Below are 57,671 nucleotides of genomic sequence, written 5' to 3' on the forward strand. Positions count from 1 at the left end.
AGTCTTCTTGCAGCATCAAAAAACAAAATCATTTCTCTGCGCTGAATGTTGTGGATAAATAACCGCTGATTTTAATGTGTATTTATAATGCTGCAACTGTTTGGAACACTCATTCGCAGCAATAAGGATTGTCCATTTTATATGCTGATTATATATATTTCTTTAACAGAGCACTCATTTGTTTTGACGTTTAAGTCTGTTTTATTTTACGTAATCCGTATGGACATTTTGTGAAACTGCAGCGTATGCTTTCTGAACATTGCTGTGGTTTTCTTACCCTTTCCCCCTGACAAAAAGTTGATTTCTGGAGCAATTTCCATAACCCGGATTTAAAGGCACATATCATAAACAGACATCTTTCCTCACTCCCGTTTTTAACTGTCAGTGCGTTATCCACAAGTTCAATCACATCCCCTGATTGCAGTAAGGATCCCTCCGCCATCCAGACTATCAGCCACGTGTTGTCTTCTGTAATCGCACTGGAGAAGAATGTTCCTGTAACGGGGCATGCCAGACATTCAATAACCACCCATTCCATATACGTATTCCCTCATTAGGTATAAATAGACTCAGCAGTTATCTCATCCACTTGCGAATAATAGAGGCGAGCTCATTTCTGACCCATTGATTACGATCACAAAACGCGAAATCGGGGCGTGGAGGGGGGCTTTTTAAGCCTGCTTTATTCTGCTGGACATTACTTATGGTTTGTGAGCGATTTCTGATTGTTGTTTTTTAATCTGATAAAATGATAATTCTGTTATTTTATGTTGTTATAACTTATTACCTTATATCCACAATGCTATTCTTTGATTGTTTTAGGCCTAAATTGGCAGTGAATTATATTGATTATTACAGATGGAAATGAGAATCCTCTGTCCGGATCTTTATATCGGATGATTATGTTGTTTTTATATCTGTTGTATTATGCAGGCTTATAATAATTAAATATATTTGCTCTGTTCACACTTTTTTTAAAAAATTGATCCAGACCCTGTTTTAACTATTTATCTATAAAGTTAAACATTCCACAAACAATTATAAATTTCATTCTGGATTGAATGAGATTTGCATTTCATTTTTCGTGTCTACACATCAGGATCACTCACTCATTTTTTTCAGAGTGAAATGCGTATGAATAAGTTCAGGGTATTTTTTTTACATGTACTACATTTATTTTCTCTTCTTTCAATACACATGCGGATGGGCTGATAAATAACCGTTTATCCGGCGAGATCACAGACAGGCACCATTCAGTTGATGGACGGTCTGTGGCTGCACAGCTCGCAATTGATAAAGTCAGTAATACCGCTGAAGGCTGGTTAAACCAGTATGGCTCAGCAGATATTCCATTAAACTCAGACCAGCGATTTAGTATTAAAAACAGTTCGGGCGATTTTCTGCTGGGACTCTATGTGCAACCAGACCAGGTTTTGTATACCCAGGTTGGCGTCCGGCACGACAACGAACGTCTGACAACGAATGTGGGGGTGGGTTACAGGTTTATTATCGACGACTGGCTATTAGGTTCTAATTTCTTTTATGACTCAACGTGGAACAACAGGAATAACCGATGGGGAGCCGGGATAGAAGTATGGCGTGATTATATGAAGTTATCTTCGAATCTCTATCAGAGAATTACCGACTGGCATGACTCTCGCCAGCATAATGGTTATCTTGAACGGCCGGCAAATGGTATGGATATCAGAGCTGAAGCATGGCTACTGTACTACCCACAAATGGGTGCAAGTCTTAATTATGAACATTACTATGGTAACAATGTTGCCATCACCAGTTTCGACGAGCGTCAGCGCAATCCGACGGTAATGTCTGCTGGTCTTAAATACACCCCTTTCCCGCTGATCAATTTTGGTATTGAATATAAAACTGGCACTCATAATCTTCAGGAAACACGCTACAGTATGGGCATCGCCTTGCGATTAGGTGAGCCCCTGAACCGACAGCTCAGTCCTCATTCATTGAAGCCCTATCGCGAACTGTCCGGAAGCAAGCTCGATATCGTCAACAGAAATAATCGCGTGGTTCTTGATTTTAAAGAAAAGAGCTATCTGTCACTTTCACTCCCTCCGGAAATTCGGGCAGATGAAAATTCGATCTATACGCTGACGCCACTGATTAATTCCAGGCATAGCATAAAAAATATGGATATAGATGATGCTGCACTGATGGCGGCAGGTGGAAAGATCATTTCATCGACTCCTCAGGCAATCATATTGCGCATGCCGTCATGGCAAAATGGTCAGGGGGTTTTGCTTGGTGCTGTGGCTGTTGATGTGAGGGGGAACCGTTCAGCACGCGCGTTAACACTTATCTGGCCCGCAATGGTCAGTCATCAGCTGTCTCTTGTTGCAGACAAGACACTTGTTGCTTCTGATGGCAGTGACTCTGCCACTCTGACCCTGGAGGCAAGGGATATTAATGGACAACCCCTGGTAAACGAGGAGATTAGGCTGTCCAGTGACGGCGGTGTTCTGTCTTCACAGCTGGGAAGGACAGATGTGCAGGGTAAGCTGGTAACCCGACTTTCCAGCACAACGCCCGGGCTATTCCATGTAAGCGCCGTCGATGGTGACTATCACGTAACCCATCCAGGTATTACCTTCGCAGACTCCCTGAAATCCGAGCTTACAGTCAGTAAGACTGAAGCGGTAGCAAACGGGAAGGATGCTATTGACGTCACAATAAAAATGACTGACTCCCTTAACCATGCCGTTGTCGGGAAAAAAGTCCTGTGGTTCACCAGTTCCGGGAAGCTGAGCAGTTCCTCTACATCGACCGGGCCTGACGGCACGAGCACCGTCACCCTTACCAGTACTGAGGCGGGCCTGGCAACCGTAGAGGCGCGGACGGGAGACAATCTGTTACAGAGTCCTGTACTGAATTTTCGTGAAGCTGAATGGCAACTTTCACTGGACTCTTACCGAAACCAGGCGCTGGCGAGTGGTTTTGATAGTGTAGAGTACACTTTAACAGTCCATAACGGCCATGGCACTCCGGCTTCTGGAGAGCATGTTATCTGGTATACAAACCTCGGTGAATTTACTGACAGGATGGTTACCCTTGATGCAAAGGGGCAGGCGCGTATTAAGCTTAAAAGCACGCAGACAGGGACAGCCAGAGTGCAGGCCACCGTTGCAGGCCATTCTGTACAGGCTGAAGATGTGAACTTCTCGGAAGTTTACTATGGGGCGGCCCCTAGAAACACCAGACAGTAGATGTATCTTAAAATAAGAGATAGGCTTAAACATATGTCTAATACTGGTTCTAATTTTGAGATGACAGGAATACTGTTGGGGCAGGAGCTCCGCAAGCGTAAGACTCCGCAGGAAAAAATTGCCATTATCCGGCAGACCATGGAGCCGGGGATGACCGTCTCCCATGTTGCTCGTTTGCATGGCATTCAGCCCAGCCTGCTATTTAAGTGGAAAAAACAGTATCTGGAAGGCAGCCTGACCGCCGTTGCTGCCGGAGAAGATGTCGTTCCGGCATCAGAGCTGTCCGCCGCAAACAAGCAGATCCGTGAGCTTCAGCGCCTTCTGGGTAAGAAGACGATGGAAGTAGAGATCCTGAAAGAAGCCGTGGAGTACGGCCAGACCCGAAAATGGATAGCGCATGCGCCCTTGTTGCCAAAGGACAAGGAATAGCCCAGGTCAGCAGCATTATGGGCGTGTCGCGTGCGCAGTTATCAATGCGGGTTCACCGTTCTGCCGACTGGCAGGACGGGCGCACTCTCCGGCGAGACGAGGAAGCAGACGCTGAGGTCCTGTCGCGCATCCTCGGTATCATCAGCGATATGCCCAGTTATGGTTATCGCCGGGTATGGGGGATCATGCGAAAACAGCTTCGCGATGAAGGTCTGCCACCGGTGAATGCCAAACGGGTTTACCGCGTGATGAGTGAGCATAATCTGTTGTTGCCGCATGACAAACCACAGCGGCCGCAGCGCGAGCATAACGGTAAAATCGCGGTAGCGGAGAGCAACCAGCGCTGGTGCTCAGACGGCTTCGAGTTCGGATGCGACGACGGCGAAAAACTGCGCGTGACGTTCGCACTGGACTGCTGCGACAGAGAGGCCATAGACTGGGCTGCAAGCACCGGCGGCTATGACAGCATGACTGTGCAGGACGTGATGCTGGGAGCCGTGGAGAAGCGCTTCGGAGCGATGCTCCCGGAAAAGCCGGTGCAGTGGCTGACAGACAACGGTTCGGCGTATACGGCGCATGACACGCGCAAGTTCGCCACAGAGTTGAATCTGGAAGCTTGCACGACTGCAGTAAGCAGCCCACAGAGTAACGGCATGGCCGAGCGGTTCGTGAAGACGATGAAGGAAGACTACATCGCGTTCATGCCGAAACCGAATGTACGAACGGCGCTGCAGAACCTTGCTGAGGCGTTCAATCATTACAATGAAAACCATCCGCACAGCGCACTGGGATATCACTCCCCGAGAGAATACCGGCGCCTGCGGGCATCGTTAACTTAAGATACAAAAGCTGTCTGGAGATGGCGGGTCAAGATCATCGGAAGTTTACTATTACTTTATGACTATACCCGGCTCGACAAAAGTTGGTATTCCAGTCACTGCTCTTGCATACAGTATAAGAGATAATGAAGGAAATATTCCAGCAGGAGAGCCAGTCATATGGAGCAGCTCCGGTGGTCATCTGTCAGACACCACCGTGCCTGTGGACCGCAACGGTGAATCATCGGTGACATTTATCGCAGATGAACCCGGAAAGTATTTTGTCTCCTCTACATTTCGTCACAATACCCAGCGGTTGCTTATAACGGTAGAGCCCTGAAACACGCGGTAGTTGCATTCTCTGCACTATCGGCAGGAAAGCGTTGCGGTAATTTACCGGACAACTGTCAAAATAACATAATAACAGTGCTGCCTTGTTTCGTTCTGGCAGCACTTTCGTTACATCATTAACATTGCCAGCACAACATTTCCTGAAATATGAAACAATTGTCAGTCTGATAAACCATCCTGAACGGGTATTCCAGCCTGCCTGATATACAATATCTACCTGAGTTTTCAGCTGTTATGTAGTTAAACCCTATCTGGCCATGGTATGCTGATAATTCAGTGCGTTATTATATGTAGCGCAACATTCCGCTTGTCTAGCCTGATACCTCTACGTTTACTGAATGTTTAGTATCTATCACTTAAATAGGTGCAAGTTCGCGATATATTATTCTGTTATTTCTTATTTTCATACGTAGGTGCGACGGCTTTTATCGCCGTTATTTTATTTTCATTATTTATTTATCGTAATGATTGTCGATGCCCCTAAAATATTTTTTGAACAGAAAAATGCTGTAAACTCTCTTTCGTCGAATGATTCGACAATTCATTTAGTCTATGGTGCAATATTTATTTTCCGGAATGTATTTCGGTGGATATTTTGTTTCTATACCTATTAATTAATAGGTTAAAAGGATTGATAGTATGAACTGTAATAAAGTTGCTTCTGCATTAGTACTTTCCATGGGGATGGTCGCTTTTGGTGCCTCAGCCGCCGATCAGGGTTCAAGTTCAGTAACTTTCACCGGTAGCATTATTGATGCGCCATGTTCAATTGCTCCTGATTCAGTTGATCAGGAAGTATCACTGGGTCAGGTTGCTAAAAATACCCTTCTGGCTGGCGGTAAATCTAACCCAGCCCACTTCGATATCAAGCTGGAAAACTGCGTTCTGAGCGTAGGTAAACCAGATGCAACAGCAGCAAATACCGTTACCATTACCTTCAATGGTGCTCCGGCCGATGCGGGTAAAAAGCTTCTGCAAATTGAAGGTAGTGCAGCAGGCGCAGGTGTAGGTATTACGGATCCGAATGGTGACCAGGTGACTTTAGGCAAAGCAACCAACGCGATTGCTCTGACTAACGCTACAACTAATTCCCTGGATCTGTATGGTTTCCTTCAAGGCATTGATGATACCAAGCTGACTGAAGGCTCTTATCAGGCTATTTCTTACTTCACAATGGATTACCAGTAATAGTGATGCCCGCTATTTTTAGCGGGCGTTTTCCAGGAGATTGTAATGCCTGCATACATATTTACCTTACTGATGCTGGCCATCACTATGGACATGGCGCATGCGTCATATCAGGGGAGTGGTAAAGCGACCCTGTCAGGTGAAATTGTCGAAGCGGCCTGTAGTATCGCCACAGATGATGTCTGGCAGGAAATAAATTTTGGTGCAGTTCCCTTAAGTGATTTTGCAGATGGAAATGAGCCTGCCGCTAAGCCTTTTCATATTCGCCTCCAGAATTGCGTGCTTGATAAGACCAATGGTGGTGTATGGAAAGATGTAATCGTGACTTTTGACGGGAATACCCAAAGTAATCAAAACGATATGTTTTCAATGACCGGTGATGGTCAGGGTATTGGCGTCAAAATAACGGATGAAGCAGGTCATAAGGTCATTCCCGGGCAGTCGTTACCTGGAGTGCAGCTTTATGAAGACAATACTAACTTACATTTCAAAATTCACCTTGCGCGCAATAATGAAAATTTAAAAGCAGGTGACCTTTCTTCATTTATTCGCTTTATGGTTGCCTATCAATAGGTTCCATACAAAGGCATGTTTGTTACATAATGGATTTGTAAATACAGGGTGTTTCAGATGAACGGTGTAAGATATTTTCGTTACCATAAATTGACTGCATTAATTGTTGCGGCAATTATTGGTATTCAGCCTGCAGTTTATGCCGTTGAGTTTAATACTGATATCCTTGACGCAGAAGATAAAAGTAATATCGATCTATCTCGATTTTCTGAAATATCCTACATTATGCCCGGTGAATACAGTATGAGCCTTCGGGTGAATGAGCATAATGTCAAAGATAGTGATTTTGTTTTTTATGAACGCCCTGAAAAAATTAATGACGTTGTAAAAATAGCGCCTGTAGAAGCATGCATTACCGCAGAACAGGTGGCTCTTTTGGGATTGAAACCTGACGCAGCGGATAAACTATCCTGGTGGCATGAGGGGGAGTGTGCTGATTTTTCGGCGCTGTCAGGAGTAACATCACGTGGCGATTTGTCTGATTCCACTCTCAGGGTATCTGTCCCACAGGCTTATCTGGAATATCAGGATACAAACTGGCTTCCGCCTTCCCGCTGGGAAGATGGCATAACGGGCGCAATGTTTGATTACAATGTGAACGCGGGTCTTACTAAGCCAAACAGTGGTCAGCAATCACAAAGCGTATCGGGCAGTGGTGTCGCGGGAGTAAACCTGGGACCGTGGCGCGTTCGCGGAGACTGGCAATCAAATTATAATCATACGACAGGCAGTGAGCAGGGAAGCCAGAAAAGTTTCGACTGGAGCCGCTTATATGCATACCGTGCACTTCGATCGCTTTCCGCAAAGTTAACAATCGGGGAAGATTATCTCGCGTCCGATCTGTTTGACTCATGGCGATTTACCGGGATGTCGATTACCAGTGATGACAGTATGCTTCCTCCACGACTGCGTGGTTACGCCCCTGAAGTTACAGGCATCGCGCGGACCAACGCTAAGGTCATTATCAGTCAGCAAGGTCGCGTCCTCTACCAGACTACCGTTGCCTCGGGTCCATTCCGCATTCAGGATCTGAGTGATGCGCTGAGCGGGAAGCTAGACGTTCGGGTTGAAGAACAGGATGGAAGTGTACAGACGTTCCAGGTTGATACAGCCACAGTTCCTTATCTGACGCGTGCAGGTCAGGTACGGTATAAACTGGCTCTGGGCCGCCCTAGTGATTATGATCATCATTTCGAAGGACCTGAATTTGGAACAGGTGAATTCTCATGGGGTGTCAATAACTACTGGTCACTTTACGGTGGGGTTATTGCTGCAGGCGATTATAATGCCTTTGCAATCGGTTTGGGGCGTGATCTGTTTGATTTTGGTGCGTTATCCGCAGACGTTACACAATCTATAGCAAAATTGCCTGATGAAAGCACGAAACAAGGAAAATCATGGCGTTTGAGTTATTCGAAGCGCTTTGACGAACTGAACAGTGAGATTACTTTTGCGGGCTATCGTTTCTCCGAAAAAGAATATTTATCGATGGGCGAATATCTCGACGCCCGATATCGCGGCGGTAATATAGGTAAAGATAAAGAACTCTATACTATTTCAGCCAGTAAAAGTTTTGCCGATTTACGTATGTCAGCATATCTCAGCTACAGTCACCAGACGTACTGGGATCGACAGGATACCGATCGTTACAGCCTGTCAATGAGCCGCTATTTTGATATAGGTGATTTCCGTAATTTATCTGCAACTCTGAGTGCGACCCGAAGTGAATACAATGGTCGTCGGGATGATGCCGGATATCTCTCGTTCAGTATGCCTTTCGGAAACGGTACGATCAGTTACAACGGTTCGGCAACTAACGATCGTTACAGTCAGACGGCTGGCTGGTATCAGCGACTGGATAATGATGATTCATATCGTCTTCAGGCAGGGACACGTAGCGGAAACGGTGAAGGGGTCACCACACAGGCTAGCGGATATTACAGTCATTCTGGTGATATGGCGGATATGACGGCAAATGTGGCATGGGAGCAAAATAGCTATACCTCTGCAGGCATTTCTCTTTCCGGTGGACTTACGGCAACAGGTAAAGGTGCGGCGCTGCATCCTGGAGGGGTGCGCGGTGGTACCAGGATGTTGATAAGCACCGACGGTGTGAGTGGTGTTCCTGTTGATCGAAATGAATATACCAATATGTTTGGAATAGCGGTGGTTCCAGGTGTGGCTTATTATCGCAGCTCCACTGCCATTGATGTGAATAAGCTGCCGGATGATATTGAAACTGCGGGTACGCCTGTCGCAGAAGCAGCTTTAACGGAAGGTGCTATTGGCTATCGTCGATTTGAAGTATTGAAAGGTTCTAAAGTTGTGGCTGTGATCAATCGAGCCGATGGTTCGCACGCTCCGTTTGGGGCCATCATTCGTAATAGTAAGAATGTCGAGCTGGGCATTGTGAGTGACGGGGGACTGGCATGGATAAGTGGTGTTAATCCTGACGATGAACTGTCCGTTGAATGGGGTAAAGAAGGGAAATGTAAAGTTCATATCCCGTCAACCCTACAGGGTGAACAGTTGTTACTTCCGTGTAAATAAATACGGATATTCATATTCAAATCATTTCTAATGAGCCCAAAAATGTCTGCTATAGCTAAAACAATCCTTGCGATAAGTATTATTACCTCTGTAACGTCAGCCCATGCCGCTATTGCGCTGGACAGAACGAGAGCTATTTATCCGGGAGATCAGAAGAGTATCTCTTTGACTATTACTAATGAAAATAAGTCAAGACCTTATCTGGCTCAGTCCTGGCTCGAAAATGAAAAGGGTGAAAAAATTACGACGCCTTTTAATGTTATGCCACCCTTACAGAGAGTGGAACCAGGTAAGAAGAGTCAGGTGCGCATAACTGATGTGGCGGCATCAACACTACCTCAGGATCGTGAATCTGTTTACTGGTTTAATGTTCGGGAAGTCCCGCCCAAAAGTGAGAAATCCAATATCATTCAGGTGGCTTTGCAAACACGCATTAAAGTTTTCTATCGGCCGGCGTCAATTATACCTGATCGTTTCTCTCGTTGGGATGATCAGTTAATACTTCATCCGGTATCAGGAGGGTATGAGATTGAAAACCCGACACCGTATTATATGACCGTAGTCGCTATCACCGGCAGTGAAAATGAAGCCGTGGATAAAAGCTTCAGAGCGGTCATGATTGAACCTAAATCAACCATGACCGTTAAGTCCAAAACGTTCGCCACACCTTACGTAACCACTATTAATGATTTTGGTGGTAAACCAAAAATACCGTTCCGCTGCAGTGGTGGAATTTGTAAAGGTTTTATTCCTGAAAAAACATCCTGATAGCAATAGGAGGCTCTGAGGTGTGTAAAACAAACAGATTTTTTCCGCTAACAACTCTGGTGCTCTGGTCACTTGCCGCCGGTGTTATGGCCTATGATTCCAGCAGTGATAACTGGAATGTCGATGGTTTAAATGGCGGTCTGACTGTGAGTGCGACGCTGACTGAGTCACCCTGCTCTCTGGCGCCAGAGTCGGCAGAACAACATATTGATATGGGGGCATTACCTCAGTGGCCGTTTTCTAACATAGGCGATTTATCAGAAGCTCTGCCTGTTCATATCGTGCTTGAACACTGCCTTTTCAGTGAACAGGTTCGATCTACAGAACATGGGGACAACCTTTACTGGCTGACAGATCAACCTGTCGTCATGATGAATATCATAGGTGATGAAGATGCCACGAACCCCCATCTTTTTCGTGTTACTGGCAATACTAAGGGTGTTGCGTTACGTATTGAGGATCAGATGCATGAGCAGATAATTCCAGGAGAACGTAGTCGCCCCCAGATACTCAATCCTGGCCGTAATGACCTGATCCTGAATGCGCGGTTAAGCCGTACTGCCGATAATTTGCAACTTGGTGAGTTTCATTCAGTGATAAATATTGGTCTGGAGTATTTCTGATGAAAATAAATTGGGCTGCCTGCGCCCTGATGGCGTTGAGTTTTTCAGCTGTAGCTGATACTGACCTGCAATTTAAAGGCGTACTTATTTCTGATCCTTGCATTGTTGATACAGATTCTGAAGAGCAGGTTGTTGAAATGGGAACTATTGCAGCCAAGACATTCATTAATCATCAACGAAGCGCACCAAAAAATTTCAAGATCCTGCTAAAGGAATGTGATTTAAGTCTTGGGAATACGGTATCAGTTACGTTCGACGGTAAAGAGGATATTTCCCAGCCGGGTACTTTTGCGGTAACTGGTGATGCCAGTGGGGTAGCTATTGCACTTGAAGATACGAACGGTAAGCCCATTAAACCCGGGGAAGAACTGAAGCCCGTTCAGCTTTATCAGGGTGAAACAGTTTTAAATTACGTCGCTTACGTTCAGGGTTCAGATTTCAGTAAAGTTAAAGAAGGTGCCTTTGAGTCAAAAGCTGTCTTCTTTCTCGAATATGAATAAAGGTTAATTATGAAATATACACTTACTGGCATCTTTGCCCTTTCGCTATTAGCAACAGCAGTACAACCGGGATATGCAGCTCTGACTGTGGATCGCTCACGCCTGATTTACAACGAAGGTGAAAAGTCCATTAGCGTTAATGTGACAAATCGTAATACTCAGGATCCGTATCTGGCTCAGGGGTGGATGGAAGATGAGAGTGAGAAAAAGCTGACTGAACCGTTGATGGTCTTACCTCCTGTCCAGCGTGTCGAACCCGATGGGAAAACGATGGTCAGAATTCAGGCACTTCCGGTGATTTCTAAGCTGCCAAAAGACAGGGAAACTGTCTTCTGGTTTAACCTGCGCGAAATCCCGCCAAAATCATCAAAACCTAACACCCTGACCCTCGCCATGCAGACCCGCCTCAAGGTCTTCTATCGCCCTCAGGCACTGAAGGTCGACCCCATGGCCGACACCATTCCCGGTATCGCCTCCCTGACCCTCTCCCGGGCCGGGGACCAGTTCGTCGTCCACAACCCGACTCCCTACCATGTCTCCTTTGTGGAAGTGCGCGCCTCCCTGAAGGGCAAGGGGCTCGACGGCTTCGAACCCGTTATGATCGAACCCAAAGGCAAGGCTACTCTACCCCTTAAAGCCTCTGTTCTTGGCAATGCCCCTGTGCTGATGTTCGTCAACGACTACGGCTCACAGCGTCTGCTTCCTTTCAGCTGCAGCGGAACAACCTGTCAGGCCAGCAAAGTGGAGATGGTGCCGCAGCCCGGACAACCCAACACCCTGGCCCCGTTTAAGGCTGAAGGCAACACCACCGCACCTGCGCCCGCTGCCACTGATAGCAGCACACAGGACGCGAAGCCTGCAGAAGGAGAGACCACATCATGACAGCCACACTGCGCAGAACACTCTCCCTGCTGGCCTGTGCCGGCCTCCTGCTCCCGGGGCTCGCCCGGGCGGCAGAAGGGGACACCACCACCGTCTACATCACCGGCACGCTCGTTGATGCACCCGAGTGCACCGTCAACAGCAACAACAAGGTTGATGTCTTCTTCGGGGATGATGTCGTCACCTCTCAGGTGACCGGAGAGAACTACAAGAAGCAGATTGCTTATACGCTGAACTGTTCCGGCCTTGCACAGCAGGGGCTCATCATGACCCTAAACGGAGACCGTGCCGGCTTTAACTCCACACTGCTTAAAACCAGTAATACCGGACTCGGTATCCGCCTCCTGAATGGCACTAACCCCGTCGAGCCCGGGGAGGAAATCCGCTTTAACTATACCAGCCAGCCCGTGCTGTATGCCGTCCTGAAGGCCCAGAATACGGCCACCCTGGATACCGGCCCCTTCACAGGGTCTGCCACCCTGGTGATTGCCTACCAGTAAGGAATGCTGACATGACCCGGATAACGCTACCTGTATCTCTCTCCCGTAGTGCCATGATGGCTCTGGCGTTGCTCGCCTGGCAGACCAGCCATCAGGTGTTCGCTGATGCCAACATCAACTTCAGCGGCACGCTGGTTAATGCCCCCAGTTGTACCATCAACAACAACAACAAGGTTGATGTCTTCTTCGGGGATGATGTCATCACCCGTCAGGTCGATGGACTGAACTTCAAAACGCAGATTGTGTACGAACTTAACTGTGCCACCTTGGCCAGCAACGGCCTGACCGTCTCCGTCAGGGGCAATCCGGCCTCATTCGGCTCCGGCCTCATTGATGCCGGCAAGGAAGGACTGGCTATCCAGCTCTGGAACAACACCCATAAGCTGGCAAACGGGGGGGCCATTGCCTTTACCTGGCCCGGACAGCAGCCGGAGCTCTGGGCCACACCGGTGGCCCTGGACAATACCACCCTGGCCGCCGGGCCATTCAGCAGCACCGCATCGCTGGTCCTGAACTACCAGTAAGGAGACCCAATGAGACACAAGAACGTGAGCATGATGCACCGGCGGGGATACCTGCGGCTTACCGGCATGATGACCGGAGTCGCTCTACTCGCGGCCGGTCAGGTCTCTGCAGACGACAGCGTGGCAGGCAGCACCCGGGGAAGCGAAGCCGAGGTCACCTTCCACGGCACGCTGATTGAAGCCCCTCCCTGTGTGGTTAACGGCGGGGAGCCCATTGTGGTCGACTTTGGGAACGAGGTGATGACCACCCGTATCGACGGGGTGACATATAAAAAGGATATCAACTTCACCCTGGACTGCAGCGAGGCAATCTCCCGGAAGCAGAAGATCCGTATCAGCGGCAGCACAGCCACCTTTGATACGAAGGCGCTGTCTGCAGGCCAGCCCGGGTTTGCCATCGCGCTGTACCAGGGAACGGAGCGTTACACCCCGGGTGAGTGGCTGCTGTTCACGGACCCGGTGCTGCCGGACCTGAAGGCTGTGCCTGTGAAACAGGACGGGGTCACGCTGGATGGCGGACGCTTTACCGTGCTGGCTTCCCTGGTGGTGGACTATCAGTAAGCGCGGTGAGGCACATGAAAACAGAAATCACGACAGGATATGCACCCGTGAACAGTATGACGGAAAGAGAAGAACTCCCGGTGACCACACGTCTGCGCCGGGAGCTGGCCAGCCTTACCCTGCTCAGCCTTTTTGCCCTCGGTGGACTGGCGGCCTGTCCCGACGTCCGGGCCGATGACCTGCAGAACCTTGAGTTTACTGGGATTCTGGTTGTCCCGCCACCGTGCACCATTGATGACGATGGTCTCATCCCGGTCGACTTTGGTGACAAGGTGGGGATACGAAAGGTGGCCTCCGGTATTTACCGGGAGACAGTCAGTCTGAACCTTAAGTGTGATGAAAATTCACTGTCCTGGCAGCTGATGCTGAGCGTGCGGGGCAATCCGGCCAGTTTTGATGCAGATAACGCCACTGTGGTGACCCCGCAGCAGGCCGACCTGGGAGTGAAGCTCTTCCAGGACGGAAAGCCCTTTGTACTGGACAGTGCGGTGAAGGTTAACGGGACCACCCTGCCGAAGATTGAGGCCCTGCTGGTTCAGCGGGACGGGGTGGAACTGCAGGAGGGAGAGTTTACGGCGCAGGCCACTCTCCGGGCTGAATATCAGTGACATGAACACCGGATGAAAGCTGGCATCAGGCGTGGCAGTGGCTGAAGGTCCGCAGGCAGAATGCCCCGCACAACGCGGATATCTGGCACCTGCGTCACCATGCACAAAGACTGCTGCCGCAGATACGACAGCAGGTGCAGGGCGGGACGTACCGCCTCAGCCCGATGCAGCAGGTCAGTACCGTGTCACCCGGACGGGACGGCGACAGCCTGATGATGTGGTCCGCGGCCGACGCCCTGGTCCTGAAGTGGGCGGCCCTGACGGTGGCACCGCAGCTGTCGGTGCATCCCCGCTGCCTGCATCTGCAGGGTGGGGCACACAGGGCAGTCAGCCAGGTGGCTGAACAACTGTCCACCGGACGCTGGCAGTACGTGTACCGCACGGACATCCGGGGCTATTACCGGCATATCCGTAAGGATATGGCCTGGCAGGTCTGGCAAGAAAACACACGGGACCCGGCGTGCCTGAACCTTATACACCAGTACCTGCACTACAGCACGGAGCAGGCCGGGGTGATACACACCCCGGCCACAGGAATACCCCGGGGCTGCGCGCTGAGCCCGCAGACCGGGGCTATCCTGCTCCGTCATATGGACCGGCACTTCAGCGACCGGCAGGCACTGTTTTACGTGCGGTACATGGACGACTTTTTAATCCTGACGGAGAAGCGCTGGCCCCTGAGACGGGCCATCGCGAACCTGAACGGATACCTGGACCTGGATGGCTTTGAGCGTCATCCGGATAAAACGCAGACCGGGAGACTGGGGCGGGGATTTGACTGGTGTGGGGTGCAGTTCACCGCAGGTCAGTCGCCCCGCATCAGCGACCGGTCATTAACAAAACACCGTGAACGGTGCCGGCGGCTTGTAGAGCAGCTCAGGGCGAGGGGAATGGCGGAAGACGTCATCACTGCCCGGGTGTCGGCATACCGCAACCGGTGGAATATATGGGCAGCAGGCATACTGCGCGCTGCCGGACAGGACAAGCTATGAAACTCCGTCATACAGCAGCCCTGCTGTCACTCCTAAGCATAGGTTCCCATGCGGAAATTACACCGGTGCCCTATGTCTCCTCTTACTCTACTCGCACCTACCGCGTGGAAAACAACACTTACGTCGACTGGACAACCATCGGCGGAACGACGTCTCGCTCCCTACCCACTAAGGAGCTCGACTATACCTGCGCGGATCTACTCGCAACCTCGCTCTTGGCGGGGCAAGGCACCGTGTGCATTATCGCGATGGTCACACCGTCCGAAGGTGGCCATGAATTTCTGATCGCACCGACAGCATTCCCGAAGAACGAAACTGTTCGATCAGCTCTGAGCCGCTCAAATGGGAACTCCTTTGCTACATATACGAACCCGACTGTGAATGGATATCATCCGGACGGCGGCTCAGGCTGTTGGACCCTAACAACACATGCAAACTATGCGGGACGCCTTATGTTACGCGGTGATTACATGCGGTCGCAATCCACGCTTACTCCGACCGTCAATAGCGTGCTCAACTCTTCATGCATGGGTGTACCTCCTGAAGATACGTACTGCGAAATGCGCACTCCGTCTGTGAACTTCGACTTTGGAACAATTTTAAAACGCAGATGGGGGGACACGTCGCTTAACCCTCCACCGAAGGAGATCGCCGTAACGTGCACGGGCGATATTAAGTACACTATACGCAACGCGAGCAGTGCTGATAATGTGATAGAACTAAGCAATGGAGGAACCGCCGATATGACCCTTGACGGGGACTGGGGTAAAACGTATCAGGGTTCAACAAGTACCGCACAACACAACATCGAGGTGCGCCTGTCTGGAACTCCGTCCATCGCCGGTCCATTCGAAGGAAAAGCAATATTGGCTGTGGATTACCCGTAGAGGGCAAAACAACCGTTCAGGCGAAATAGTACCCGCCTGAACGTACCTTTTGTTACAACGGTAGGCATCCTGGTCTGAACACTATAGCCTAGACATTCCAATGAGCCCCCAAATAGACATTAGCATAGAGCCCCTATCTTGTCTGGGCTGTTTTTAAAGGTCCGCTTTGTGGCTAAATTAAAATGTCCGCATGTGGGTTATGTTTCAGCTTTTGCCGAAGATTTCCTGGCTCCTTGCCTGGAGTTGCTGCAGGGCTTCCAGCATGTCGTTCTGATTCAGGCTTCTTTGTGATTTCTTTCCGGGCTGTTTCTTTCTGCGTGAGGTCTGGCCGTCCAGTGATGGCAGGGCCTGTGAGCGGGTGTTGTCCCGTTTGTCCTGAACCAGTTTTATCATCTCCAGAGCACGTCCCAGGCGCTTGTTGTCAACGATGGCGCCCTGGTCCAGTTCTCCCAGCCGGTCGTAGGTAATGAAGGGCAGGGAAGTACCGTTAGCCCGGAGCTCGATGGTACCGTCCGGATACTGCCAGACATCAATGTACTTCCCCTGAAAACGCCGGTTTTCTTCATTATCTTCAAGCAGATAAAGCTTCTTATCGTACTGTAATGTCAGGTTTTTTGAGACCTTACGTTGTTCACGCCAGGTGAATGTTGCTGCCAGATTTTCATTATTCTCGAGCGGACGGTGAACGTCGAAATCGTGGCGTGGCGGCTTCGCAAATCGGCGGTTGTAGTCAACCATGAACTCTTCGGCAAAGGCGTTTGCAGCCTCGGGTGTACTGATACCGCGGAGCCGCAGCTCCTTGACGAGGCGATCCTGCAACGTAAGGTGAGCCCGCTCAACACGACCCTTGGCAGAACTGGTATTGGCACAGATACCGGTGATGTTCAGCTCGTTCATGGCACGACCAAACTGAGTCTGGCCATCTCCGCCGATGGCCTGCTTGTTGTTGATCCTGAAGACACTGGCCTTGTCACTGTAGAATGCCAGAGGCTTACCGTAACGCTCCAGGTAGCCCCGGGTGGCTTCAAAATAGGTGAAAGTGGACTCAGAACTGACGAACAGAAGCTGCATCAACCTACTGGTCGCATCATCAACGTAAACAAGCAGCGTGCAGGCCGGACCACGATCCTCGAACCAGCGATGCTCACAGCCATCAATCTGGATGAGTTCTCCGGTGCAGGCCCGACGCGGTCGTGGCTGATGCACACGAGGCGGCCGTAACTTGCGGGGGATCCATAAGCCAGCCTGTGTCATCAGCTTGCGTACTGTCTCTTTGGCCAGATACAGCCCATGAACCTCGGCGAGCTTCTCACAGGCTAAAGTTGGGCCAAAATCAGCGTAGCGTTCGCGGATAATACGTAGTGCTCGTTCAGCGAGGCCCGGCATGAGTTGCCGGTTGCCAGGCTGGCCACGACGACGGTTAACAAGTGAAAGCGGCCCATGTTCACGATAGCGCTCCAGCAACCGTCGGCAGTGTCTGTCAGATATCTCAAGCCGGGTTGCTGCAAGACGTGTGGTAAGACGGCGGTCGATAACGTCCTGAAGGATCCTGAGTCGGTTTACATCGTTCATTGAGAAAAACTCCGTTCCGTATGCCGTCATGAGTCTCATCCTTTGAAAGCAGTGATCGCTGTGGTGAGACTGTAGCGCGGACATGTCTATTTGGTCTGAGACGGACATCTCAATTTAGCCACTACATATCTTATTCGCATAATCTATCTTATGTTAAATTGGAATGGTTTTAATATAGATTACGTTACATCATTAGCTAGATCTTAGGTTGCTGGCAATATCCCACACATCCCGTTCCCCTTTTGCGGCTTCGGCGGTAAGTTCTTCATGAGCAGTTGAATAGTGAATAAGAATTCAATTACGGCGTAAAAATAGCACGGTCGATGCAAAAACTGTTCTTTTGTTGGCATCGTTAAACAATGTCCCAGTAAATAATTAAAGGGTAGCTTGTGAATATATGAGTCGTCGGTGTATTACCCTCCGGCATAAACCACCGATCTTCATGGCGCAGTAAGGCTGTTTTCTCCTGAGCGCCGGCAATCGCTCTAACTGATTCAGGCGATAGCCTGAACGTAGCAGGAATCCACGTACTTGAGGGCGTGGGGGATGTCAAGCAGGTCAAATGCAGAGAGGATGGTACATTACCATGAGTAGTTAAACCTATCGCGGTTGCGTATTATTCCAGTATGAATGTCGTGTAAAAATGTGTTGCATTCATTTTTTATCGTTTTTATTGCTTTGCAAATAATACTTATTGTCTGCTTAGATTTTCTGGCGTAACCTTTATCTTGGTTAACAGGAATTATTAATACTCTTATTTCATTATTTTGGTAAGTGAGTAGCAAGTCAAGCTTACTTTATTTTTTTGTTGTAAGTGTAAAGCGTAGGTGGACGCGGTTATGTTCTCGTCATGTTTTGAAAATAATTCCGCTTACGCTTTACAGTTATAGCAAGACGTGTGGTATCTTCATGCACTGAATATCCTTGAACTGTATAATATAAATTGTGATAATTTTCCCGCTGTGAAGGGGGTATTTTTAGCTCCAAGTGAAATACAATCATTGGATGCTAAGCATGGATAGTTTCTGGTGGTTATTTTCGGTTGTGACTAAAAAACACATCCTACACAAGTAGTTTGCCGCCCCCGGGCGACCTTTTTTGGCTCTTGGATGAATGGTTTTTACTCCTTCCAGCTTTCATCGTGTCCGCTGTCTCCGGACGAGAGCCACCACGCCGACTTAGCTCAGCAGGTAGAGCAACTGACTTGTAATCAGTAGGTCACCAGTTCGATTCCGGTAGTCGGCCCCAGATAGAAAGTCAGGGATATGTACCAAACTGAAATATTACATGCTGCAATGTACATCTTTGGACAGGGTGTCTTCTTATTAACGTTTGGCCTGTTGAGTCTTCTGTTAGTGTATATCTGAATAAAGTCGAATCCCCCTATGCGGTAGGACCTACCAAGCAATGTTTCTTCGTCGGTATTATCAACGCGGGTCATTATTACTGATTAGATACTCACAGGCAGGCGCCAGCCCCTTCAGTTTAACCAGGTCCTCTAGTTCAGTTGTCCATCGCAATCGACTCTTAATCGGCAATCACACTGGTTCAGGTCTAGGGACTACATAATGTTCGCCTTTATATTTTGGGCAAGTATACGGCTTAAGGTAAGTTATTTATGAAGGAAGCTGAATGAAATCGAAAGCATATTTTATATCACTGTCAGTGATTATGTTATTTGCTGGCATTCTTTGTTTTGTTGTTTTCATGTTAAATTATACAATTCCTGGTTTTGTGAGGGCATCTCAGGACAGATTGCAATCGTATCTTACCTATTCGTATGGCCCAGTAAAATGTCTCAGTGTGAAAATAGATGAAGATAGCTGGGATGTGGTTTGTTATGGTGGATTTAAAAAGCAATCATTTGAATTTATAACCCACCGCGCTGAAAATGAAAAATCATATAAAGATGCATATTATCTTTTAGCGAAGAATGACAACGCCAAAAAAAGTTCACGTGAAGGGTTGATGATTTATCTTGATATTAGATAACCGCCATCTAAATCAATGCCGTTGAACCGCCATTAGCTCATCAGGAAGAGCAGACGACCAGAACGTTGTATGGGACGAGGTTCGGGGCCTCGATGGCGGACCAGTTCAGACCGGGCGGCCTGCGAAGAAGGTAATTCCCGGAGCGGCCGTAAGTTTCAGCATTTTTCGTCTATCGTGTTTGTTTCTCCTCCGTCATAAACAACAGGACCGATAATCAGTGCAGGCGACTGCCAGATGCACGGGGCACGTCACTCTCACCTGCTGTTATCCACGCACATAAATGCCGGGGAGTAGAGCCCGCCCACCGTCCAGGCCCCCTTGATATCCCTGACCTGCGCGACGTAGATGTAATTTCCCCGCGTTTTTGTAACCGTGTTGTAGAAGTTGCGCTCTACCAGCCCTGCCGGAACGTTGTCGCTGCCGGCTTGCGTCATATCAACGTCCATAAGCTGCCATCTGTTGCCCCCTGCGTGCCGGTAGGTAAAGTTGTAATCCCGGCGTAGTTTAAAGGTCTCCCCCTGTCGCATCACGGCACCGTCCATGGAGATGAGTCCCTTTCCGTCAGGGGTAAACGTGAAGAGGGTATTGGAGGTCATGTCAAAGTCATCGCTGGTGTTGCTCTGGCGAAACCAGGAGGCACAGGAGAAATCCAGTACCGGTCCCCGCAGCTGCATGACGGTCACAAGGACCATGACGATGAGAAGGAGCGCCATCAGGGTGACCATACGGGGCAGCCAGCTCACTGTGGTGCACTCCAGTCATTTGAGAGGTAGTCTCGGCACTGGAATGAGCCATCCCCGGTTCTGCGCTCACAGGAAGACACCCAGGCTTTGCCCTTTTTGCCGTGCGCCACGTTGCCGTCAATATGCACGTACAGTTCACCGCCGGGCGCGCAGGTCAATCCGGATGTGGTGATTAACGCTGTCAGAAGCGCCTGCGTGGGAAGGTTATTATCATGTTCATACATAGGTAAGGTCAGCACCCGGCAGCCCTGGTACGGGGCTGTGGATTCGAACGCGAGCGCGTAGGGGGCCCGGGTCTGCGGAATGTAATTCAGGTAAACCAGAGCAATGAGTACCGACAGCATCAGGCCGGCAAGGGGAAGTCCCGGCCGGTAGCGGGACGGCCGCCGGAAAGACGCGCTGTCCGGTGTATGCTGCGGCACCACAACATTGCCCGGCGGCACGAGAGGGGGCACTGTAACCTCCGACTGATATTCCCCCTGAACGGCCAGCTCAGGACTCAGCATAAAGCCTATGCGCGGGACGGTTTCAATCACGCCCCCGTCAAGCCCGAGGGAGCGAAAGACGCCGCGCAGGACGGAAATATACTGGTTCAGGGAGCTGTTCGACGGGTTCAGGCCGTAGTCTTCCCACACGGCCTTCATGATGGAGTCCCGGGTGAGGATTTCTCCCTGATGGCGGATAAGAAGGAGTAAAAGACGCGAGGCCGTGAGCGTAATGTCCACGCGTTGTTCAGGGTCCTCCTTGCTCATCAGGGTATTATCTTCAGTGTTGAAGATAATACGGTCATCCAGGTGATATTTCATATCCGGGAGGTGAAGGTTTCCTGTGGGCTTTTACTGTGTACAGAATACCACGATTCCCGTCTGTGTAAGAAAGTTCTTATAAGAAAACAGGAAAAGTCCATCGTTTGTTCGACGGCTTTTTGCGTGGTCCTGTCGACCAGCTTCCACATGCAATCAAAGCAGTCGATAACCGGCGACAGTTAGACTTTTGCGGCCGAGCCGCTGGAACTCCGGTAATGTCGGTAGTCCCAACAACACCTTGCCTGCAGGAACTCATATTCATGTAGTGCTCATTTCGCCGGTGCCGGGCATATTTCCCCACAGGTAGATTTGTACCCCGCTTGCCTGGTGAACTTAACAGTGAGTTCCGCCTCCCTCTGCTGTCTGCGGACGCACGGCCTTAGGAAACACCCCATGTTTGTTGCTACGGAGCATTCCTTGAAGGCCCCAATGAGGCTTTTGCAGCCCATATGTTACCAACGGTGCAAAACTGATCCGCCCCAACGGTTGAAAATTGATCCAGGGGTTAATCTGCTCCTCTGAATACAGGGGAGCTTATGATCACTTTTGAGATTCGTATGGAAATTAAAGTCCTGCACAAGCGGGGAATGAGCATCCGGGCCATCGCCAGGGAACTGGGTATTTCGCGCAATACTGTCCGCAGCCACCTGAAAGCCAAATCTGAAAAGCCGCAGTATTCACCACGCCCGGCATCATCATCACTGCTCGATGAATACCGTGATTACATCTCTAAACGGATCAGCGATGCACATCCCTACAAAATCCCGGCGACCGTTATTGCCAGGGAAATCATGGAGCTGGGCTATCGTGGAGGGCTGACTATCCTGAGGGAGTTCATCCGCAAACAGACCCTACCAGCACAGGCTGAACCGGTCGTTCGCTTCGAAACCGAGCCCGGACGGCAGATGCAGGTTGACTGGGGGACCATGAGAAACGGCAAGTCCCCCCTGCATGTGTTCGTTGCTGTTCTGGGGTACAGCAGAATGCTTTACATCGAGTTCACCGACAACATGCGCTACGACACGCTGGAATCCTGTCACCGCAATGCGTTCAGCTTCTTCGGCGGCGTACCGCGAGAAGTTCTGTACGACAATATGAAAACGGTGGTGCTCCAGCGAGATGCTTACCAGACCGGACAGCACCGGTTCCATCCTTCCCTGTGGCAGTTCGGCAAAGAGATGGGCTTCTCTCCCCGGCTGTGTCGCCCCTTCAGGGCACAGACTAAAGGCAAGGTGGAGCGAATGGTGCAGTACACCCGCAACAGCTTCTACATCCCGTTAATGACGCGCCTGCGCCCGATGGGGATCACTGTCGATGTTGAAACCGCAAACCGTTACGGCCTGCGCTGGCTGTACGATGTGGCCAATCAACGGAAGCATGAAACTATCCAGACCCGCCCCTGTGATCGATGGGTGGAGGAACAGCAATCCATGCTGGCACTGCCACCGGAGAAAAAACAGTATGACGTGCAGGTCGACGAAAGCCTGGTGACCTTCGACAGGCAGCCGTTGCATCATCCGCTGTCCATCTATGACACGTTCTGCAGAGGAGCCGCATGATGGTCGAACTGCAACATCAACGGCTGATGGTGCTTGCCGAACAGCTCCAGTTGGACAGCCTTATCGGCGCGGCGCCAGCACTGTCGCAACAGGCAGTGGATCAGGAATGGAGCTACATGGACTTCCTGGAGCACCTGTTACATGAGGAGAAACTGGCCCGGCATCAGCGTAAACAGGCGATGTACACGCGGATGGCAGCCTTCCCGGCGGTGAAGACGTTCGAGGAATACGACTTCACCTTCGCCACCGGCGCCCCTCAGAAGCAAATCCAGTCGCTGCGCTCCCTGAGCTTCATCGAACGTAACGAAAACATCGTACTTCTGGGGCCATCGGGCGTGGGTAAAACGCATCTGGCGATAGCGATGGGATACGAAGCGGTCCGGGCGGGTATCAAGGTTCGCTTCACAACAGCAGCGGACCTGCTGCTACAGCTGTCCACTTCACAGCGCCAGGGCCGTTACAAAACGACACTCAATCGCGGTGTCATGGCCCCGAAGCTGCTCATCATCGATGAAATAGGCTATCTGCCGTTCAGTCAGGAGGAAGCCAAGCTGTTCTTCCAGGTCATCGCCAAACGTTACGAAAAGAGCGCGATGATCCTGACCTCTAACCTGCCGTTCGGACAGTGGGATCAGACGTTCGCCGGGGATGCAGCCCTGACATCGGCGATGCTTGACCGTATCTTACATCACTCACATGTAGTCCAGATAAAAGGAGAGAGCTATCGACTGAAGCAGAAACGAAAGGCCGGGGTTATAGCGGAAGCTAATCCTGAGTAAACAAGGTGGATCAATATTAGGCCGTTGGTGGTGACGGTAAGTGGATCACTTTTTACCCGTTGTTGACACCATACGCCTCACCGCATTGTTGTATTGTTCTTTTGAAAGCAGTTTGTAACGAGTCAGGTCCGTTAATACGTAGGCATACATTTAAACGCCGCATTTTTAACACGCCCATCATTGCGGTTTCCTGTTAAGCTTTACATTTTGTTCGTCCCGTCTCGGTAGCAATAATGTCACGGATATGACACGAATAAAACATAGGATCCCTGAAACAAGCCACTCCTTTCAGGCGTTCCTCGTAATGTATACTCGATGGTTATTTCATTGAGCCCGGCTGTCCCGATAATTGCACTGTTCAGTGGTTTGTTATTAGCTGTCACGACGGCGTGCATGCCGTTAGAAAGTGCTACTTCATTTTCGCCTCGCAACCGCAGGGTGAACGACATTCCGGTGGTTCACTGCACCTGAGCCTTCCCCAAGGTGACGGCCCCCGTATACAGGCGCCCCGTGGGGCGGCGGAGCGCGACCGACACCTTCGCTATTACAGGCCGCGCTAATTTCACGTTCATCGCCTGCTATTTATTCCCGGCCAGATCACGTACGAATATCAGTAGGCGCTTTCTTTTTCAACGACAATTGGCAACAGCAATGGAGACCGTCCGTTCACACAGTGATCGTACGACGTTCATAATAGTCACGGGTATGAGACTAAGAGCACGCTCTCGCCCCGAAAATCCCCCGTGCGGTCCGCTTGTCCCCGAAGGGTGGAGGTAAGGTCGACCATCTGTTCTCCCGCGGCCCCGGATCGCTATGGACGTCTGCTCGGTACCGTGTGGCTTGGCGTGACGGATGTGAATGCCGAACAGATACGCAAATGCCTGGCCTGGGCATACCGGTACCACGGAAAACCCGCCCGGTCAGACTACGCTGTTCTGGAGGCCGAAGCCCGCCGTCAGTCAGTCGGACTCTGGTCAGAACCGGGTCAGACAGAGCCCTGGCGCTGGCGTAGTCTGCATCAGGAAGTGCGAAAAACGAATAAAAATTAAGGAGATTATTGTATGACTTTAAATTAACCGAAAGCAAACTGGAAATTCTTGTCGATACGTTAAATGCCATTATATGCGGTGAAGTTAATATTACACGTGAGCAGCGCGAAAATATGGTCAGGACGGTTGCAACTCTGGGAGGCTTAACGGAACGGCAGCGCCTCATCACTGCGGAAAAGGAAGCTAAAAAGCAGGTAAAAGAAGAAAAGGAAAAAAAACCACGCCTTCCGGATGAAGTTTTTCCTCGTTCCGGAAAACCGTGGGCACCGGAGGACCTGGACCTTATTCACTCGATTATTGCTGATATTCCGGATGACAGAATCGATGATCATATACTCTGGCTGTCGCAGAAACTGCAGCGCACCCCTTATGCCATCACCCTGAAAATTGTCAGTGAAGGCCGTATGAACGATGAATGGGCTAAAGGGTGGAAGCCTGCCGCGAAATCTATTCGTGAAGATTTCGCTCTGGTCAGGGCAAAGGCATCAGCAAGCAATGCAAATAATTAATAAACCATTGTCAACCATTAAGTATGGTCAATAATATGACTAAAGTTGGGGGTGGTAATATAAAATTTTTATTAGGAATTATCCTACTGCACTAAATATAATATTCACTCGGCCGATAATAAGAGAGTAAGAAAGGGGGCGGTGTGAACGATTTTCATAATTTAAGTATTTGTATTCAGAATAAGGATGTGGCAGGCGCAATGCGCGTGCTGCGTGATAAATCAGAATTTGCAGTGCGCAAAATTCTGGAGAAACTAAAGATCAGGGTCACAACGCAAACCGGCAGGGCATTCTGGCATTATGTTCAGGGCTGGCTGTTAACCGCGTGTCGCAAGGGGAATCTACAGCATGAATCATTCAGTACCCGACGTTCTTCCCAGTATCCGGGACGCCAGCCAGCTCAGTCCCGCAGCTCTCGATATGGTCAAACTTCTCGCACTTCTGGCCATGATTATCGACCACATCAATACGGTGTTTCTGTCGCCAGCCTTGCCGGTGATGTATGCGCTTGGCCGGATGGCCTTCCCCCTGTTCACGCTTATATGGGCGATGAACGTACAGCGCACCCCGGAACGACTTCAGAAGAGAGCCAATCGTCTGTGGATCTGGGCAGTCATCACGCAGCCGGTGTTCAGCCTGGCCTTCTGGCATCACCAGCCCTGGTGGGCCCTGAACATTCTGTTCGTGTTTGCCGGCGTCACGCAGCTGATTGCCCTGCAGTACCAGCACGGCCTGAAAGGAATGTTTGTGGGATATCTGCTCCTGGCCCTCATGATTTGGCCACTGCAGCTGGCAAGCTACGGGCTGGCAGGAATAACGCTGGCCATCAGTATGGCAACCGTTTCTGGCAACGAAAAACCCGAAGTGCAGCGTCTGGCGGCCATCACTGCCGTGCTGTCACTGATTTGTTTAAACGGGTTATCGCATCTCCTGGATATGCCCGCAGAAACATTATTACTGGCCACGCTGCCTACTCTGGCATTCCCCCTGGCAGTGGTTTCCTTCTGCAGGAAAATCTGTCCGGAGGGCCGCAAGCGTTTCATGCCGCGTAATTTCTTTTATTATGCTTACGCCGGCCACCTGGGGATTATTGGTCTGGTACAGTCTGCTTTTGGCTGACTTAGGATGACGTGATGGCTATCAGTGAGAAAGAGCTGATAGCCCGTAACCACCTGAGAGGTTATCGGTCGGGCTTAACTGGTTATTAGCGCAGGGCATGTTAAACTTCCCGCAGGGAAAAGGAGAGAAGCATGAACCATGAAAGTGATCTGACGAACCACGGCTTCAGTGAAGAGGACATTGTCCGGCTGCGGGCCAGTTCAGCTAAAACGGGTACGGAGATGGATACCCTGCTGAGCGATCTGGCAAACCGTTTTAAGGCCCTGATATGGGTGCTGTCAGTCATGTTACTGATTTTTGTGGCCACACTTTTGGCTGGCTCGAGGATGCATGCCATTTCCTTTGGCGTGGCTATTCTTGTTCTTGGCACTCTGTTTACGATTACCATGCCTTTGAAGCTGGCCTATAAATCATGGCATTACCGCCGGAATCTCATTTCCCAGCGTCATCAGAAGTGATCAGATCGAAAACAACCTTAGCCTTTACCCCCCATCCCACAATTTTCATTGTCAGTTTGCCCCGGGACATGGTGTCGATTTTCCGGTAAAAATCGGTGCTGATATAGTTAAACAGACGCCATGTTCCAGGTCTGGCCATTAATCCATAGACACTGTAGATATTGCCTGCAAGCGCGATCCCGTTGTATATCCCCAACCCTTTTGACGGTTCAAATCCCATGAATTTAGCGATGTTCATGGCACCATCACCAAACATACCCTGCGTGTCAGGTTCATTCAGGAACTGACGACCAACTTCACGGGTAATCGTGTTGGCCGAGTCGACAATCAGAATAGCCCCGGCAAGAACGCCAACGGGGGTCATTGAGGAAGTCAGCACGAAGCCAAATACGCCCTGCATACCTGCCAGCACCACTTTAATTCCTGAGATGACATAACCGACCATCCGGTCTTCATCCCTGACGTATTTGATCTGGGCATATAGCTTCGCATAACCGGTCTGGAGCTGACGGCTCTGCTCAAGCAAACTGGTGTTTTCGGCCTGCAGGTTACGCAGGCAGGTCATGCACTCTTCGTCAGACTTTGCCCGCCGGGCACGCTCAAATTCGCCATTAATGACAGATTTAATTTCATCGATGAATTTGAGACGCGTCAATCCATCCCCCAGATGTCGGGCGCCAACAATATTAGCGGTATTGACGAGTTTGCGGGCCTCCAGATTAATCATGGTTTCTGCCCAGACTCGTGCCTGGCTTTTGTTTCCCGGAAGAATTATATCCATTTTTCTCATCCTGATTGAAAATCACCCGTTAAAGCTTATCGCGCTCCCGGATTTAGGCAACCCTGCTTTAAAGGGTAAATGTATGCCGCGAAGCGGCATGGAGACGCCAGCCAGAGCTGAACTGGGTGATTCTGGTGAGGGGCGTCGTAACCGGCATCAGCCGTTACGGATTGATAGGTTCTGCCAATCCCATCCCTTTCCCTGCAAAGCTATACCCGCTTAAAGCTTTCCGATTGCTAATGTGCGCGGTCGGAGTGAGTCCGTCAAGGCCTCTGGCCGCTGACGGGCTGTATCTCCGCGTTAGCGCCGTTAGGCGCTTACGAGCGTGTATGAAGTGATTACCGCGACTTAACTACAGCTACTCTTGATACTAGTTACAACATCCCTCTTAAAGCGAGGGTGTTCCGGCCCTTTGGGCCGGGGCGGCGTCGGTTTAGCAGGGGTCAGGTATGTATGCGGTGCCTGGTTCTGGCGAGAACGGGGCCCGGCGCTTGCGACGGGAGGTACTTTTGATTTCCTTCTGAGCGCGCGGCCGTGAGGCCGCTGCATGCGAAGGCATTTTACGTTATCCACAGAGTGGCCCAAGACAAAGATCTACTCTGGAATGTAATGAACAGAGAGATAAAAAAGGTGAAGTAAGACTGTTTTGCGGAATGTCTTTTATTCATTTCCGGGTTACTTCACTTATTCGTTTGCGGATTTCTGTGTAAAAAAAAGAGACTGTGGCCATTGCGGGCCATAACGACCGGCAGAACGTCATGATGACCGGAAGAAGAAAGGAGTGAAGGATGAAAAATGAGCAGAATGGCCGAAAAAAACCAGCACGAAAAGCCCCGTTGAGGGGCCTTTAAACAAGAAGACTGTTGTGTCGTCTGTGACTAGTCCGGTGGAGAAAGCGCCAGATCCAGCTGGTAAAGATGCTGGATGGCCAGCGCCTTCAGGCGCTCAGATGTGCACCAGTACGCTTCGTCAGGCGGCATGGTGCGATAAATCCATTCAGACATTGCATGGAGTCGTTCATCTGCCGGCAGCTTTATCAGGTTGTTGGCACGTTTACGCTCCGCGCCTTTTTTGCGGCGGTAAACGAGTGCCTCCTGACGCTTACGGCCAGACCAGCATTTCCGCGCAGAGTGGGCCTGAACATCATCATGTTCGCTCATCACCCCTTCCCGGATCAGCTGCTCACGCTCGGCGCTCTGACGGAGCTTCTTCTCCTGTTCTTTAAACAGCTTGTCCATATCGACGCCCAGCATCTGGAATCCCACAGGGGTGATATAGACATACGTTGGCAGCCAGGTGCGGGATACACGGTCCCAGGCGCGTTCTTCCGCGAGACCCAGAACGCCAAACCGTACCTGTTCCTCAATAAGCCGTGAAAGGCGTGACACCGTCACCTCTGTTTCAGGAATGACATTGCCTTTTGCGTCCTTTGCACTGAGTTCTTTTGCAAGACGGGAGATACACATGCCGACGGTATGCTTGCCGGCATCACAGAAGCTGATGAGCACTGGCCAGAGCGCATCGAGCAGGCGCTGACGTTCCGGACGGAAGCCATATTTACGTCCCGCCTTACGGCGGCCGGCGACATAGAGAGGGTGACGAGAAACATGCATGCGCAGGCTGACCTGCCCGGTTTCATTGTCTTTTTTCACAAGGCGATTGTAGGCATGACCGAGCTGTCCGGAGAGCTTTTTATAATGCTCCGGGCGATACCAGGCCGGGTTCTCACATTTGGCTTTTGTGGAATGCTCACCGCGTTTGCGGCGGGTCAGTTTTTTGACCGGTGCAATGAGGAAATTATCCTGAGTGCCGGCATCGACATTCTGCCAGAAACGGGTTAGCTCATCTTTCGGTAGATCTGACCAGTGAACAGAAATCTGATTGTCATTCACGGCGGCCTGTTCTTATGGCGGCCGGGTGTTGTTTTCTATGGTGCATGCGTTATAATCCTTCACAGGCAACGCGCCTGCTTTTGGACCCCCTGATACCTGTGTCTTCCGCCAAGATGATGACAGTTATCGGGGGGTTTGTGCATTCAGGCTCCGGGAAATCCCGTAACCTGCTCCTGAACGTTTTACTGGACACGTCCTGTCCTTGTTTGTTTCCGGAAGTCCGCATTTCTTCCGTAAAACCATCTTCTGCCACCCGCCTGCCTCACCACAAAGCAGTCAAACCGTCAGTTTGAGTTAGGTCACAAAAGTAATCTGAATCAACAATCTGTCCCACCACAAGACGATCGCTGACGATCCGAATACTACCTTCTCGTCAGTAATTTTTCCAGATGTTAGACCAGATAACCGTCCGTAGTTTGCATGCTAATTATCCTTAAGGGACTATAACCGGCAGCGCTCGCCGCAGTATCAGGCCGGCAGGCCTGATCGAGGAAGCGCAGGAGAACGGAACGGGAAGATGGCAATTACGCGCGGAACATGAAAAACAGTCTCTGGCGGGAGACGTTCTTCGGACTGAGGATCATTTCACTCTGGTGGCTTTCCGGATTGCTGCCTGGAGTCTTTCAGCGGTTACGGCTTCCGGGAAAACCGTGATGGTGTCGGGAGTCGCCCCGCTAACGGGCATGACGACGATCCCCGGCGTTCCGGTGAGCCCCAGTTCCTCTGCCAGGTTACTGTTTTTCTCAAGGGACGCGGTATGGTCGCCCGGCACAGAGGCGGCCAGCCCTGCCTTTGACGCTGCCGCGAGTATATCCTCCGCCGTCAGCTTGCCTTCATTATGGCCGGTGGCGTAGATGGCATTGTGATAGGTGACATAGGCCTGCGGCCCTTTCTTTTGCCAGACCGTCAGCCCCTGCTGCGCAGCCTGAAGTGAAGCTTCCCAGCGTCCACCAAATATTGGCCACTCCTTAAAGAGGTAGCGGACGTCCGGCTGCGCTTTCATGACCTTCTCCAGCTCCGGCGCGAAGCGGCTGCAGAACACGCACTGGTAATCAAAGAATTCAATCACAGCGACCTTTGCATTATCAGGCCCGTAAGCCGGGGTGTCCGGATCATGCAAAAGGTTCGCCTGATTCTCCATCACGCTGAGTGCAAACATCTTCTGCTTACGTGTCTCCTGCTGTTCCTGCAGCTTACGACTGACCGTCACCAGTATCTCCGGGTGCGACACCAGGTAGTCAGCAGCGATTTCGCCGATACGTGCCTCCTGCTCCGGGCTGAATAAGGGCTGAGGGGCCGAAGCGTGTGCCATTGAAATAAAGCCAATGTATGTTGTAACTATTAATGCTGCTAATTTGTTTGCTTTCATAGCCTGATTCTCATGATTAAAAGGGGGATTAACGTTCTTTCTGAATGGTTCGGGTGAGGGTCTGTTCTTCACGCTCCGGCATGCGGCCGCGTTCAGTATTTTCTGCCGCCCTGAGCATGTCTCGTTCAGCGTTTGCCAGATCTGCAATCACACGCGATGCCCGCGACTGTTCACCAGCGGTCTTGTCAGCACCTTCCAGCTCGCTTCGGACGCCTGCAGCGGCTTTTATTTCCTGTCCATCGGTGTTTTCCTCACCTCTGACCCTGGCGATCACATCCGCATCCGGGTTGAGTGGTTCCGGTTTACGCGGGTTAATGTCTTCCGGTTTCAGTCTGATCACCTCTTCCTGTGGAACTTCCGCCAGCAACGACTCCGGCTGCCTGCTCCGTCCGGCTTCTTCATTGCGAACCTGGTCTGCCAGCATTTGCTCGCGCAGCTGCTGTACGTTCTGTTCGTCCGTCAGCGTGGAGACAATACCCGGTGACACATCCTGTTTTGTCCCACCGCTTACCTTAAGCAGCCATGCTGAAGGCGGTTCATCACCGGTCTGCCAGACCACGCCGTCCTTTGGATGATTTCGTACTGCATCGAGTGCAGCCGTCAGGTCGCTGGCCACTATCGTGTTTCCGGACTGACTACGCTGCAGCACGGCGCCACGGGCACGCTCTGTCATGACCATTCGTGTCTCCCCCTGAGTCATCCGTCCTTCCGGGCTGGAAACCAGGGAAACCAGGGCCAGGCCCGCACTCCTGCCATTGTTGTCATACACCGGCAGCGCCAGCGCCGGTTCAGGAAAGCGCCGGGTGGCCGGGATGATTTTTGCCGTCAGTGACGCATCCTGCATGCCCTGATGGCGCACCCAGGCGCGACCGATGGCCGTTTTATTCACCGGCTGCCCCATTGCCCAGATGGCTTTCGCCTGTTTGCGCTGCGTTTCCGGTGCCAGCGCATCGTGCGCAGTTTTGATATCACGCTCCGGTGTTTTTACCGCCTTAACCCAGTCCGCTTTCCCGTCGGTGTATATCTGGACGTGCTCTTTCACGCGTGAGGCTGAAATGTAGAAGGCACGACGGGAAGCCAGTGCCTTACGTCCGTCTTTCGTGCCCTCAAGCGCAATGACATAATCACTGCTGGCCCCCTGTGCGCCGTAGCCGGTGACGGCCCAGCCGTAGTCGATATGCTGCTGCGCCCGGACCTTCTCCGGATTGATGGTGACGCGACCGTTCTCCCCTTTCAGACGGATATTCCCCTCCTCGCTGACCGACTCCACCGTATAGCGCTGGTTGGCCATCTGCCCCTGTTCGCGATCGGTCGCCGTGAACTTAAGCAGATCGCCGGAACGGACTTCCATCTCGCTGCGGCGAAACAGCTGCACGTCACCGGTGATCAGCTCCTTCGGTGAAATCAGAGCAATCTTCCCTTCCTCATCACGTACCGTCACCGTTCTGCCGTTACGGTCAACGGCCACCACATCCTGGTAGCGGTCACCGCGTTTAACCACCATCCCTGCTTCCCAGGCCTCTGTTTTGTTGAACTCATGGCGCGTATGGGTGATTTTATCGAGCACAGGCACCTTAATGGCCTTCTCCCCCAGTTCTCCCCGCGCTGCAAGCGCGGCATGAATGCCGGCATTTATCGCTTTACGGTCGGCGTTCAGCTGCGCAATGATGAGCGTACGGGACCGCGCCTCCGGCGTCCGGTCCTTCCAGTCCGCCACGATGTCGTTAACGGGCGTCTCCGTTTCCTGAATCGCACTTTCCGGGAGCGCGGCTGAAGCGCTACGCGCCACACGGTCAGCCGGCTGGGTTTCAATGCGCTGCAGGGCCGCATCGATCCGGTTATCGATGATGTCGTGAACGGCGCCGCGCAACTGCAGGTCTTTCTGACGGACGATTTCCTTCATGATGGCCACATCCATCGGGCTTCGCTCCTGCATCAGCTTAAACGGCGCGCCCACGTCGACCGCTTCAAACTGGTCGATATCCCCCATCGAGACTGCACGTCCGCCGCCGCTGGCAATGGCCTGGAACAATGCCGCCGTATCCTGGTTGCCTGCCATTGATGATTCATCGATAAGAAACACCTGTCCTTTATAGTCAGGTTTCCCGCCTGCGGCCGTCGCCTGGTCATGCTCAACGACAAAGGATTTGATGGTCTGCGCCCGTACACCGACGTCGCTCATTTCTTTCACCGCCTGGTGCGTAGGAGCAAGCCCCGTCATCACCGGACGAACGTCCGCCGGTAAGGTCTCCAGTGCAGATATCACCGCCTTCAGCTGCGTGGTTTTCCCCACGCCGGCATAGCCCTGAATCCCGATAAACTGATCCGTGGTACCCAGCACCAGGGTGGTCGACTTTTTCTGGCCATCGGTGAGTCCGTTCAGCACGGCCTCCGGTACCTGTTCCAGCAACGGCTGCTGCGTACCTTTCCCTTCCTCCACCACGCGCAGAATGGCTTTCTCCATCTCCCAGGTGGACCGGGACACCAGTACCGGCTCTCCCCCTGCGGATACGGACAACAGCTCGCCATTTTTAATCATCGCGCCAATTTCATTCCCGATGGCTTCGAGGTCGGGATGATATTTCTGCGCTTCCGTCGCCAGCTTAAGCTCGCTGATCACCACGGTGCGCTGGTCGTTAATGGCACGCCACACGGCCAGACCCGCGTCCGTCCGGATGCTGTGATGCAGTGAATCAACCGCCTGACTGACGTCCTGGTGACCGCTCAGGTTTCTGACCAGCTGCACGGGAGAGGCATTGGTCTTCATGCGCTGCAGCCGGGCTTCAGCCCGGTCCTGCACTTCGGCGGTGAACACTTCCGCCCGGTGGCCACTCTGTGCCAGCGAGTTCATGGTCTGGGTCGATATGTCGCGGCTGTTGAGCGCGGCCAGCACCACGCCGGCGTCGTTATCCCGTCCGCCCGGCGCGGTTACGTAAGCATGTGACAGATAGAGCGGCTGGTCTTTTGGCAGCGTCAGTGTGTCTTCCCCCCGTTTAACCTCAATCCCCTTTTCACTTATCCCGGTCACCTCAAGACGATCTTTGGCCTTCAGGCTGTGCTCGCGGTCGCCCGCCACGGACAGCAGTTTTTCGCCGGTGGCCACGCTGAGGGTTTCACGGCTGAAGAGACGCCAGTCAGCGCTGATATCCCCGATTTTCATCCGGGTCAGCACGCCGTCACCGTCGATGAGCGAGAGGACTCGCGTGTCCTCATGCACCCGGTCAATCACAAAGGACTTACGCTCTTTTGCGTCCGCGCGATCTTCAAGCACCATGCCGGGACGGTACGAACCTGGCATGCGGCGCGTTTTGCTGTCGAGCCACACCGGCTGCCGGGCCTCTATCTCCACGCCGTCACGCCCCAGCTGCCCTGCGTTCTGCAGCGCCTCACGTACCAGGCCCGTCAGCTGCGCCTGTTCACGTTTGCCGACCACGACGGCGGTGACGTTATCAGTTCCTCCGCTCAGCTCTGCAAACCGGTTGGCCAGCGCCTCGTAACGGTCGCGTTTGTTAGGAATACTGACCACTTCGGCCTCAAGCCCGGGCGCAGGCTCCGTGCGGCGGGAGCGGGCAACCCCTGCGGACTCCAGCACGGACATGGCGTTACCGTTCGCCTGCCGTCCGGCACTGTCGAGAAAGACCAGCTGTGCGTCCTGCGCGCGCGCTTCGCCCAGCAGAACCAGCGTCTCCTTTAATCCCAGACGCTCTGCCCCTTCGATAATCAGCGTGCTCTGGGGTTTCAGGTGGAAATCACCGCTCAGAACATGCTGCCGGCTGATAATCCGTTCCCGCAAATCGTCGGATTTCGCCAGCGAAATGGCGCGCTCGGCAGAGCTGGCCAGCACCTGCACGTCACGACCGTTCGCGCCGGCAATACCGGCCAGCTGCGCGGTCAGGTCACGGATGCCCGCCACGCCTGACGGTGCATTCATCAGAACCAGGGCGTCCTTCTCCACAACTTCAAGCGCCGCCGGCGCGTACTGCGCCGGGCGGGTGAAACTGACGACTTTTGTGGATTTGAGATGCTCCTGACTCAGCGCCTGGATCGAGAGTTCATCCAGCAGGTGAATACGGGAGGTGAAAACCCCTTTCTCACTGTCCAGCGGCACAATCATGCCGTCCTTCAGCGCCGCATCGATGGCCACACGAATATCCTTAATCTCCGGCAGCCGTTCACTCAGCTCAGCGGTGGTCATCATCAGCTCGCCAAAGGTGAAGCGCGTTTTACTGTCGCTGAGCTGCGAGATGGCCAGCCGGACAGCCTCAGTCAGTTCCGGGCGGGGTATTTCAGTGTCCAGTTGAACGGCAGGTAAGCTCCTGGTCGCCGGCGTCTTTTCGGGAACGGTCTGTGCCGGGTGACTCAGCGTGTCAGTTTGCTGTGGTACTGGCTGACGGGACTGGCTCTCCGGTTCTGCGGGTTGAGCAGGTGTGTCGACGCTCTTTTCTGCCGTGGACGACGTCTGCAGAGAAGCCTGTTCAGGCCCGGCAGGAACCGGCTTAGCCTGGTGATCTCGCTCCGGCTGAGGCGCGGTCTCACGAAGACCTGCATCACGCGGCACCACGCTCTCCTGATACGCCTTCAGGTCAAATCCCTTCTCCTTCATCTGGCCCAGCCAGCGCTCCATCAGGCGCATCCGCGAAGGGTCAACTTTCGCCCTGCGGGTGTCTTTGGCGGCCACATCCCGGCTACGCAGCGTGGCTTCAGCCCCCACGGCCCCCTGAATTTCCCGGCCCCGTGATGAATATTCGTCCCTGACTTCTTCCGGAACGCCCTTGATCTCCCACATCCCATGCTTGCCTACTTCTTCCACTTCATGGCCGAGTGCTTCAACCCGCTCGCGCAGCGCGCTGCGATAGATTTTCCCGAGGGTGACCTGGTGCTTCATGACGGTTTCGATAAAGCCGGCGTTATGGATATAGTCCGTGGTCAGGGCTTTCCATTTGCCCGCATACTCCGTCATGTTGGCAATCAGGAGATGGGTGTGCAGCTGAGGATCAAGATTGCGCGAGGTATCATGCGTATAGGCGGCCGCCACCATCTTGCCGGTGTGTACAATGGACGTAACGCCGTCTTTCGTGTCGCGGGCCGAGATGAGCTTCTCCACATAGCCAGCCGCCACGCGGACGGCATGGTTATGTGCCTCCACCATTTCTTTATCATTGCCAATGAGCGCCAGAATGGACACGCTCTTGGGAGCGGAAAAGGTCAGGTCATGGCCCGGGCGGTGGACGTGCTGTCCGTTAACCTCCTTGCCCAGCCGTGAGCCGTCCGGCAGACGGCCCTCGAGCACGGCCGTCAGGTCATCGCCACGGACATTGCCCTCGAGGCCCAGCTCTTTTGCACCTTCCCCCATCCAGAGGCTCTGCAGGCTGCCCAGAAAATAGTAGTTATCGGAATTGCTGTAGTAGCCTGCAGCCTCGCCGGCTGACGCTACTGGGGCGACTGACATCATAGTTCAGGCTCTCTGTCGTAATAGTGATGGTCGTTTTCGTCGTAACCCGGGTCGTCCGCGTGACGGTGAAGTAAAATGTTCTCTTCTTCCTGCGCCAGCTGCCGGTGGGTGCTGTGGGCTTCATCCTGGGTCTGCGGTGTCACTGACTTCCCTGCCATCGTCAGACTCAGGCCGCCGTCAGGCAGTGCCGTCACCTTCATATCCAGGTTCATAGATTCGCCCGCATTCTCGCTGGCCTGATCTTCTCTCCCTCCTGAGGTGGCTCCGGTATTGAGTCGCCGTTTAAGCATCCCCAGCGCGCCGGCTGCTGCAGGCTCGGAGGGAGCATCCAGCTGAGTTCTGCTGCGGATTTTTTGCAGTGCTGCAGGTATTTCCGGATTAAGGGGCGCTGTCTCTTTTTGACGATTTACTGCAGGAGGAGAAGACCGAAGAGAAACGACGTTGTCTTTTTTGTCTTCGGTGACAGGGTCTGTCACCGTGCTGTGATTTTCAGTTACGACTTGCGTAACCACAGGCGCTGTTCGCGATGTGACGGGCTCCCTGGCTGGTACTGACTTCCGTTCAGGTGCAGCGCTGCGCGAAGGTTTATTTTCTTCCGCCGGAGTACGCGCCTCTTTTTCGACGGCCGATGTTGCCGGCGAGCCGGATGCCCCTGCAGACGAAACCGGAGCAGGACCGTCATCTGCAGAGGATGTCTCGCTCTCCTTCTCCAGCACTTCATCACCGGTCGGGAACGTCAGACCTGCAGCTGCAGCTGCGCGCTCGTTCTCCTGAATAACCCTCTCCAGCTCCGGACTCAGTGCATCGCGGATATTGCGCTCGAGAAGGCCTGCCTGCCGCTTCTTCGGCGCGCGATATTTCAGCTTCAGACGGACGACCGGATACTCCCCCGGGAGGCGCACATAAAAGTTGAGGTTCGGCAGACGCATGATCTGCTCGTAGTCGACAATCGGGTTATTGACCTCGTCCTTACCGAGGGACACACCGTCACGCACCTGGTCCAGACCGTAGCTGTTCTGCTCGCGGATTTTGCGCTTACGCTGGTTGCCCAGCTCCTTTTCCACCACTTCGGCCATCTCAGCACTCGGTGAACGACCGTACATACGGGTGTTCATCAGGTCGAAGATGCTTCTGGCCAGCTCGCGGCCGTAGACGTGAACCAGCTGGGCCATGTTCTGCATCCCCAGCACGAAACATCCGCCAAATTTACGCGCCTCGGCAAGCGTCTCGGCCAGCTCGGGGATGCGCTGCAGGCTGGGAGCTTCATCGATAATGAACCATACGCGGCGGTCGCTGTTCTCCCCCATGCTCTGCAGCATCAGCGTGGCCAGAGATACCCACAGCGAGATCAGAGGGCGTACACTCTTGCGGTGACGGGCCTGTGTTGAAATAAACAGCCAGCTGCTGTCATAGCGTTCCTGCGTCATCCACTCCCGGATGGTGAACGGCGGCTTCGTTCCGTCATCCAGCCCCTGCAGATAGCGAAGGGCTTTGGCGTAGTTGGTTACCACTGAGCGAATGGAAATGGCCGTTTTCTCTATCTTTTCCTCAACCAGATTGGCTGAAGGCGTATTGACCAGATATTCACGCAAACTTTTCATATCGAGTGACAGCAGGGTTTTGAGGAACTTCTCAATGCTGCGTTCCGGGTCCGTCGACATACGAATTGCAAGGTCGGCATAAATGGTTCTCGAGCTGGATACCCAGAACGGATCGGACTCTCCTTCCACCGGAATGAGGCTGGCTGCCAGGTTGTCGTAATCGACCGCGTCGACGCACTCGCCCCACATCTGCCAGTTGGCACAGCGCTCGTCGTGGGCGTTAAGGATGATATCGGTAGACGGGTTATAGTGGGTTTCTGTGAAGGTACAACCGGAGTCGTAGATGATGGCCCGGTCACCACGTTTGCGGATGTAGTCGAGTAACCAGCGTATTAGCGTCGACTTCCCCACCCCGATAGTGCCATGCATCAGGAAATTGAGTACCTCCGCCATCCTCACCATATGCAGATCACCCACGCGAAGGTCAGAGAACTCACCGTTTTTACGCAGCAGCTTATTCACTTCAGCAGGCTTGTCAGTCAGCTGCATCCCTGAAATGTATTCGTCTTCACTTTCCTTTCGACCGATATTGGCGATAAACCATGTCACGGCGATAAACACCACCATACTGAACAACCCGCTGGCGCCGGCCGCCCACTGCAGCTCAGTCAGGCACTGGTTGCCCATCTCCTGCATGTACAGGTCGGTATAGATCTGCGGCAGGGTCATTTTGAGCACCATCATCGTCGCGGTTGGCGCATACCAGTAGTGGACGTCGTAGATTTTTGGCGTCCCCGTTGCCGGCATCAGATCGATAAAACTGCTGTTGATGCTGGCGAACCACCACAGGGAGCCGTTATCAAGGGCTTCCTGTGGAATTCGCCAGAGAAAAATGGCGGTAGTCAGCACGGCGAACAGGATGAAGATCCAGAATCCTATCCAGTTGTTCACCTGAATGAACATGCGCCAGCGGTAGGCGGTCATCTGCCCGCCCTGGGTGAGGTTTTTTCCTGCGAAGCTCATAGAGTGTTGTCCGGCCGTTATCGCATCACCTGCGCGGTGATGTGTGTTATCAGAGAAGAAACGTTGAAAAGGTTGCTGTAAAAGGTGGTATCGCGAGGGTAAAGCGCCGGTTTATTACATCAGGCTCAGCTCATATCTGGCCTGCTGGCACCCGTCCTCCCAGTCCTGTTTATTAATGTATGCAGCCACAGAACGGACTGAAGTGGCCACATCCCTATAAGCCGCTGAGTGCCACTCCCGGGGTTCCAGACCATAAAGAGTGAATTCATAGCCAGCCCAGCCAGCAATGATGGTCATTCCCTGCCCTTCTGGAAGTGAACCAAATACATTCATATAAGCCCTCGCTACCATCAGCTCACTTTCCAGATGGATAAGCGACCAGAATTCAGCAGAGTAATCTGCACGTTCATTTATCTGATGCATCATGATGGACGAACTCCTTTGAAATTAAGGACGCAACGCTCGCCGCAGACAGGGCTGCGCCATGCGCAGTCATGCGAGGAAGCGTAATTACTGGTAACTGACAGAAAGCACTGACGCACCCTGCCCGGAATGAGCACGGTTAAAAATCAGCTGTGAGGGAGAACGGCTGCGACGATCGCCGCAGCCGCGGGTATTACATGATGCCAGCGATAGACTTGGCCAGCTGCGCTTCCAGGACAGGTTTTGCCTCTTCAAACTTGAGGTTCACCTTGTTGGCGTTGGATACCACGCGGGTCTGGTATTTAGCGCGGTTGCCCTGCTCTGTGCTGGTCTGCAGCTTAATGCCGGACGTTCCCTGCTTAAGGGCGGCAATATTGTCGGTCGTGACGGCCGCTTTGCTGCGCTCGGAGATCTGCAGATCGGTCACCATCGTGTAGTTAACGTCTTCGACCATTGCATCAGCAGCCATACCAATCAGCCCGGTGGCAAGACCTACACCCAGCGTTGCGCCAGCTGACGACGAGTTATACGCCGTAATACCCGCACCCAGTGCCGCACCCATTGCCGCACCTTCATACCCGGTCTTAAGGAATCCCTGTGCATCACGCAGATCCATTTTCTCGGCTTTCAGCACGTTTGCCTGAATCCAGTAGTAGGCCGTGTCCGGAGAGCTGGAGACGCGGTAGCCTTTCGCGGCCAGTTCATTTGTAATTTGTGCCTGCAGACCAGACATGTCCTTGTCAGAGGTATTACGGATCTGCAAATAAACAGTCTTCTCTGATGATGGCTCCAGCCAGATGGTTTCACTCATCTGGGTTTTGACATCAAGATTACGTTTCTTCACCGCTGTGGACATGGCACCACAACCAGACAGAGCGAGAGTAGACGCGATCAGACCAACAACGGCTAATTGTTTTAATTTCATGAATTCATCCTGTGCATAGAAAAACGTCCCCGTTAGCGAGATATAGCTAACAGAGACGTTATCGGCTGATTTGAAAGGGAATTTAGGTTAAATAGATGGCTTACTTAGATTACTACAAAAATTAAGGGGGCCATTGCCCCCTTACTCTCAGTATCCCCGGTTAGGGTCATACGTATTTGAAGGTTCGTTGAAGTTTGTTCCCCAACTGTTTCCGTGTATATCCAAGCCAGAGATGCCACCAACCATTGGCATTCCTGAGGCAGGGTTCACAGTTATTCCGTTACTGAATGAATCGTTGAAGGAAGTATTCAGAGGAATATTTGTTATTCCACCATCCTGGAAACTCATATGACTGCCTGAAAAGCTGATAATTTTGTTGTCACTAGTGCTAAGGAGTTGAGCCTCATTATCTGGCAACATATGAGCGATCCCATTCCGGATAACATATATCCGGCCATTATCTTCATCCTTAAGAAGGGTATTATCCTTGAAAGTAATAGGCCGCAATACTGTTCCCACAAAGATGAAAGCTATCAGCGAGTGAACAGCTATGCCTGCTATGAGAGCACTTTCGGTATCATTGCCAACAAATGCCACCAAGAAAGTTAGCAAGACTGCAAGCATCGTGTTACACAGTAGTGTCGCTTTTAAGCTCATCCCTCTTTTGCTGTTTCGTAACTTCCAAATGCAGAACATATATATGGCGCTGGGTATGACTGATAAGAGCATGCTCTTAGCCATAAATGGCACGTCAAAAAGTAATTGCAGGCTTACAGAATAAGCTGCATAAATGCCGATTGGAATGAAACAACAATAAGCACTTACCTTTTTAGTCATTTTACCCTCCAGTTTTCTTCCTTAATTCTGCCACTCTCTGTTGCAGCTCATCTGGTTGGAGATCATTAAACGGATTGAGTTTACTTGATTGATCCAGTTCAGCTTCGGCACGACCAAGCTTGAATCGCCCTTGACCGATTAAGTTTTCTCCTTTCAGGATATCACTGGATGCCTGAACAGTGGATTGTTTTTTGCCAATTTCTCCAGCAGATTCGTTGATTTTATGCTCATTTTCAGATCTTTGTTCCGCCACTCGACGCTGTAACTCATTCTGGGGACCAAAACCCTGCGAGGAATGTTCATGCAGCTTAGCCTGATTTTCTTTGAATGACTCCTGCATGGCATCACCACGTACTTTTTCTCCGCCAGCATTAATGCCTGAACGGCTATGAGTAACTTCACTCCCCTGTCCATACGTGGTTCCTTGCTCCCTGACGGCTCCTGAATGTTGGAACTCAGGATGCGATTCTGCAGTGTGGCCGGTCCTTTCATCTGCAGTGGTGCGTCCACCGGCATCAACCATCCCTGCCGACGAGGTGATATTACCTGAGCTGCTTCTCTGTCCGCCTGTTTGCCCTTGATGAACAGTTGACTGCTCACTACTCGGCGAAACAGAATCGTCTGTTCTGGCTGAATAATTTCCACCCTGCTGGCCTCCATATTCAACGCCCTGAGTCGTTCTGTAAGTCTGGGCATTGCCAATACCTCCCGAGCTATGAGCACCGCCATCCTGAGAGCTGTAACTAACTCCAGCATCTTGACCAGATGAAGCTGATACCTGTTGACTGCCACGCGCTGGCTGAACGATATGCTCCCCACTGAATGCTGCATGCTCCTTGCCGCTGGTAAGATCTGAACGGCCCTGCTGATAATCCCCCATGATTTCAGGTTTGAGACGTTCATTTACGAATTCCATCGCTGCTTCTCGCGCCGACGGCGCACTTGTCAGCATGGACTGTGCCTTATCACCGTATTTATTAGCCGCCCAGTCCACAAACTCCTGCGTATAGTTCGTATCAAGGCTTGCACTCTGATTCTGTGCAACAGTGGCCATACGGCTGAACTCGTTGCTCTGCGTGGAACTGGTGGTGTACTGATGGTACTGGCTTTCTGCATCATTGAGCGTTGCGGCCAGTTGCTGAACATTGCTGCTTGCAGCATTCTCAGAATGATTTGCGCCATCGGTGATACGACTACTTTTAACCATATCCATACCCTGGCGGAAGTCATTAACTGCCTGGCCATTCTGATCATGTCGCATATCCTGCGAATGGGAATCAGAATCCTGAATTCCTCTGGAGCTGCCCGTAGAATGCCGCAAATCGCCTGAAATACTTCCTTCGGCACCAAACTTAACAACGCCCAGATTAAGTCCCCCTCCGGCCGTCCCTTTAATGCCTGCCGATACAGACCCCTGATTACTGATATCCATCAGTTTGTTATAGGCTTCCTGTGTCGAGATGTTGTTTGCTTTCGCATAACTCTCAGCGGCAGACAACATCATGCCAGCTCCGCGTGTCGCATTAGTGGCCTGGCTGTTTTCACTGCCTTGGATCAGGCTGTCACTGGTACCGGTCTGATGAGAAAGCTGGGAGAGCTGCGACCAGCCACTGGTAACGCTGTGGTTGTAGCCATCGAGAGCAGTCTGCGCCTGTACCTGCGACTGGCGGGCTGACTCCTGGAAACCACTGCTGGCCAGCTGGCTGAGCTTCATGTTCACCGGCAGATTCGACATTGCACCCGAGCCGTCGATAACCGTATGGCCACCGGCCGTCTGAGTCTGCGTGGAGCCATTATCCGCCTGCCAGGTTTGCTGCCCCTGACGCTGCATCAGGTTGGTATCCATCTTGTTCTGGCTGACATTGTCCATCGACATGTTGTTAAACGACCAGTTTCCGTCCGCCGTGGTCGCTGCCACACCTGCTGACGTGAAGGCGCCCGAGCTGAGTACGCTCCCTGCCACCTGAGAGCCCATCGCCGCAGCACCTTTGGTCAGATAGAACGACAGCACCGGAATGGAAAGGGACAAATACCCTGCCAGATTCGCCACGTCCGAATGCTGCAGCGCAACCACATCCTTGTTGGCCAGCACCAGGGGCGTGCCCCCGGACTGGCTCTGCAGCCAGTAGTTGGCGGCATAGTTAAGAATGGCGAACATCACCGGCCACATCTGGAAATAGATAAACCCGGAAACGTATATTTTTAGTGTGTTCAGGCCAAACATAGTGTGATTGGATGCGGCCAGCGCAATCATTAGCGGGAACAGGCACACAAGGATAAGCATCAGCAGGGACTGTGCGAACGGCAGCGTGCGAGTCGCCAGCTCGTTACCTGCAGCCCAGGCGAGACGCTGTTTGGTTGCAGCGTTCTCTGTAGCCAGATTCAGCAGGTTAGCCGTATCGGATGAGCGAGCCGCAAAACCTTTAATACCCTGCCTAACTGCACTGTTCGTGATGTTGTTCTTCATGATCTGCGCAGCAGTCATACCACCGGCATAGAAGAACCCGTAACTGTCCCCCATTGAGTTGGCCAGAAGCGCCGCGCCATTCAGCTTGTTGCCGAATACCTTTCTCGTCAGCCAGGTGAACGTCGCACTGCCCGGATTCACGTCGGTATTCGCCAGCTTCTGTATCTCCGTTGCGGCCTGCTGACAGGTCAGGAACTGGCGCGTGGTGGAGGTCATCTTAAAGATGCCCCGCAGCGGGCTTGGGTTACTGGTTATCAGTGTCAGCGGGTCTGTGGAGTTGAGCAGCTGATTGATCGTGTATTTGCCATTCAGCAGAATGTCGCCGATCACACAGTTTTCCACGTAGTCGGGCAGCATCTGCGCCAGCTCCGGGTTTTGCGTGGAAAAGTCACTCGTCTCCGCCACAATCTGCGAGCCAAAAAGCATCCCGGTTTTGCTGTAGGTCACTGAGTCGGGTCTGGCCATCAGCATGTCGTAAACCGACGCCATCTTGTACCCGATACTGGTAGTAAGAGACGCGATAGCCGCCAGGCCAACCGGTACGTTATCGGTGACCCAGACCGCCCCCGGATCAGAGAGGTCAATGACCTGTACTGAGCGTTTCGGTACCAGCAGGATGGATGTCAGGATCATGAAGACCGCCAGCCACTGGACGAAAACCATCGGGTTACGTTGTTTGATGAAGGTAAGCAGTACGGCAAGCACCCCAAAGGTGCTGGCAATACGCAGTAAAGTGTGGAAAGTATTCTGACCGACAAGGGTGACGACGGCGTCCAGCGCCGTTTTCCACATTCCCCCGCCATAAATGGTGTATATCTCAAGCATCAGCGATCACCCCAGTGATAGTTGCTTTGATAGGAGCCTGAAACAATGGTGGACACCTGCTGCTGCAGGTACTGCATGTTGCGGTCGATACCGTCCAGCGCGTTCTGGTCAGCCGCAGACTGCAGCTTCATGTCGGCCAGCAGTCCCTGCGCATGAATAATGTTGTCGCGTAGTTTTGCGGCAGCTTCTTCAGGGAAGTTCTTGCCAGCCAGAGACAGGCTTGCCTGTTTCACCAGCTCCTGGAGGTACTGAATCATCAGGTCCTGGGCAATGAAGTCGGAGACCTGCAGAAGGTACGTGGCGCTCATCCCCATACTCTGGGCGTTAGTCAGATACTTCAGCACCGGTACAGAGGTGGTGTTCACAAAGCCTTTTTCCTGATCGGTCAGCGCAGTATCGTCGACCAGCTTGTTCTGCATTGAGAGCATCAGGTTTTTAACCAGCGTAACCAGAGCGTTGGACTCGGAAATCGTCAGATTGGTGACAACAGGTCCCAGACACAGTGTGGACTCGTCACATCCGTAGACCTTCGCCGTTCCCCCGCGCATCAGGACTTTAATCAGGTCGCGGTTATCAACCAGCGGCGTCAGAATTGTCACATCGCCATTCTTGTTGAAAATGATGGAGCCGACGGTACTCATGACCAGCTCCTTCAGCGCGCGGTCGTTGCCGAGAAGGCCATTCTTACTGAGGGTGTCCCAGATAAGGTTTTTGTTCTTCAGCACCTGATCCTTCTCAGCATCACCGGCTTTAGCCGTGACTTTGTCGCCCTGTCCTCCGACGGTACAACCCTGACGGGAAGCCGCCCAGTCGGAGAACATGTTGGTTTCGCCGGCAATGTCCTGGCAGATTTTCTGCTGGGAGACCTGCGTCACTGGCCACAACCCGCCGATGATGCCCTGAGCAGCCTGGCATGAACTCATGTTCATGGAGTTAACATCACTGGCCAGTTTCTGCAGGAAATCTTTAGCCTGCTTCAGCTCCGGTACCATCGTCTGCAGGGCCAGATCGAAAGCATAGCCGGCGGCGTTGCTCATGATTTGCTTCACGAATCGCTGGATTTCCTCGCCGCTGATCATACTGAACGACCCGAGATAGGCATCGATACCGCCGCAGCCGGCGTTAAGGGAAGGCAGCTGCATCGAGATCAGCTGGACGTTTTTTACGGGGTTCCGGAGGTATACCGAGCCACCGGAGAAGTACCCTGCCGCCTGCCCCTGCCAGGCCTGCGCCTGAGTCACGTTGCCGCTGTAGCCCAGATTATTGAAGAAACCGTTCAGATCGCCGTTGACGTCCGCCTGAGCAGGCAGAGCAGCCAGGCCTGAGAAGAACACGATCCCTGCCGTAATAAGCGCCTTAATCATTTGGCACCTCCACAGCTTGCGTATTCTTGCCTGCCGGGCTGTCAGCACGGTTAATTTTGCGGCATAAATATCTGGCCAGACAGAACCAGCTGCAGACGAGTAAATTCACCGCTATGAGCACGCAAATCGCGCCGATAACGCTCCAGAGCAGGTACTGCGGATAGTGGATGAGAAGCGAGAGCGTAAACTGTTCGGCGCGGTCAACGGACATCGCACTGAGCGTTGTGATGGCGCACTTCACGTATACCCTTTCGACTACGACGGTAAAAATTAAGGCATAAAACAGTTTCAGAGTTAACAAATCCGTCCATTTTCGGGTCTCAGTATCCGCACTACAGTCTTTCACTATCGCGAAAGCCTGGTTTCGGATAAGCGTCTTCAGTCTGGTAAGCCTCATGCAATCTCCTCCCGGGGTTTCCTGGCCAGGGTCTGCCGGCAGACGTAAAGCCCGGTGACGGTGAAAAAGAATCCGATGCTCAGCGAGATTAGCAGGAGCACCGGAAAGTCCTGCAGACAGGTTGTCAGTTCAGGGCGGTCCATAACGCTGACCACCCGGTGGGCAAGCACCCCGTAGAATGCTGCGGACACAAGCAGCGTCACGCTGAATAACAGCCACACGCGCTCGGTACGCGATAACGCATACGTGTTTGTCGTCATTTTGTAGTCCGTTTGTATTACTGAGGGGTGACCTGCGCGCTTGCCGGCATTGGCGGCAGCATCTTCGGATCGACGTTATCCATGTCTGCCTGAATCAGGCTGGCCATCCGACTTTCAAGTGCGGGGATGTCCATCACGCCCTGGGTGAGTGGATAGGCTTTCAGGGTGTTGACGTTGACCATAAAGGCCGTCGGTGTCGCAATCGGCAAACCGTTTCCGAAGAAGGTGACAATCTCATCTGCGATGGGAGAGTTAGGGTCCGTCTTACGCGGGATCATCGGGGTCGGGTAAGATACGTCCCCGCCGCCGTCAAGGGTGTACGGGTACACCCTGATGGCATGCTCATCAGCCCAGCCCTTCAGCAGCGGGTCAAACTTAGCGCTGTACTGGCAGTGCGCCTGCATAAAGAGCACCACGGCATAATCTTTCATGTTAGCCCGACGTCCGTCCGGCAGCGCCATCAGGCTGGCTGGCGTGGGTACCGGAATGGTGGAGGCGGTGATGGCTGGAGCATCAGCGGAAGAAGCTGTTTTTGTCGCTTCAAGCGCCATTAACTCCTCACGCGCACCGGCGTTTGCCAGCAGGGGCAGGGATAACAGGAGCGCAGTGAATACGGATTTAACGTTCATGATCGGCTTCCTTATGCGCCTGCCCTCTTTCGTAACGGAACCAGCGATACACGGCATACACCATCATGCCAGCCGCCCCGGCCCACATACCATTACACAGCCACAAGAGCCCTTGCTGCGTATGTTCCACGGACCAGGTCATCAGCTCGCTCAGTACGCGCGCCATCGTGCCCCAGAAAATCAGTCCTGCGAGAATAGCGGGTTTCATTCGTGTGTCTCCTTGTTCTGCCGTGCCAGAACCGAATGCAAGTCTGGTTGCGTATTCCGATGATTTCGATCAGTGATTCCGGCGATTCCGATCACGCTTCTCGCGCTGGTTATTTCTTACTCTAGTTTTTAACTCGTCTGATCGGTTTGCGCCAGTTTTCGCATGGATTCTCCTTTGAGCTCAACCCGGTGACCGTTATGCAGAAGCCTGTCCATCAGCGCATCTGCAACCGTCGGGTTACTCACCAGTTTGTACCATTCGTTTACCGGCAACTGGCTGATGATGATGGTACTTCCTCGCTGGTAACGGTCCTCCATCACCTCCAGCAGGTCTGATGCCTGTCGCGTATTCAGCTTTTCAAGGCCCCAGTCATCAAGGATGAGCAACTCCTTTTTGGATAGCTGCAACAACTGTTTCTGGTAACTGCCGTCAGCATGACCTATGTTCAGATCATCCAGCAGTCGCGTTAACCGGTGATACGCCACCTGGATATGCTGCTGGCATGCCTGCTCCCCCAGGGCACAGGCTACATACGTTTTCCCGCATCCTGTTGGGCCTGTGATCAGGATATTTTCGTGACGGTGTACATATGCCCCCGTCATCAGTTGTGAGAGCAACTGCCTGTTCAACCCTCTTTCCGGGCGATAGTCCAGTTGTGACGGCTGGGCGTCCAGTCTCAGTTTCGACTGCCTCCGCAGTCGGTTGACCTTTGAGACCTCACGCTGCAGCAGTTCGTGCTCCAGAAGAAGGCTGAGGCGCTCTTCGAAGCTCAGTGAGGTATAGGTCATCGGTTGTGACCATTGCAGTTCCAGTGCGTTACTCATGTGCCCCAGCCGCAGGGCGCGTATCTGTTCCAGCAGGTTGTTTTGCATCTTTTTTTCCTCAGTGGTAGTACCCGGCACCGCGTACGTTGCTGTGCTCTACAGGTGTGTCATCCGGCGTATCATCCTGCTGCCGGTCCCGGTGGTTTCTCAGCAGATTCAGGATCACCTGCCGCCAGGGGCGTTCCAGTAACAGTGCCTGTTGACAGGCATTTTCCAGCCGGGCCTCTCCATATTCCCGGCTGAGATTGAGCAGCCCCAGGCAGGTCCGGTAAGCCTGCTCAGGGTGGGAGCGGTGATACAGATGCCAGGCCACCACTGCCCGGGTTGCGCTGCCGATACTCTCACCCCATGACAGCAACCTGTCCGGGCTCCACCGCTGCTGGCGGTGAGACTCCGGCATATGGTCTGTCTGCGTGGTGAAGCCCCCTTGTTGCTGGGCCCGTGGATGCTGGGCGACCAGTATTCCCTTGTGATAGAGGCGCACGAGCCGGGCACCGGCTTCGATGTCGATATGGCTGCCAACCAGCGCGTGAGGCACGGAGTATGCATGTTTTCCGTACAGCACATGGTAGTCCGGGCCAACTTTTGCCCTGCGGATATCAACGTATTCATAGGGGTATGGCGGCAGCGCTTTCAGCGCAGGTTTATCCAGTTGTTCGAACTGGCTTTTCCGGCAACCCGGTAACCGACGGAACGGGCGCTCATTCAGATCCTGCAGTAGCTCACTGATAGCCAGATTCAACGCGGCCAGCGTATGGAACACTTCGTGTCGCAACCGCATCAGGATCCAGCGTTCCACGACCTGAACGGCATTTTCGACTTTGGGTTTATCTTTGGGTTTACGCGGACGAGCCGGGAGTACTGCTGTGTTGTAGTGCCGGGCCAGCTTGCGGTAGTTCTCGTTCAGTACCGGCTCATAGCGGTCTGCGTGGGTGACTGCCGATTTCAGATTATCCGGGACCAGCAACAGGGGAACGCCGCCGAAGAACTCGAAGGCTCTGGTATGTGCCATCAGCCAGCTTTCCTGGCGTTGGTTTTCACAGGCTTCGACGTAGGTGTAGTTTGAGGCACCCAGCGTGGCGACGAAGATCTGCGCCTGTCTCACTTCCCCCGTATCCGGGTTAACGATGGGGATTGTGGGCCCGCAGAAGTCGAGGAACAGCTTTTCTCCGGCGACATGATGCTGGCGCATACTGCGTTTTTGTAGCTTCAGCCAGTCGTTGTAGAGGTTGCAGAACTGGCTGTAGCCATAGGCGTTTTCGCCAGCCACCTGTTGATATTCCTGCCAGAGCAGGATTTTGGTCATCCCTTTGCGTTTTAGCTCCTGATGGCATAGCGGGAAGTCCGGCATGTTTTTATGGCTGTCGCTGGCGCTGGCGCGTCCGGCATAGAACAGCGCTTCGAGCTGAGACTCCGCCATATCTTCCGGCAGAGGCCATGCCAGCTGACTGCCTCTGAAGCGGGTCACTACGTCAGAGATAGTGCTGCAGCCTATATTCAGGCAGGCCGAGATACTTCTGTTGGCCAGGTGGCAGTCAAATTTAAGGCGCAACACTTCTTTAATTTTACTCATCCGCGTTCTCAGTCTTGCCATGGGGACACTCCTCCGGAAGATGCGTTATCAGGAGAAAGTGTTGTCCATTGTTTTAAAGGTGAAAAGCGCGGGATTCCGACAACAGGATCACCGATTCCGACAATCCGATCACGGATTCCGGAGGCAGGATCACCAATTCCGATGGATGGCCAGATTTGGCCGGAACAAATCGGAATCAGCGGTCGAATTAAATCGGAAAGTGCGATCGGATTACATCGGAATCAATGGTCGGTTTGGGTCGGAATATGCACTGGTGACATTTTCTTTCGGGCGGCCAGGTTCAGGCCTCGGAATACAAACCACACTCCAAAGCCAAACATCACCGAGATAATCCAGGTGTTGAGCAACGTTGCATCTGTCGCACGCGCCCACGAATCGCTGTCCACAGGGCCACGCTGACACAACACTTCAGGCGGTGCTTTCGCTAAGGCAGGAGGCACAGGCTTTAATGACTCTCCGGGTTCAGGTGGCGAGAAGCTTCCTGCCACATTTTCATTAACACAGCCCATCACCTTGCCGGCAGGCGCCCCCTCAGTCAGGTGATGAAAGGTCGTCAGGTATTGCCGGGAAAGTGAGCCGTCTGACGCCGCCAGCATTACAAACACATACAGCATCAGTGCCGGGCCGAGGACAAAGGAATACAGGGCCGCCCGCCCTGCATCGCGGATGAGGGTAAACAGTGTTTTTGTCATAAAAGGCTCTCAGGAATTGGGTTTAAAGCCGGTGGCCACGTTCAGGAATCGCTTCGACAGGTCATCCTGCGTCATGAAGCCGTAAGACAGCGCGCGGTAATTCTTGCTTCGTGGGTCAACAAGGTAGAGCGCCGGGAAATGCGTAATATTCATTGACCGGGACTGCCCCGTATCCGGACGGCTCTGCGGCAGGGAGGCTGCCACCTGGCCATCAACCGATACCGGTATAAGCGAAATCCCGTTGGTTTTCGCAAAGTCCGCCACCACACCCGCCATCTGCACATCAATCGGGTCACTGCCCCGGTAGAAGTAGAACAGACCGTACTGCTGCGCCAGCTGCTCCACGGCGCTCTGCCGCGTCTGCTGGTCGCGGGTCTGCATAAACGGCGCCATGCTGTTGTAGTGCGGATACTCCAGGTTGTAGTCGAGGTCCGGGTGGCTCAGCTGCGCCGCCGCAAAGGACTGGCTGAACATCGATGCCCGATCGGTCCAGAATTTCTGCCAGCGCAGGAACGTCGCCGTGTTTTCCCGGGAGGGAAACAGGATGGCGCGGTTAAGCGCCTCCTGTGTGTACCCTTTCAGCACCCGGGCCTGTTCCATAGGGGACATTTTGCTGAGATCCGGAATGGCCTGCGGTGCAGGCTGTTGTGGCTTTCTGGGCTGCTCCGGCGGCTTTTTCGGCTCGTTGTACCAGGACCAGCCGGTGAACGGCTCTGCCGGCGTCACAATCTCCTCGGCCATCACCGTATGGCTCGTCAGCGCCATAAGCAGGCCACAGAGGACATGCTTCATTTACCACCTCCCTGCTGATTCACCTGCGCGGCAATGCGCTCCTTAATCTGCTGGACCTGCGTGCTGGTATCGGGGATTTTCTGGTTCTTCATCAAATCCTCGTAGAAGTCAGAGAAGTTGATTTTGTCGAAGTCGATACTCTGCAGCTCCGGGACGGTGATTCCCCGACAGTTCGGACTGTCGCCGCTGCCGAACTTAACGCCCAGCTGGTCGCGACGCCCCTGCTCCTGAATGATGCGGGCAAGCTTGCCGTCAAAGACGCAGTAGACCTGACTTTTCTGGATGCAGGCACCCAGCACCTTGCGATCGCACCGCTCGCCGACGCTGACGGTAATTTTCTTCGCCTTCGCCTTCCCTATAGCCTTTTCTTCATCATCACATGCGGCCAGTCCGGCACTTTGCCCCCAGCCAGAGTCTTTGCAGCAGTTAGAGAAACCGGCAAAGGCCTTACGGCAGCGCATGGCTTTCCCCGTGAAGGCTTTAACTTCAATGGTACTGCTGGCGTCTTTTGCATCTTCAGCTGCCGAGGCAAGACCTGCCAGTTTGGCCACAGCCGTATCAAAACCACTGCTTCCGGCACCATTGGTGTCGTCACACTCGCCTGACTTACAGATGTAGTCGCCGCCGCAAACCAGGCCGCCAGACTGATGAGTGGTCTGACACTGATAGGTGTAGCTCATATGGGTACACTGCCCGTCGGTCGACTCGGTGCAGGTTGTTCCTGCCGCCGTACAGGACGGATTCGTCATCAGCGTTCCGCAGGTTCCCGTGGAGTCTGACGGTACGACATAGTTATCGGTGTACTCCCAGCAGTCGCTATAAACGTCATAGCTCTGGCCATTGTTAACAATGGTTTTATTTCCCCCCGGAGAGGTGCATGTTGACGTGGTTTTTTGCGCCTTCGACATATCCAGGCCACAGGAAGAGGACCAGTTAACTTCCGGAACCCACTTCTCTGTTGTCGCGATCATGGTCAATGTTACGGTCATGGTGGCCTCACCACTGTTCAGCCAGTCATAGGTTTTTCTTGCGTATTCTCTGCATCGCCCCTGGTTTCCATTAAGACAGTTTTTATTGAGTATCACACCTTGCGGTGAAGGCTGTCCCTCTGCCAGCACTGCACCTGCAGCACCAGGAAGAACCCACGAGTTGTCTCTTTTGGCAACTGACTCTTGATCAACACCCCACCAGGTTAACTGGTAATACATATTCTTATCGTTGAAATGTATGGCCAGCGAAGCACTGATAACCGGTCCTGAATAAGGGGAGGTAAACGTGAAATAGACGCGTTTGTCATTGTCATAGGTCCAGTTCCACATCGGTTTATCAATTGTGATGGTCTTCTGTTCAGTTGTTTTTTCTACATGCCCTCCCGCCACTGCTGTGCGGGTACAGGCCTCAACTGAGGCCACATCTTTATCGCAGGTGTAATTTTCAAAGGTGGTTTTCGATACCGTGACCTCCTTACACTGGTTCGCGGTCCCGTTTAGCACACCGTCAGCGCCAGCTTCCGCATTTTTACCGATAGTGATGAAAGGTGCGTTCGGGTCAATGGCGGGCGTCGGGTTCGTTTTTCCGGAGTTGATAACCGACTGCGCTGCGTCATTGCCCTGCAGCGCGGCCTGCCCTTTGTTGGCGAGCCCACCGTCGCCGCCATCCACGCCACCGTAATACCCTTTCTCCGGTGGGTTAGCGGTATAGCCTGGTATTGCGCCTGTGACGGTCCCTGGATTTTTCAGGGCTCCCGTCCCGGCGGAAGCATTGCCTTTGCCAAAGCTCGCTCCCGCCTCAAAGGCAGGATCAGCTGCGCCAGCCAGAAGCGGGAAAAGCATCAGCACCGTTGAAAGCAGTTTTTTCATTTGCCGGCCTCCAGAAGATGGCGTGCCGTTGCCGCACAATCACCACTTTCTGCCACTTTTTCGAGAGCCTGCTGCAGGGGCAGGCTTCCCCTGATTACGTCATAGTGGCCAGGGCAGGTCACCACCAGGGCGGGTACCGTGGTGATGTTGTACTGAGTGAACAACGTTGGATCGATTTGCACGCCAGCGTCCTTGTCCTCCTTACTCAGCTCAAACATTGCCGCCGCGGTCTGTCGCATGTCGTTATTAACCAGGCCGCGCAGCGTTGGCGGAATGTTGTAACGGCGGGCATCCTTCAGCATGGGCAGCAGACCTTCACGTGGAATATCGAGGCTCACAAAGTAAATAGCCGGGAACGTATCTTTTTCGCCCATCTTGTTGGTCTGGGCTGCGATATCGCCCTGCAGGCGGTTAATCAGGTCCAGTTGCTGCTGCGGTAAGACGGGTGCGGCCGCCGGATGCCCCTGCAGGTCTTCCTTCATCGCTGTCAGCGCATCCTGCTGACCTTTGATCCAGCTATGGTCGGAGACGGAGATATCGGTCTGGGCGCTCGCCAGGGCCAGCGGCGCGAAAGCAATCATGACGCTGATCGTCAGCGCCCGGAGATAAGCGTTTTTCATTGTCATGTCCTTAAAGGAATACGCAGTTACGTTTGCGCCAGAAGAGGTAGCCGAAGTTCTTTTTGGAGGATGGAGAGTTATGCGTTGTGCCCCAGAGCTGCGTGCTGGCCCCGAAGGGATGGCAGTTGCCCGGTTCGGGGTACATGTTTACCATCTGGTATCGCCATCGCTCTTTCGGGATGATCGGGGATGGATACTGGTTACATACGGCGACGTCCGCGCCCACGGAGTTCCATACCAGTCCCTCACGATGCATCTTGAAGGCCATTCGCTCCCCGACCAGCAGTGATGCCTCCAGCGGGGAAAACTCACCGCTGGTAAAGCCTGTTAGCGGGTAGATAGAACCCTGACTACCTGCGCACCAGAACAGCGGCGACAGAGGAAGGCCAGCTGATGATGCAGCTGCGTCAGCAGCACAGGCCCCCTGAGCGATCAGGTTGCCGAACAGCGCTGCCTCGGGGTTAATCAGCATCGAGAGGGTGCTGTCATTCCAGAGAGGATCAACTTCGGAGAGATAGGCAATATCCATGTCGCCGGTCTGCAGACACCCCAGGCTGGTGATGATGTTCAGCCAGAAAATCAGCGGGTATTTGTACCAGTGAACATGGTAGAACGTGCCGGCAGCGGGCCGGTCACTCTGCCCTGCGGTTCCCGTTCCCGTTCGTCCGAGATCGATTTTAAAGCCGCCCATGTTGACCATGACGCCAGGCTCACGGGTTACGTCCACCATCGCCATTGGCTCCCAGAACCCGATGGCCAGACCGATACGATAAAACACACCATATGGACAAATCTGGATCGGCGAAGCCGGGTTGTTGGTATCCTTTTGTGGACCGGCGGCCAGCTGAATATTACCGAGCGTCATCGGAAACAGACACTTCCAGCAGACATCGCTTATCGGGTTAACCCAGCGGCCATCACCCGCGTTGCTGGCTGCGGCCGTTGCCTGAGCTGGCATCCAGGACAGCAGGACCAGCATCACACCGGCAAGCCATGAGAAACGCTTCATTTCACCTCCCGCAGCCATACACAGACAGGGCCGTCCTCAGTGTCATGAATGGAGCCAATGAACCAGCCCTCCCCCTCTGGCGCGGAAGGAAGCCAGTCACTGATGTTTTGTTTTCCCTTTTCCCAGTCGGCAATCACCTGGGGAGGCGCGTCGTTTTCCATCCAGCGGGTGGCACAGATCAGATTGTGCTGGCGCATCCAGTCGCCAAATTCAGTCTGTGTGGCCTCATCACTGGCAGGTGCAAAATAATGAGGGTGCGTCCAGAAGCCATTGCGGTCACGGGTAACCGTCACCGGCCTGACAGATTCAGGGTGAGTCATGGGGTATCTCCGGGAGTGCCGCAGCCACCGGACGGCGGGAGGGCTTATAAAAGGATTAATGGTTTTTGGCTTTGCCGGCCGCTTTCATAATGATGGCCAGACGTTCTTCCTGGCTCATTTCGTACAGGGCAAGAATGGCGCCGCGCAGAACATGCGAGGGTTTGTACAGTGGATTATCATTGAGGATTTCATCCATCTGTCGGGCCGAACCCTCATCGTGACGTACTGAGGTGACATTCCGGCCCTTTTCAGTAACAGGGTCTTTTTTCATGGCGTTACCTGGTCGGGGTTAATCGGAAACCGGGATGACATTCAGGCTGAGGCGGAGCGCAACGCAGTGAGCACCGAACATCCTGAAGGGCAGCGCGGTTAATCACTGGCTGTTTTCCGGTCTGGTGATGTACCAGCCAATGCGCTCACTGCCACGTATGAGTAATCTGAGCCACGAGCCGGCGTAACCATCGTTCACTGCTGCATCTTCGCTGTCCTGCATCGCCTCCTCAGTGACTCTCGGTGCCGTATAACACAGGCGTGCCCGAATAATCCGGCGGCTAATTTGTAGCCAGTCGGCCTCTGGGATCGTCACCCGCAGTGATTCATCGCGAGTGAGTGCATAGCCCGCCTCAGTCAGGCCTTTTTCCAGCTCTGCGAGCAATACCTGATAGTATTCCCGGTTAGCAAAGGCATGAACCGCATCGGCATGTCGGGCACCGCCAAATTGTACGAGAGGGACGGGGATTCCCGATCTTCTCTCCCACGCCCGGCGTTCACGCCGGGCACATGCCACGTACTGAACAACAATCCAGCCAGCGAGTAGCACAACGACGACCAGAATACTGGTCATGCCCTCAGTATCACGCAAACAGGTGAGCATCCCCTGCAGCCCCTGAGGGCCGGCGAAGCAGCTGATTAACGCCATGCGTTCATCTCCTCCATTCTGTTGCGGATAAGCCTGACGAGGTACAGGGGAAACTCCTCATCTCGTTCTTCCGGCGCTATAGGCTGACGCTGGTTATTCGCGCACCACTGGTGCCAGGCACCGGCGATCAGCGCCGGTTGCCATGAAGCGATCTCAGGGTATAGCTGACAGAGTTGATTTACGGTTTCGTCACAGCTTTTGGTATCAGCATTGTGACCAGCCATATGCTGAGATGCTGGCGACACAGCGGTATTGTGTATCAGTGACATTCGGCGTTCTCCTGCCCTTCGCCTGCAAACAACCTGTCGAGACGCTCGGAAAGTGACAGCGTCGGGCTCTTTTTACGTTTCGCGCTGTCCTCGGCCCGCATGTTCTCCAGTAAGAGGTGAATGATGTAGTCAGGGAAACGTTCATCACGCCTGGACGGCTCCCGGCTGTCCTGCTGGTTCTGCTCACACCAGTGGAGCCAGGCTTTGGTCACCAGTACCGGATGCCAGGAGTCAATTTCGGGGTACAGCGTCTTCAGCCGTTCTGCTGTTCCCATGCGCGGCGTTATCTCAGCGGGTTTACGCGGTTTTCTGCCGTAACGTCGATGGGATATGACCGCCTGACGCATTTCGGGAAACAGGTCACCTAACGTTGTTGCACTCATTTTTTCGCTCCTGATACCGGAATCTCTTCCACTTTCATCACGCGGCCGTCGCGCGATATCCGCGCGGGGATGTGTTCAAAACCGAATTTACGGGTCAGTACGCCAGACTGGTCGAAGTAGATACGTTCATTCAGCGCATCACTGGTTTCTTTGATGTTGCCGTTCACCAGGATGACCTTCACGCTGGTCTGACCGCCGAGCTGCTGTCGTGTCCAGTTCACCTGCTCCTTATCATCGCCGTCGATAAAAAAGAGCACCTGGCTGAAGGGCACCTTATCCAGAGGATTGACCGTATCGCCCTTGCGGGCGATCACGTTGCCCTGCATGTCAGTGATCGTTTCCTTCACGGTAAATGTCGGGTCCCAGGCAAAGCTGCGGTATTCCTTCGCTTTCGTGAGCCCTTCCACCGGCGTCGGACGTACCGCATGCTCCTTCACTCTTTCCGTTGCCTCTTTGCGCAGGCGGTCAAGTTCGCCCGTCTGCTCCATTCCCTTGAGGCGATTCTGGATAAACGCCAGCATGTCCTGTTCTGCAGGCTCGAAGACGTTGCCCCAGGTACCGAGATCTTTCGCCCCGCTGCCGGCGGAGAGCATCAGCAGCATCATGGCCGTCAGCTTCAGTCGTTTTTTCACTGGCCCCCCTGGATGCGTCGGGCAATATCAGCACGAATTTCATTCGTGATATCGCGCTGCGGGCTCATCACCGCCGGCTTCACCAGAACGATGGCGTTGTGTGAGGACTGCCATGCATCCAGGCTGCCGGTCAGTGCCGCGTTGAACTGCTGGGTCATCGCTTTGGCCCTGTTTTCATCGAGCTGCAGCTGAGCGGACTGCTGCATGAAAAGGTCCACAGTCCCCTTCATGTCGAAGACCACCACCTCCGGGGTGACGGCTTTCGCCGTCACATATGCCACGCCTGTCATAACCAGAAGTCCCGCCAGCCCCAGCATGCTGGCTTTAACCCAGCGGGATGTCTTGCTGGCTATCGTTACACCGTCGCGGACGGTGTCGGCGTCATACGGCTTGTCCTGTTGTTCACTCATGCTGCTTTCACCCACTCTTCAAGTTCGCGAAGTTCACTGCCGTATTTTTTCTCCGCCAGCAGATACGCCGCTTCTTCCGCTGTTGCCCCCGCTTCTTTCTGCGCTTTCTGCATGAAAGCAAAGTCCTCGCCGCGCGAGCTGAACATGGCACGCGTCACGGGATCGACGAACAGTCGATGGAAGGAGCTGTATTCACCGGCGTTTATCAGCAGGGAGCTGTAGCCGGTCTGCAGGGCTGGCTGGAAGCCACGGATAACTTCTTTTTCCATGTCCGAGAACTGATCCGGGTTATCGGCAAGGTACTGTTTAAACGCCTTCGCATCCTGCAAGAGGGTGATTTTGGTGGAGCTGTTGTTCCAGGCGGCTTCGGCTTCCTTAC

54 protein-coding genes and 1 tRNA gene (1 of these 55 only partly in view) are annotated in these 57,671 nt (G+C 53.0%); 23 read left to right on the top strand and 32 right to left on the bottom strand.

Translation table 11 applies throughout. The features are described 5' to 3' along the window. Window positions 1-1,271: 1,271 nt before the first annotated feature. The 15 genes from ACOQH0_RS23450 (at window position 1,272) to ACOQH0_RS23520 (ending at window position 15,990) form a co-directional block, all read left to right on the top strand. Entirely contained in the window at window positions 1,272-3,236 is a 1,965-nt protein-coding gene (locus ACOQH0_RS23450) for an inverse autotransporter beta domain-containing protein (protein WP_421512466.1), read from the top strand. Window positions 3,237-3,296: 60 nt separating this feature from the next. Then, window positions 3,297-4,504 (top strand): IS3 family transposase gene (locus ACOQH0_RS23455; protein ID WP_421512485.1). Its coding sequence is split into 2 segments (ribosomal slippage): window positions 3,297-3,618 and window positions 3,618-4,504, totalling 1,209 coding nucleotides; the frame shifts between segments, so codons are not numbered across the junction. Window positions 4,505-5,473: 969 nt separating this feature from the next. Then, entirely contained in the window at window positions 5,474-6,022 is a 549-nt protein-coding gene (locus tag ACOQH0_RS23460) for a fimbrial protein (protein WP_421512467.1), read from the top strand. A 45-nt stretch (window positions 6,023-6,067) separates the two neighbouring features. Continuing rightward, a complete protein-coding gene (locus ACOQH0_RS23465) occupies window positions 6,068-6,595 on the top strand; it encodes a fimbrial protein (RefSeq protein ID WP_421512468.1) in 528 nt (175 codons plus the stop codon). Window positions 6,596-6,652: 57 nt separating this feature from the next. Further along, window positions 6,653-9,145, top strand: a complete 2,493-nt coding sequence (locus ACOQH0_RS23470) for a fimbria/pilus outer membrane usher protein (RefSeq protein WP_421512469.1) — start codon at window positions 6,653-6,655, stop codon at window positions 9,143-9,145. Window positions 9,146-9,187: 42 nt separating this feature from the next. Continuing rightward, window positions 9,188-9,913, top strand: coding sequence for a molecular chaperone (locus tag ACOQH0_RS23475; RefSeq protein WP_421512470.1), 726 nt, complete (start codon window positions 9,188-9,190; stop codon window positions 9,911-9,913). A 20-nt stretch (window positions 9,914-9,933) separates the two neighbouring features. Further along, complete coding sequence (locus ACOQH0_RS23480; RefSeq protein WP_421512471.1) at window positions 9,934-10,536, top strand: fimbrial protein; 603 nt, start codon at window positions 9,934-9,936, stop codon at window positions 10,534-10,536. Next, the gene (locus ACOQH0_RS23485; RefSeq protein ID WP_421512472.1) at window positions 10,536-11,036 is read left to right on the top strand and encodes a fimbrial protein; all 501 of its coding nucleotides are present in this window, start codon (window positions 10,536-10,538) and stop codon (window positions 11,034-11,036) included. The genes ACOQH0_RS23480 and ACOQH0_RS23485 overlap by 1 nt, the downstream gene beginning before the upstream one ends. A gap of 9 nt (window positions 11,037-11,045) precedes the next feature. Further along, complete coding sequence (locus ACOQH0_RS23490; RefSeq protein ID WP_421512473.1) at window positions 11,046-11,918, top strand: molecular chaperone; 873 nt, start codon at window positions 11,046-11,048, stop codon at window positions 11,916-11,918. After that, complete coding sequence (locus tag ACOQH0_RS23495; RefSeq protein ID WP_421512474.1) at window positions 11,915-12,418, top strand: fimbrial protein; 504 nt, start codon at window positions 11,915-11,917, stop codon at window positions 12,416-12,418. Before ACOQH0_RS23490 ends, ACOQH0_RS23495 begins: the two co-directional genes overlap by 4 nt. Before the next feature lie 11 nt (window positions 12,419-12,429). Next, a complete protein-coding gene (locus ACOQH0_RS23500; RefSeq protein ID WP_421512475.1) occupies window positions 12,430-12,942 on the top strand; it encodes a fimbrial protein in 513 nt (170 codons plus the stop codon). Window positions 12,943-12,951: 9 nt separating this feature from the next. Beyond that, window positions 12,952-13,503 (top strand): fimbrial protein, encoded by a 552-nt coding sequence (locus ACOQH0_RS23505; RefSeq protein ID WP_421512476.1) that lies wholly within the window; start codon window positions 12,952-12,954, stop codon window positions 13,501-13,503. A 56-nt stretch (window positions 13,504-13,559) separates the two neighbouring features. Then, the gene (locus tag ACOQH0_RS23510) at window positions 13,560-14,111 is read left to right on the top strand and encodes a fimbrial protein (RefSeq protein WP_421512486.1); all 552 of its coding nucleotides are present in this window, start codon (window positions 13,560-13,562) and stop codon (window positions 14,109-14,111) included. A gap of 212 nt (window positions 14,112-14,323) precedes the next feature. Continuing rightward, entirely contained in the window at window positions 14,324-15,103 is a 780-nt protein-coding gene (locus ACOQH0_RS23515; protein WP_421512477.1) for a reverse transcriptase domain-containing protein, read from the top strand. Next, entirely contained in the window at window positions 15,100-15,990 is an 891-nt protein-coding gene (locus tag ACOQH0_RS23520) for a hypothetical protein (RefSeq protein WP_421512478.1), read from the top strand. The genes ACOQH0_RS23515 and ACOQH0_RS23520 overlap by 4 nt, the downstream gene beginning before the upstream one ends. Before the next feature lie 204 nt (window positions 15,991-16,194). Here the strand turns inward: ACOQH0_RS23520 and ACOQH0_RS23525 are convergent, their stop codons facing one another. Next, window positions 16,195-17,592, bottom strand: a complete 1,398-nt coding sequence (locus ACOQH0_RS23525) for an ISNCY family transposase (protein ID WP_421512292.1) — start codon at window positions 17,590-17,592, stop codon at window positions 16,195-16,197. A gap of 1,142 nt (window positions 17,593-18,734) precedes the next feature. Here ACOQH0_RS23525 and ACOQH0_RS23530 point away from each other — a divergent pair. Together ACOQH0_RS23530 and ACOQH0_RS23535 are read left to right on the top strand one after the other, a co-directional pair. After that, a tRNA-Thr gene (locus ACOQH0_RS23530) sits at window positions 18,735-18,810 on the top strand. A 384-nt stretch (window positions 18,811-19,194) separates the two neighbouring features. After that, complete coding sequence (locus tag ACOQH0_RS23535) at window positions 19,195-19,554, top strand: hypothetical protein (protein WP_421512479.1); 360 nt, start codon at window positions 19,195-19,197, stop codon at window positions 19,552-19,554. Window positions 19,555-19,808: 254 nt separating this feature from the next. Here ACOQH0_RS23535 and ACOQH0_RS23540 read toward each other — a convergent pair whose 3' ends face one another. Together ACOQH0_RS23540 and ACOQH0_RS23545 are read right to left on the bottom strand one after the other, a co-directional pair. Further along, window positions 19,809-20,297: a hypothetical protein gene (locus ACOQH0_RS23540; RefSeq protein ID WP_421512480.1), complete on the bottom strand. Its 489-nt coding sequence runs from the start codon at window positions 20,295-20,297 to the stop codon at window positions 19,809-19,811. Continuing rightward, window positions 20,294-21,103 (bottom strand): winged helix-turn-helix domain-containing protein, encoded by an 810-nt coding sequence (locus tag ACOQH0_RS23545; protein ID WP_421512481.1) that lies wholly within the window; start codon window positions 21,101-21,103, stop codon window positions 20,294-20,296. Before ACOQH0_RS23545 ends, ACOQH0_RS23540 begins: the two co-directional genes overlap by 4 nt. Window positions 21,104-21,639: 536 nt before the next feature. Between ACOQH0_RS23545 and istA (ACOQH0_RS23550) the strand changes: the two genes are divergently transcribed. From istA (ACOQH0_RS23550) to ACOQH0_RS23575, 6 genes are all read left to right on the top strand, one after another. Further along, on the top strand, window positions 21,640-22,662 hold the full coding sequence (gene istA, locus ACOQH0_RS23550; protein ID WP_421512410.1) for an IS21-like element ISSen3 family transposase: 1,023 nt from the start codon (window positions 21,640-21,642) through the stop codon (window positions 22,660-22,662). Beyond that, the gene (gene istB, locus ACOQH0_RS23555) at window positions 22,659-23,441 is read left to right on the top strand and encodes an IS21-like element ISSen3 family helper ATPase IstB (protein WP_001531258.1); all 783 of its coding nucleotides are present in this window, start codon (window positions 22,659-22,661) and stop codon (window positions 23,439-23,441) included. Before istA (ACOQH0_RS23550) ends, istB (ACOQH0_RS23555) begins: the two co-directional genes overlap by 4 nt. A gap of 767 nt (window positions 23,442-24,208) precedes the next feature. Then, entirely contained in the window at window positions 24,209-24,490 is a 282-nt protein-coding gene (locus tag ACOQH0_RS23560) for a thermonuclease family protein (protein ID WP_421512482.1), read from the top strand. Between the two features lie 8 nt (window positions 24,491-24,498). Further along, window positions 24,499-24,999, top strand: a complete 501-nt coding sequence (locus tag ACOQH0_RS23565; protein WP_421512483.1) for a hypothetical protein — start codon at window positions 24,499-24,501, stop codon at window positions 24,997-24,999. 348 nt (window positions 25,000-25,347) lie between these two features. After that, the gene (locus ACOQH0_RS23570) at window positions 25,348-26,118 is read left to right on the top strand and encodes a TraX family protein (protein WP_421512484.1); all 771 of its coding nucleotides are present in this window, start codon (window positions 25,348-25,350) and stop codon (window positions 26,116-26,118) included. A gap of 131 nt (window positions 26,119-26,249) precedes the next feature. After that, window positions 26,250-26,576 (top strand): hypothetical protein, encoded by a 327-nt coding sequence (locus ACOQH0_RS23575; protein WP_143347793.1) that lies wholly within the window; start codon window positions 26,250-26,252, stop codon window positions 26,574-26,576. Here ACOQH0_RS23575 and ACOQH0_RS23580 read toward each other — a convergent pair. The 29 genes from ACOQH0_RS23580 to traC form a co-directional block, all read right to left on the bottom strand. Beyond that, on the bottom strand, window positions 26,551-27,357 hold the full coding sequence (locus ACOQH0_RS23580) for a DUF4225 domain-containing protein (protein WP_143347792.1): 807 nt from the start codon (window positions 27,355-27,357) through the stop codon (window positions 26,551-26,553). The genes ACOQH0_RS23575 and ACOQH0_RS23580 overlap by 26 nt on opposite strands. A gap of 878 nt (window positions 27,358-28,235) precedes the next feature. Then, complete coding sequence (gene repA / locus ACOQH0_RS23585; RefSeq protein ID WP_232939222.1) at window positions 28,236-29,249, bottom strand: plasmid replication initiator RepA; 1,014 nt, start codon at window positions 29,247-29,249, stop codon at window positions 28,236-28,238. A 580-nt stretch (window positions 29,250-29,829) separates the two neighbouring features. Further along, window positions 29,830-30,618, bottom strand: coding sequence for a DsbA family protein (locus ACOQH0_RS23590; protein WP_221696971.1), 789 nt, complete (start codon window positions 30,616-30,618; stop codon window positions 29,830-29,832). Window positions 30,619-30,646: 28 nt separating this feature from the next. Then, window positions 30,647-36,070, bottom strand: a complete 5,424-nt coding sequence (gene traI, locus ACOQH0_RS23595; RefSeq protein WP_421512397.1) for a conjugative transfer relaxase/helicase TraI — start codon at window positions 36,068-36,070, stop codon at window positions 30,647-30,649. Then, window positions 36,067-38,634, bottom strand: coding sequence for a type IV conjugative transfer system coupling protein TraD (gene traD, locus ACOQH0_RS23600; RefSeq protein ID WP_421512398.1), 2,568 nt, complete (start codon window positions 38,632-38,634; stop codon window positions 36,067-36,069). The genes traI and traD overlap by 4 nt, the downstream gene beginning before the upstream one ends. Window positions 38,635-38,748: 114 nt before the next feature. Further along, window positions 38,749-39,060, bottom strand: coding sequence for a hypothetical protein (locus ACOQH0_RS23605; protein WP_421512399.1), 312 nt, complete (start codon window positions 39,058-39,060; stop codon window positions 38,749-38,751). Window positions 39,061-39,250: 190 nt separating this feature from the next. Further along, entirely contained in the window at window positions 39,251-39,982 is a 732-nt protein-coding gene (traT, locus tag ACOQH0_RS23610; RefSeq protein ID WP_032641144.1) for a conjugal transfer complement resistance protein TraT, read from the bottom strand. Between the two features lie 147 nt (window positions 39,983-40,129). Beyond that, window positions 40,130-40,819: a hypothetical protein gene (locus ACOQH0_RS23615; RefSeq protein ID WP_032663645.1), complete on the bottom strand. Its 690-nt coding sequence runs from the start codon at window positions 40,817-40,819 to the stop codon at window positions 40,130-40,132. A gap of 1 nt (window position 40,820) precedes the next feature. Continuing rightward, the gene (traG, locus tag ACOQH0_RS23620; protein ID WP_148577027.1) at window positions 40,821-44,111 is read right to left on the bottom strand and encodes a conjugal transfer mating-pair stabilization protein TraG; all 3,291 of its coding nucleotides are present in this window, start codon (window positions 44,109-44,111) and stop codon (window positions 40,821-40,823) included. Further along, window positions 44,111-45,475, bottom strand: a complete 1,365-nt coding sequence (gene traH / locus ACOQH0_RS23625; protein ID WP_148577026.1) for a conjugal transfer pilus assembly protein TraH — start codon at window positions 45,473-45,475, stop codon at window positions 44,111-44,113. The genes traG and traH overlap by 1 nt, the downstream gene beginning before the upstream one ends. Next, window positions 45,468-45,872, bottom strand: coding sequence for a hypothetical protein (locus ACOQH0_RS23630; protein ID WP_148577025.1), 405 nt, complete (start codon window positions 45,870-45,872; stop codon window positions 45,468-45,470). The genes traH and ACOQH0_RS23630 overlap by 8 nt, the downstream gene beginning before the upstream one ends. Beyond that, the gene (locus ACOQH0_RS23635) at window positions 45,869-46,132 is read right to left on the bottom strand and encodes a hypothetical protein (RefSeq protein WP_032641305.1); all 264 of its coding nucleotides are present in this window, start codon (window positions 46,130-46,132) and stop codon (window positions 45,869-45,871) included. The genes ACOQH0_RS23630 and ACOQH0_RS23635 overlap by 4 nt, the downstream gene beginning before the upstream one ends. Before the next feature lie 17 nt (window positions 46,133-46,149). Continuing rightward, on the bottom strand, window positions 46,150-46,761 hold the full coding sequence (locus ACOQH0_RS23640; protein WP_148577023.1) for a type-F conjugative transfer system pilin assembly thiol-disulfide isomerase TrbB: 612 nt from the start codon (window positions 46,759-46,761) through the stop codon (window positions 46,150-46,152). Next, entirely contained in the window at window positions 46,751-46,969 is a 219-nt protein-coding gene (locus ACOQH0_RS23645; protein WP_421512400.1) for a hypothetical protein, read from the bottom strand. Before ACOQH0_RS23645 ends, ACOQH0_RS23640 begins: the two co-directional genes overlap by 11 nt. Before the next feature lie 128 nt (window positions 46,970-47,097). Then, window positions 47,098-47,841, bottom strand: coding sequence for an IS21-like element helper ATPase IstB (gene istB, locus ACOQH0_RS23650; RefSeq protein ID WP_336819723.1), 744 nt, complete (start codon window positions 47,839-47,841; stop codon window positions 47,098-47,100). Between the two features lie 10 nt (window positions 47,842-47,851). Next, window positions 47,852-49,387 carry an IS21 family transposase gene (istA, locus tag ACOQH0_RS23655; protein ID WP_421512401.1) on the bottom strand — a complete coding sequence of 512 codons (1,536 nt, stop codon included), beginning with the start codon at window positions 49,385-49,387 and terminating at the stop codon, window positions 47,852-47,854. Between the two features lie 221 nt (window positions 49,388-49,608). Next, the gene (locus ACOQH0_RS23660; protein ID WP_421512402.1) at window positions 49,609-50,079 is read right to left on the bottom strand and encodes a hypothetical protein; all 471 of its coding nucleotides are present in this window, start codon (window positions 50,077-50,079) and stop codon (window positions 49,609-49,611) included. Window positions 50,080-50,088: 9 nt separating this feature from the next. Continuing rightward, window positions 50,089-50,871: a type-F conjugative transfer system pilin assembly protein TraF gene (traF, locus tag ACOQH0_RS23665; protein WP_421512403.1), complete on the bottom strand. Its 783-nt coding sequence runs from the start codon at window positions 50,869-50,871 to the stop codon at window positions 50,089-50,091. Then, the gene (gene traN / locus ACOQH0_RS23670; RefSeq protein ID WP_032641295.1) at window positions 50,868-52,730 is read right to left on the bottom strand and encodes a type-F conjugative transfer system mating-pair stabilization protein TraN; all 1,863 of its coding nucleotides are present in this window, start codon (window positions 52,728-52,730) and stop codon (window positions 50,868-50,870) included. The genes traF and traN overlap by 4 nt, the downstream gene beginning before the upstream one ends. Then, window positions 52,727-53,350, bottom strand: coding sequence for a type-F conjugative transfer system pilin assembly protein TrbC (trbC, locus tag ACOQH0_RS23675; protein ID WP_148577022.1), 624 nt, complete (start codon window positions 53,348-53,350; stop codon window positions 52,727-52,729). The genes traN and trbC overlap by 4 nt, the downstream gene beginning before the upstream one ends. Window positions 53,351-53,360: 10 nt before the next feature. Beyond that, window positions 53,361-54,359 carry a conjugal transfer pilus assembly protein TraU gene (gene traU, locus ACOQH0_RS23680; protein ID WP_032656090.1) on the bottom strand — a complete coding sequence of 333 codons (999 nt, stop codon included), beginning with the start codon at window positions 54,357-54,359 and terminating at the stop codon, window positions 53,361-53,363. Beyond that, a complete protein-coding gene (locus ACOQH0_RS23685) occupies window positions 54,356-54,679 on the bottom strand; it encodes a hypothetical protein (RefSeq protein ID WP_023345504.1) in 324 nt (107 codons plus the stop codon). The genes traU and ACOQH0_RS23685 overlap by 4 nt, the downstream gene beginning before the upstream one ends. Window positions 54,680-54,734: 55 nt before the next feature. After that, entirely contained in the window at window positions 54,735-54,950 is a 216-nt protein-coding gene (locus tag ACOQH0_RS23690) for a hypothetical protein (protein WP_029403804.1), read from the bottom strand. 102 nt (window positions 54,951-55,052) lie between these two features. Further along, window positions 55,053-55,598: a hypothetical protein gene (locus ACOQH0_RS23695; RefSeq protein WP_421512404.1), complete on the bottom strand. Its 546-nt coding sequence runs from the start codon at window positions 55,596-55,598 to the stop codon at window positions 55,053-55,055. After that, window positions 55,589-55,867, bottom strand: a complete 279-nt coding sequence (locus ACOQH0_RS23700) for a hypothetical protein (protein WP_234651803.1) — start codon at window positions 55,865-55,867, stop codon at window positions 55,589-55,591. Before ACOQH0_RS23700 ends, ACOQH0_RS23695 begins: the two co-directional genes overlap by 10 nt. Then, on the bottom strand, window positions 55,858-56,250 hold the full coding sequence (locus tag ACOQH0_RS23705) for a hypothetical protein (protein WP_421512405.1): 393 nt from the start codon (window positions 56,248-56,250) through the stop codon (window positions 55,858-55,860). Before ACOQH0_RS23705 ends, ACOQH0_RS23700 begins: the two co-directional genes overlap by 10 nt. Further along, complete coding sequence (gene traW, locus ACOQH0_RS23710) at window positions 56,247-56,882, bottom strand: type-F conjugative transfer system protein TraW (protein WP_421512406.1); 636 nt, start codon at window positions 56,880-56,882, stop codon at window positions 56,247-56,249. The genes ACOQH0_RS23705 and traW overlap by 4 nt, the downstream gene beginning before the upstream one ends. Then, window positions 56,879-57,292, bottom strand: coding sequence for a type-F conjugative transfer system protein TrbI (gene trbI / locus ACOQH0_RS23715; RefSeq protein ID WP_421512407.1), 414 nt, complete (start codon window positions 57,290-57,292; stop codon window positions 56,879-56,881). Before trbI ends, traW begins: the two co-directional genes overlap by 4 nt. After that, on the bottom strand, window positions 57,289-57,671 hold the final stretch of the coding sequence (gene traC, locus ACOQH0_RS23720) for a type IV secretion system protein TraC (RefSeq protein WP_148577016.1). It continues 2,227 nt past the right edge of the window; only the last 383 of its 2,610 coding nucleotides appear in the window; its start codon lies beyond the right edge, outside the window; its stop codon occupies window positions 57,289-57,291. The genes trbI and traC overlap by 4 nt, the downstream gene beginning before the upstream one ends.

This window comes from Enterobacter sp. JS8-1 (genome assembly GCF_049187015.1).
GTDB lineage: Bacteria > Pseudomonadota > Gammaproteobacteria > Enterobacterales > Enterobacteriaceae > Enterobacter > Enterobacter mori.

What these genes read in the sequence shown, in the direction of transcription:
- ACOQH0_RS23660 (WP_421512402.1), bottom strand. Translation starts at nt 50,079, where the DNA reads ATGACAAAAACACTGTTTACCCTCATCCGCGATGCAGGGCGGGCGGCC.
- ACOQH0_RS23500 (WP_421512475.1), top strand. Translation starts at nt 12,430, where the DNA reads ATGACCCGGATAACGCTACCTGTATCTCTCTCCCGTAGTGCCATGATG.
- ACOQH0_RS23495 (WP_421512474.1), top strand. Translation starts at nt 11,915, where the DNA reads ATGACAGCCACACTGCGCAGAACACTCTCCCTGCTGGCCTGTGCCGGC.
- ACOQH0_RS23685 (WP_023345504.1), bottom strand. Translation starts at nt 54,679, where the DNA reads ATGACTCACCCTGAATCTGTCAGGCCGGTGACGGTTACCCGTGACCGC.
- ACOQH0_RS23645 (WP_421512400.1), bottom strand. Translation starts at nt 46,969, where the DNA reads ATGAAACCCGCTATTCTCGCAGGACTGATTTTCTGGGGCACGATGGCG.
- traN (WP_032641295.1), bottom strand. Translation starts at nt 52,730, where the DNA reads ATGAAAAAACTGCTTTCAACGGTGCTGATGCTTTTCCCGCTTCTGGCT.
- trbI (WP_421512407.1), bottom strand. Translation starts at nt 57,292, where the DNA reads ATGAGTGAACAACAGGACAAGCCGTATGACGCCGACACCGTCCGCGAC.
- ACOQH0_RS23690 (WP_029403804.1), bottom strand. Translation starts at nt 54,950, where the DNA reads ATGAAAAAAGACCCTGTTACTGAAAAGGGCCGGAATGTCACCTCAGTA.
- istA (WP_421512410.1), top strand. Translation starts at nt 21,640, where the DNA reads ATGATCACTTTTGAGATTCGTATGGAAATTAAAGTCCTGCACAAGCGG.
- istB (WP_336819723.1), bottom strand. Translation starts at nt 47,841, where the DNA reads ATGCAAAACAACCTGCTGGAACAGATACGCGCCCTGCGGCTGGGGCAC.
- ACOQH0_RS23590 (WP_221696971.1), bottom strand. Translation starts at nt 30,618, where the DNA reads ATGAAAGCAAACAAATTAGCAGCATTAATAGTTACAACATACATTGGC.
- traT (WP_032641144.1), bottom strand. Translation starts at nt 39,982, where the DNA reads ATGAAATTAAAACAATTAGCCGTTGTTGGTCTGATCGCGTCTACTCTC.
- ACOQH0_RS23635 (WP_032641305.1), bottom strand. Translation starts at nt 46,132, where the DNA reads ATGACGACAAACACGTATGCGTTATCGCGTACCGAGCGCGTGTGGCTG.
- ACOQH0_RS23490 (WP_421512473.1), top strand. Translation starts at nt 11,046, where the DNA reads ATGAAATATACACTTACTGGCATCTTTGCCCTTTCGCTATTAGCAACA.
- ACOQH0_RS23510 (WP_421512486.1), top strand. Translation starts at nt 13,560, where the DNA reads ATGACGGAAAGAGAAGAACTCCCGGTGACCACACGTCTGCGCCGGGAG.
- istB (WP_001531258.1), top strand. Translation starts at nt 22,659, where the DNA reads ATGATGGTCGAACTGCAACATCAACGGCTGATGGTGCTTGCCGAACAG.
- ACOQH0_RS23545 (WP_421512481.1), bottom strand. Translation starts at nt 21,103, where the DNA reads ATGAAATATCACCTGGATGACCGTATTATCTTCAACACTGAAGATAAT.
- ACOQH0_RS23465 (WP_421512468.1), top strand. Translation starts at nt 6,068, where the DNA reads ATGCCTGCATACATATTTACCTTACTGATGCTGGCCATCACTATGGAC.
- ACOQH0_RS23485 (WP_421512472.1), top strand. Translation starts at nt 10,536, where the DNA reads ATGAAAATAAATTGGGCTGCCTGCGCCCTGATGGCGTTGAGTTTTTCA.
- traH (WP_148577026.1), bottom strand. Translation starts at nt 45,475, where the DNA reads ATGATTAAGGCGCTTATTACGGCAGGGATCGTGTTCTTCTCAGGCCTG.
- ACOQH0_RS23705 (WP_421512405.1), bottom strand. Translation starts at nt 56,250, where the DNA reads ATGAGTGCAACAACGTTAGGTGACCTGTTTCCCGAAATGCGTCAGGCG.
- traU (WP_032656090.1), bottom strand. Translation starts at nt 54,359, where the DNA reads ATGAAGCGTTTCTCATGGCTTGCCGGTGTGATGCTGGTCCTGCTGTCC.
- ACOQH0_RS23575 (WP_143347793.1), top strand. Translation starts at nt 26,250, where the DNA reads ATGAACCATGAAAGTGATCTGACGAACCACGGCTTCAGTGAAGAGGAC.
- traF (WP_421512403.1), bottom strand. Translation starts at nt 50,871, where the DNA reads ATGAAGCATGTCCTCTGTGGCCTGCTTATGGCGCTGACGAGCCATACG.
- ACOQH0_RS23525 (WP_421512292.1), bottom strand. Translation starts at nt 17,592, where the DNA reads ATGACGGCATACGGAACGGAGTTTTTCTCAATGAACGATGTAAACCGA.
- traD (WP_421512398.1), bottom strand. Translation starts at nt 38,634, where the DNA reads ATGAGCTTCGCAGGAAAAAACCTCACCCAGGGCGGGCAGATGACCGCC.
- ACOQH0_RS23615 (WP_032663645.1), bottom strand. Translation starts at nt 40,819, where the DNA reads ATGACTAAAAAGGTAAGTGCTTATTGTTGTTTCATTCCAATCGGCATT.
- ACOQH0_RS23605 (WP_421512399.1), bottom strand. Translation starts at nt 39,060, where the DNA reads ATGATGCATCAGATAAATGAACGTGCAGATTACTCTGCTGAATTCTGG.
- ACOQH0_RS23570 (WP_421512484.1), top strand. Translation starts at nt 25,348, where the DNA reads ATGAATCATTCAGTACCCGACGTTCTTCCCAGTATCCGGGACGCCAGC.
- traI (WP_421512397.1), bottom strand. Translation starts at nt 36,070, where the DNA reads ATGATGTCAGTCGCCCCAGTAGCGTCAGCCGGCGAGGCTGCAGGCTAC.
- ACOQH0_RS23640 (WP_148577023.1), bottom strand. Translation starts at nt 46,761, where the DNA reads ATGAACGTTAAATCCGTATTCACTGCGCTCCTGTTATCCCTGCCCCTG.
- ACOQH0_RS23475 (WP_421512470.1), top strand. Translation starts at nt 9,188, where the DNA reads ATGTCTGCTATAGCTAAAACAATCCTTGCGATAAGTATTATTACCTCT.
- ACOQH0_RS23695 (WP_421512404.1), bottom strand. Translation starts at nt 55,598, where the DNA reads ATGGCGTTAATCAGCTGCTTCGCCGGCCCTCAGGGGCTGCAGGGGATG.
- ACOQH0_RS23470 (WP_421512469.1), top strand. Translation starts at nt 6,653, where the DNA reads ATGAACGGTGTAAGATATTTTCGTTACCATAAATTGACTGCATTAATT.
- ACOQH0_RS23700 (WP_234651803.1), bottom strand. Translation starts at nt 55,867, where the DNA reads ATGTCACTGATACACAATACCGCTGTGTCGCCAGCATCTCAGCATATG.
- trbC (WP_148577022.1), bottom strand. Translation starts at nt 53,350, where the DNA reads ATGAAAAACGCTTATCTCCGGGCGCTGACGATCAGCGTCATGATTGCT.
- ACOQH0_RS23580 (WP_143347792.1), bottom strand. Translation starts at nt 27,357, where the DNA reads ATGGATATAATTCTTCCGGGAAACAAAAGCCAGGCACGAGTCTGGGCA.
- ACOQH0_RS23535 (WP_421512479.1), top strand. Translation starts at nt 19,195, where the DNA reads ATGAAATCGAAAGCATATTTTATATCACTGTCAGTGATTATGTTATTT.
- ACOQH0_RS23630 (WP_148577025.1), bottom strand. Translation starts at nt 45,872, where the DNA reads ATGAGGCTTACCAGACTGAAGACGCTTATCCGAAACCAGGCTTTCGCG.
- istA (WP_421512401.1), bottom strand. Translation starts at nt 49,387, where the DNA reads ATGGCAAGACTGAGAACGCGGATGAGTAAAATTAAAGAAGTGTTGCGC.
- ACOQH0_RS23515 (WP_421512477.1), top strand. Translation starts at nt 14,324, where the DNA reads ATGATGTGGTCCGCGGCCGACGCCCTGGTCCTGAAGTGGGCGGCCCTG.
- ACOQH0_RS23520 (WP_421512478.1), top strand. Translation starts at nt 15,100, where the DNA reads ATGAAACTCCGTCATACAGCAGCCCTGCTGTCACTCCTAAGCATAGGT.
- ACOQH0_RS23505 (WP_421512476.1), top strand. Translation starts at nt 12,952, where the DNA reads ATGAGACACAAGAACGTGAGCATGATGCACCGGCGGGGATACCTGCGG.
- traG (WP_148577027.1), bottom strand. Translation starts at nt 44,111, where the DNA reads ATGCTTGAGATATACACCATTTATGGCGGGGGAATGTGGAAAACGGCG.
- ACOQH0_RS23460 (WP_421512467.1), top strand. Translation starts at nt 5,474, where the DNA reads ATGAACTGTAATAAAGTTGCTTCTGCATTAGTACTTTCCATGGGGATG.